45 protein-coding genes (2 of these 45 only partly in view) are annotated in these 57,671 nt (G+C 71.4%); 34 read left to right on the top strand and 11 right to left on the bottom strand.

Annotation, left to right across the window (positions count from 1 at the left end):
- Positions 1 to 405: the 3' portion of a tellurite resistance TerB family protein gene (locus ACIQBL_RS07335; RefSeq protein WP_043686538.1), read on the top strand. Its footprint begins 51 nt before the window's first position; 405 of the gene's 456 nt are visible here — the last part of the coding sequence; its start codon lies off the left edge, out of view; its stop codon occupies positions 403 to 405.
- Between the two features lie 28 nt (positions 406 to 433).
- A complete protein-coding gene (locus ACIQBL_RS07330) occupies positions 434 to 1,456 on the top strand; it encodes an Lrp/AsnC family transcriptional regulator (RefSeq protein ID WP_401937847.1) in 1,023 nt (340 codons plus the stop codon).
- A 161-nt stretch (positions 1,457 to 1,617) separates the two neighbouring features.
- On the opposite strand, the gene ACIQBL_RS07325 is transcribed toward ACIQBL_RS07330, so the two are convergent.
- Positions 1,618 to 3,081 (bottom strand): MFS transporter, encoded by a 1,464-nt coding sequence (locus ACIQBL_RS07325; RefSeq protein WP_401937846.1) that lies wholly within the window; start codon positions 3,079 to 3,081, stop codon positions 1,618 to 1,620.
- 111 nt (positions 3,082 to 3,192) lie between these two features.
- Between ACIQBL_RS07325 and ACIQBL_RS07320 the strand changes: the two genes are divergently transcribed.
- The 6 genes from ACIQBL_RS07320 (at position 3,193) to ACIQBL_RS07295 (ending at position 9,051) form a co-directional block, all read left to right on the top strand.
- Entirely contained in the window at positions 3,193 to 3,996 is an 804-nt protein-coding gene (locus ACIQBL_RS07320) for an SAM-dependent methyltransferase (RefSeq protein ID WP_401937843.1), read from the top strand.
- Positions 3,997 to 4,217: 221 nt separating this feature from the next.
- Positions 4,218 to 5,231: a substrate-binding domain-containing protein gene (locus ACIQBL_RS07315; protein ID WP_401937842.1), complete on the top strand. Its 1,014-nt coding sequence runs from the start codon at positions 4,218 to 4,220 to the stop codon at positions 5,229 to 5,231.
- Positions 5,232 to 5,270: 39 nt separating this feature from the next.
- Positions 5,271 to 7,643 (top strand): nitrate- and nitrite sensing domain-containing protein, encoded by a 2,373-nt coding sequence (locus ACIQBL_RS07310; RefSeq protein WP_401937839.1) that lies wholly within the window; start codon positions 5,271 to 5,273, stop codon positions 7,641 to 7,643.
- A gap of 11 nt (positions 7,644 to 7,654) precedes the next feature.
- The gene (locus tag ACIQBL_RS07305) at positions 7,655 to 8,086 is read left to right on the top strand and encodes a roadblock/LC7 domain-containing protein (protein ID WP_019071426.1); all 432 of its coding nucleotides are present in this window, start codon (positions 7,655 to 7,657) and stop codon (positions 8,084 to 8,086) included.
- A 1-nt stretch (position 8,087) separates the two neighbouring features.
- Positions 8,088 to 8,447, top strand: a complete 360-nt coding sequence (locus ACIQBL_RS07300) for a DUF742 domain-containing protein (protein WP_355914916.1) — start codon at positions 8,088 to 8,090, stop codon at positions 8,445 to 8,447.
- Complete coding sequence (locus tag ACIQBL_RS07295) at positions 8,434 to 9,051, top strand: GTP-binding protein (protein WP_401937836.1); 618 nt, start codon at positions 8,434 to 8,436, stop codon at positions 9,049 to 9,051. The genes ACIQBL_RS07300 and ACIQBL_RS07295 overlap by 14 nt, the downstream gene beginning before the upstream one ends.
- Here ACIQBL_RS07295 and ACIQBL_RS07290 read toward each other — a convergent pair.
- Together ACIQBL_RS07290 and ACIQBL_RS07285 are read right to left on the bottom strand one after the other, a co-directional pair.
- Positions 9,032 to 10,540: a M81 family metallopeptidase gene (locus ACIQBL_RS07290; protein ID WP_401937833.1), complete on the bottom strand. Its 1,509-nt coding sequence runs from the start codon at positions 10,538 to 10,540 to the stop codon at positions 9,032 to 9,034. The two genes, ACIQBL_RS07295 and ACIQBL_RS07290, sit on opposite strands and share 20 nt — an antisense overlap.
- 77 nt (positions 10,541 to 10,617) lie before the next feature.
- On the bottom strand, positions 10,618 to 11,811 hold the full coding sequence (locus ACIQBL_RS07285; protein ID WP_401937831.1) for an ROK family protein: 1,194 nt from the start codon (positions 11,809 to 11,811) through the stop codon (positions 10,618 to 10,620).
- A 180-nt stretch (positions 11,812 to 11,991) separates the two neighbouring features.
- Between ACIQBL_RS07285 and ACIQBL_RS07280 the strand changes: the two genes are divergently transcribed.
- The 6 genes from ACIQBL_RS07280 to ACIQBL_RS07255 all read left to right on the top strand — a co-directional run bounded on the left by ACIQBL_RS07280 (position 11,992) and on the right by ACIQBL_RS07255 (position 19,743).
- Complete coding sequence (locus tag ACIQBL_RS07280) at positions 11,992 to 13,749, top strand: peptide ABC transporter substrate-binding protein (protein WP_401937830.1); 1,758 nt, start codon at positions 11,992 to 11,994, stop codon at positions 13,747 to 13,749.
- Between the two features lie 3 nt (positions 13,750 to 13,752).
- A complete protein-coding gene (locus ACIQBL_RS07275) occupies positions 13,753 to 14,712 on the top strand; it encodes an ABC transporter permease (protein WP_401937828.1) in 960 nt (319 codons plus the stop codon).
- 26 nt (positions 14,713 to 14,738) lie between these two features.
- Positions 14,739 to 15,611, top strand: coding sequence for an ABC transporter permease (locus ACIQBL_RS07270; protein WP_401938921.1), 873 nt, complete (start codon positions 14,739 to 14,741; stop codon positions 15,609 to 15,611).
- Positions 15,608 to 17,260 (top strand): dipeptide ABC transporter ATP-binding protein, encoded by a 1,653-nt coding sequence (locus ACIQBL_RS07265; RefSeq protein WP_401937825.1) that lies wholly within the window; start codon positions 15,608 to 15,610, stop codon positions 17,258 to 17,260. The genes ACIQBL_RS07270 and ACIQBL_RS07265 overlap by 4 nt, the downstream gene beginning before the upstream one ends.
- Positions 17,257 to 18,207, top strand: coding sequence for an ROK family protein (locus ACIQBL_RS07260; protein ID WP_401937823.1), 951 nt, complete (start codon positions 17,257 to 17,259; stop codon positions 18,205 to 18,207). Before ACIQBL_RS07265 ends, ACIQBL_RS07260 begins: the two co-directional genes overlap by 4 nt.
- A 138-nt stretch (positions 18,208 to 18,345) precedes the next feature.
- Positions 18,346 to 19,743 (top strand): glycoside hydrolase family 43 protein, encoded by a 1,398-nt coding sequence (locus ACIQBL_RS07255; RefSeq protein WP_401937820.1) that lies wholly within the window; start codon positions 18,346 to 18,348, stop codon positions 19,741 to 19,743.
- Between the two features lie 69 nt (positions 19,744 to 19,812).
- Here ACIQBL_RS07255 and ACIQBL_RS07250 read toward each other — a convergent pair whose 3' ends face one another.
- Entirely contained in the window at positions 19,813 to 20,775 is a 963-nt protein-coding gene (locus ACIQBL_RS07250) for an ABC transporter substrate-binding protein (RefSeq protein WP_401937818.1), read from the bottom strand.
- 356 nt (positions 20,776 to 21,131) lie between these two features.
- Here ACIQBL_RS07250 and ACIQBL_RS07245 point away from each other — a divergent pair, with 356 nt between their 5' ends.
- The 4 genes from ACIQBL_RS07245 to ACIQBL_RS07230 are packed head-to-tail and all read left to right on the top strand — an operon-like array spanning position 21,132 to position 25,283.
- The gene (locus ACIQBL_RS07245; protein ID WP_401937817.1) at positions 21,132 to 23,732 is read left to right on the top strand and encodes a sensor histidine kinase; all 2,601 of its coding nucleotides are present in this window, start codon (positions 21,132 to 21,134) and stop codon (positions 23,730 to 23,732) included.
- Positions 23,729 to 24,205: a roadblock/LC7 domain-containing protein gene (locus ACIQBL_RS07240; RefSeq protein ID WP_043687703.1), complete on the top strand. Its 477-nt coding sequence runs from the start codon at positions 23,729 to 23,731 to the stop codon at positions 24,203 to 24,205. The genes ACIQBL_RS07245 and ACIQBL_RS07240 overlap by 4 nt, the downstream gene beginning before the upstream one ends.
- A 36-nt stretch (positions 24,206 to 24,241) precedes the next feature.
- Entirely contained in the window at positions 24,242 to 24,697 is a 456-nt protein-coding gene (locus tag ACIQBL_RS07235) for a DUF742 domain-containing protein (protein WP_401937815.1), read from the top strand.
- The gene (locus ACIQBL_RS07230; RefSeq protein ID WP_401937813.1) at positions 24,684 to 25,283 is read left to right on the top strand and encodes a GTP-binding protein; all 600 of its coding nucleotides are present in this window, start codon (positions 24,684 to 24,686) and stop codon (positions 25,281 to 25,283) included. The genes ACIQBL_RS07235 and ACIQBL_RS07230 overlap by 14 nt, the downstream gene beginning before the upstream one ends.
- A 60-nt stretch (positions 25,284 to 25,343) precedes the next feature.
- Here the strand turns inward: ACIQBL_RS07230 and ACIQBL_RS07225 are convergent, their stop codons facing one another.
- From ACIQBL_RS07225 to ACIQBL_RS07215, 3 genes are read right to left on the bottom strand one after another with little or no spacing between them, the layout of a single operon-like run.
- Positions 25,344 to 26,012 carry an ABC transporter permease gene (locus ACIQBL_RS07225; protein ID WP_401937812.1) on the bottom strand — a complete coding sequence of 223 codons (669 nt, stop codon included), beginning with the start codon at positions 26,010 to 26,012 and terminating at the stop codon, positions 25,344 to 25,346.
- The gene (locus tag ACIQBL_RS07220; protein WP_033281458.1) at positions 26,009 to 26,719 is read right to left on the bottom strand and encodes an ABC transporter permease; all 711 of its coding nucleotides are present in this window, start codon (positions 26,717 to 26,719) and stop codon (positions 26,009 to 26,011) included. Before ACIQBL_RS07220 ends, ACIQBL_RS07225 begins: the two co-directional genes overlap by 4 nt.
- The gene (locus tag ACIQBL_RS07215) at positions 26,716 to 27,846 is read right to left on the bottom strand and encodes an ABC transporter ATP-binding protein (protein ID WP_401937809.1); all 1,131 of its coding nucleotides are present in this window, start codon (positions 27,844 to 27,846) and stop codon (positions 26,716 to 26,718) included. Before ACIQBL_RS07215 ends, ACIQBL_RS07220 begins: the two co-directional genes overlap by 4 nt.
- Before the next feature lie 256 nt (positions 27,847 to 28,102).
- Between ACIQBL_RS07215 and ACIQBL_RS07210 the strand changes: the two genes are divergently transcribed.
- From ACIQBL_RS07210 to ACIQBL_RS07150, 13 genes are all read left to right on the top strand, one after another.
- Positions 28,103 to 29,134, top strand: coding sequence for a hypothetical protein (locus ACIQBL_RS07210; protein WP_401937807.1), 1,032 nt, complete (start codon positions 28,103 to 28,105; stop codon positions 29,132 to 29,134).
- 11 nt (positions 29,135 to 29,145) lie between these two features.
- On the top strand, positions 29,146 to 29,379 hold the full coding sequence (locus tag ACIQBL_RS07205) for a YxD-tail cyclophane-containing RiPP peptide (protein ID WP_401937805.1): 234 nt from the start codon (positions 29,146 to 29,148) through the stop codon (positions 29,377 to 29,379).
- A 41-nt stretch (positions 29,380 to 29,420) separates the two neighbouring features.
- Positions 29,421 to 30,680 (top strand): FxsB family cyclophane-forming radical SAM/SPASM peptide maturase, encoded by a 1,260-nt coding sequence (locus tag ACIQBL_RS07200; RefSeq protein WP_401938918.1) that lies wholly within the window; start codon positions 29,421 to 29,423, stop codon positions 30,678 to 30,680.
- Positions 30,681 to 30,759: 79 nt separating this feature from the next.
- Positions 30,760 to 33,744 carry an FxSxx-COOH system tetratricopeptide repeat protein gene (gene fxsT / locus ACIQBL_RS07195; RefSeq protein ID WP_401937803.1) on the top strand — a complete coding sequence of 995 codons (2,985 nt, stop codon included), beginning with the start codon at positions 30,760 to 30,762 and terminating at the stop codon, positions 33,742 to 33,744.
- Between the two features lie 73 nt (positions 33,745 to 33,817).
- Positions 33,818 to 34,027, top strand: coding sequence for a YxD-tail cyclophane-containing RiPP peptide (locus ACIQBL_RS07190; protein WP_401937801.1), 210 nt, complete (start codon positions 33,818 to 33,820; stop codon positions 34,025 to 34,027).
- A gap of 5 nt (positions 34,028 to 34,032) precedes the next feature.
- Positions 34,033 to 35,238, top strand: coding sequence for an FxsB family cyclophane-forming radical SAM/SPASM peptide maturase (locus ACIQBL_RS07185; RefSeq protein ID WP_401938915.1), 1,206 nt, complete (start codon positions 34,033 to 34,035; stop codon positions 35,236 to 35,238).
- A gap of 78 nt (positions 35,239 to 35,316) precedes the next feature.
- Positions 35,317 to 35,688: a CU044_2847 family protein gene (locus ACIQBL_RS07180; RefSeq protein WP_401937799.1), complete on the top strand. Its 372-nt coding sequence runs from the start codon at positions 35,317 to 35,319 to the stop codon at positions 35,686 to 35,688.
- Positions 35,685 to 36,626: an AAA family ATPase gene (locus ACIQBL_RS07175; protein ID WP_401937798.1), complete on the top strand. Its 942-nt coding sequence runs from the start codon at positions 35,685 to 35,687 to the stop codon at positions 36,624 to 36,626. The genes ACIQBL_RS07180 and ACIQBL_RS07175 overlap by 4 nt, the downstream gene beginning before the upstream one ends.
- Positions 36,623 to 38,533 carry a magnesium chelatase gene (locus ACIQBL_RS07170; RefSeq protein WP_401937797.1) on the top strand — a complete coding sequence of 637 codons (1,911 nt, stop codon included), beginning with the start codon at positions 36,623 to 36,625 and terminating at the stop codon, positions 38,531 to 38,533. Before ACIQBL_RS07175 ends, ACIQBL_RS07170 begins: the two co-directional genes overlap by 4 nt.
- A 137-nt stretch (positions 38,534 to 38,670) precedes the next feature.
- The gene (locus ACIQBL_RS07165) at positions 38,671 to 39,969 is read left to right on the top strand and encodes a CHAT domain-containing protein (protein ID WP_401937795.1); all 1,299 of its coding nucleotides are present in this window, start codon (positions 38,671 to 38,673) and stop codon (positions 39,967 to 39,969) included.
- Positions 39,966 to 43,298 (top strand): FxSxx-COOH system tetratricopeptide repeat protein, encoded by a 3,333-nt coding sequence (gene fxsT, locus ACIQBL_RS07160; RefSeq protein ID WP_401937792.1) that lies wholly within the window; start codon positions 39,966 to 39,968, stop codon positions 43,296 to 43,298. Before ACIQBL_RS07165 ends, fxsT (ACIQBL_RS07160) begins: the two co-directional genes overlap by 4 nt.
- Before the next feature lie 146 nt (positions 43,299 to 43,444).
- The gene (locus tag ACIQBL_RS07155) at positions 43,445 to 44,287 is read left to right on the top strand and encodes a dolichyl-phosphate beta-glucosyltransferase (RefSeq protein WP_401937791.1); all 843 of its coding nucleotides are present in this window, start codon (positions 43,445 to 43,447) and stop codon (positions 44,285 to 44,287) included.
- The gene (locus ACIQBL_RS07150) at positions 44,284 to 46,371 is read left to right on the top strand and encodes an ArnT family glycosyltransferase (protein ID WP_401937788.1); all 2,088 of its coding nucleotides are present in this window, start codon (positions 44,284 to 44,286) and stop codon (positions 46,369 to 46,371) included. The genes ACIQBL_RS07155 and ACIQBL_RS07150 overlap by 4 nt, the downstream gene beginning before the upstream one ends.
- Before the next feature lie 85 nt (positions 46,372 to 46,456).
- On the opposite strand, the gene ACIQBL_RS07145 is transcribed toward ACIQBL_RS07150, so the two are convergent.
- Genes ACIQBL_RS07145 through ACIQBL_RS07135 form a run of 3 tightly spaced genes read right to left on the bottom strand, consistent with a single transcriptional unit; the run spans position 46,457 to position 48,987 of the window.
- Positions 46,457 to 47,188: an FAD:protein FMN transferase gene (locus ACIQBL_RS07145; RefSeq protein ID WP_401937786.1), complete on the bottom strand. Its 732-nt coding sequence runs from the start codon at positions 47,186 to 47,188 to the stop codon at positions 46,457 to 46,459.
- A gap of 1 nt (position 47,189) precedes the next feature.
- Positions 47,190 to 47,639, bottom strand: coding sequence for an FMN-binding protein (locus ACIQBL_RS07140; RefSeq protein ID WP_401937784.1), 450 nt, complete (start codon positions 47,637 to 47,639; stop codon positions 47,190 to 47,192).
- 10 nt (positions 47,640 to 47,649) lie between these two features.
- Complete coding sequence (locus tag ACIQBL_RS07135; RefSeq protein ID WP_401938912.1) at positions 47,650 to 48,987, bottom strand: ferric reductase-like transmembrane domain-containing protein; 1,338 nt, start codon at positions 48,985 to 48,987, stop codon at positions 47,650 to 47,652.
- A 150-nt stretch (positions 48,988 to 49,137) separates the two neighbouring features.
- Here ACIQBL_RS07135 and ACIQBL_RS07130 point away from each other — a divergent pair, with 150 nt between their 5' ends.
- Both ACIQBL_RS07130 and ACIQBL_RS07125 read left to right on the top strand, forming a co-directional pair.
- Complete coding sequence (locus ACIQBL_RS07130; RefSeq protein ID WP_401938909.1) at positions 49,138 to 49,827, top strand: response regulator transcription factor; 690 nt, start codon at positions 49,138 to 49,140, stop codon at positions 49,825 to 49,827.
- Complete coding sequence (locus ACIQBL_RS07125) at positions 49,824 to 51,272, top strand: sensor histidine kinase (RefSeq protein ID WP_401937782.1); 1,449 nt, start codon at positions 49,824 to 49,826, stop codon at positions 51,270 to 51,272. The genes ACIQBL_RS07130 and ACIQBL_RS07125 overlap by 4 nt, the downstream gene beginning before the upstream one ends.
- Positions 51,273 to 51,390: 118 nt before the next feature.
- Here ACIQBL_RS07125 and ACIQBL_RS07120 read toward each other — a convergent pair whose 3' ends face one another.
- A complete protein-coding gene (locus ACIQBL_RS07120) occupies positions 51,391 to 51,996 on the bottom strand; it encodes a GPP34 family phosphoprotein (protein WP_401937781.1) in 606 nt (201 codons plus the stop codon).
- Positions 51,997 to 52,364: 368 nt separating this feature from the next.
- On the opposite strand from ACIQBL_RS07120, the gene ACIQBL_RS07115 reads away from it, so the two are divergent.
- A protein-coding gene (locus ACIQBL_RS07115) for an SDR family oxidoreductase (protein WP_401937778.1) crosses the window boundary here: on the top strand, positions 52,365 to 57,671 show its 5' portion. Its footprint extends 1,596 nt past the window's final position; 5,307 of the gene's 6,903 nt are visible here — the first part of the coding sequence; it begins with the start codon at positions 52,365 to 52,367; the stop codon falls past the right edge of the window.

The raw sequence follows: 57,671 nt of genomic DNA, 5'->3' as shown, positions 1-57,671 counted from the left end.
CTCGTGGCGAAGAAGAACGACCTGAAGAGCGGGGCGTTCCGCGACGCGAGCATGGCGATGTGCGCGCTCGTGGCCGCCGCCGACGGCACGGTCGACCCGTCGGAGCGGCAGCGTGTCGCCCAGCTCATCGCGAGCAACGAGGTGCTGCAGAACTTCGACGCGATGGACCTCCAGCGCCGTTTCGACGAGAACCTGAACAAGCTGACGGCCGACTTCGCCTTCGGCAAGGTCAGCGTGTTGCAGGAGATCGCCAAGGCGAAGAAGAAGCCCGCCGAGGCGCGTGCCGTGATCCAGATCGGCATCGTGATCGGCGGCGCGGACGGCGACTTCGACAAGACCGAGCAGGCCGTGGTCCGCGAGGCCTGCTTCACGCTCGACCTGCCGCCGCACGAGTTCGACCTCTGACCGGCCGCCGGGACACATGACCGGGGGCATGCTCGACGACCTGGACCGCGGCCTGATCCACGCCCTGCACATCGACGGCCGGGCGACCTTCACCGGGATCGCCGCGGTCCTCGGTGTCTCGGCCCAGACCGTCGCCAGGCGCTACGCCCGGCTGCGCACCGAGGCGTCCCTGCGCGTCGTGGGCCTCACGGACCCGCACCAGGCGGGCCGTACCCAGTGGCTGGTCCGGCTCACCGCCGCCGCGCGCTCCGCGCAGGACATCGCCCGTGCCCTGGTACGGCGGCCGGACACGTCCTGGGTGAAACTCGCCTCCGGCGGCACCGAGATCGTGGCGGTCGTCCACGCGCCCACCGATGCCTCGGGCGCGGGCTCCCTTCTCCTGCACGACATTCCGCGCACCGGCGGCATCACCGCGGTGTCCGCGCACTGTCTGCTGCACATGTACCTGGGCGGCCCGACGAACTGGCGGCGCAGCGCGGACGCGCTCGACGCGGAACAGGTGCGTGTCCTGCGCGAGCGGGCCGACTCCGGGTATCCGGGCGTGCCGCGTCAACCGGGGCCGGGAGACGCGGAGTTGCTGGCGGCGCTGGAGCGGGACGGGCGCGCCGGGCAGGGTGAGCTGGCGCGGGTGACCAGGTGGTCGCCGGCGACCGTGGCGCGGCGGCTGGCCGATCTGCGGGCGGGCGGCGCGCTGTTCTTCGACGTCGAGGTCGACGCCGGGCTGTTCGGGGTCAACACCCGGGCGCTGCTGTGGATGTCGGTACGGCCGGCGGACCTCGACCGGGTCGCCACGGCCCTGTCCGACCACGACGAACTGGCCTTCGTCGCCGCGACCACCGGCCCCACCAACCTGGTCGCCCAGGCGCTGTGCCGCGACCCCGCCGACCTCCACCGCTACCTCACCCAGCGCCTCGGTTCCCTGACCGCCGTCCACACCCTGGAATCGAGCCCGGTACTGCGCAACCTCAAGGCGGCGAGCCCTTCCCTGACGGGGTTGCCGACGCGGGTGGGTGAGCGGGGACGGCGTGAACCCGGCACAGGCGCGGCGTGAGTCCGGGACGCGGGCGGAGTAAAGCCGGGACGCGGGTGGAGAAAAGGCTGATGGCGGGCGCAAGCGAGCCGCGGGCGCCTGGCAATCACCCCTGCGCTCGCAGCACCCTCACACTCCCCCCTCGCGCCCCGCATCGCCCAGTACGCCCTGTACGCCCTCCATCATGCCTCACGCCCCATCACCCGACTCGCACCTGCACACACCCCCACCAGCCCCACCGCACCCCAGAACGCCACCCGCACCGCGTACAGCGCCCCCGGGGCACCCTCCGTCCCGACGCCGACACCGGTCCCGCCTCCAGCCCCCGCGTTCGCCAGATACACACTGCCGAGAACCGCGACCCCCAAGGTCGCCCCCAGCTGCTGCACGGCGTTCAGCAACCCCGCAGCCGACCCCGACTCCTGCGCCCGGAGCGGCTTGAGCGCCTGGGTGAAGAACGCCGGGGTGAAGAGCCCGGCGCCGAGGCCGACCACGCCGAGTGCGGGGAGCAGCCAGATGGGATAGGCGCCGCGGACCGTGTGGTCGTAGGCGAGGATCGCGCCCAGCATGCCCGTGAGCAGGACGCCGAGGCCGGCGAGCATCGTCCGCCGTCCGTACCGCCGGACGAGATGTGCGCCCGCCGCCCACGACGAGACGGCGAGGCCGACCGACCAGGGGGCCAGGGTCAGGCCCGCCTTCAACACACCGGCGCCCAGGCCTAGTTGGAGTTGGAGCACCACGACCGTCATGAGGCCGTTCGTCACCGCGAAGAAGGACGTGGAGGCGACGAGGGCGGCGGGGAAGCCGGGGCGGGTGAACAGGGTCGGTTCCACCAGGGGGCTGCGCCCGGTGGCGGCCACCCCGCGCTGGTGCAGGGCGAACACGGTCAGGGTCAGCAGGCCTGCCGTCACCTCGGCCCAACTCCGGCCGGACAGACGGGAGATGTCCGCGCCGATCAGCGGGAAGACCAGAAGTCCCGTGCCGGTCATGGCCAGGAGGGTGCCGGTGATGTCGAGGGTGGGGCGCTTCGGGGCGCGGTCCTGCGGCAGTCGGGGGGAGAGGGCGAGGACGACGAGGGCGAGCGGGACGTTGACCAGGAACACCGCGCGCCAGGAGGAGTCGAACAGGTCGGCGTGCGTGAGGACACCGCCGAGCACCGGGCCGCAGACCGCCGCGAGGCCCATGACGGGGCCGATACTGCCAAGGGCCCGGGACATCTCGTCGCCCGCGAACATCGCCTTGATGAGCCCGATGGTCTGCGGGATCACCAGCGCCGCCGACGCCCCCTGCACGGCGCGGAACGCGATCAGGAAGCCCACGCCCGGCGCCAGCGCGCAGGCGAGGGACGCGACGGCGAATCCGACGACGCCCAGCACGAACAGCCGCCTCCGGCCCGCGATGTCGCCGAGGCGTCCCCCGGTGATCAGCAGCACCGCGAACGGCAGGGTGTACGCCGTCGTGAACCACTGGATGTCGGACACCGATCCGCCCAGATCGGCGTGGATCGCGGGCGCGGCCACCTGCACGACCGTCGCGTCGAGCAGGTTCATGGCCTCGCCGAGAAGCAGGGCGACGAGTGCGGACCAGCGCCCGGGGTAGGACCCGTCGGGGGTCAACGGCCTTGGGTACGTGCTCAGTTGTCTCATGGCCGAAGCGTGGAATCGCGGGGGTTGCCCCTTCCAGCCAGGTCTCCGGGATCGAGGATTTCCTCCCTCCGCGGCCCCCATGACGGCGAAATCTCACACAAGGAGCCCACGTTGCCCGAGCCCAGCCGCATCGACACCGACACCGCCCACTCCGCGCGGATCTACGACTACATCCTGGGCGGAGCGGACTACTACCCCGCCGACCAGGAGGCCGGCGACGCGATGATCCGGGAGTGGCCGGCCATGCCGGTGCACATGCGGGCCAACCGCGACTTCATGAACCGTGCCGTGCGCTATCTGGCCGGCGAGGCGGGGATACGGCAGTTCCTCGACGTCGGTACCGGTATCCCGACCTCGCCGAACATCCACGAGATCGCGCAGGCGGCGGCCCCGGAGTCCCGGGTCGTCTACGTCGACAACGACCCGCTCGTACTCGCCCTGTCCCAGGGCCTGTTGGACAGCACGCCCGAGGGCCGGACCGCGTACGTCGAGGCGGACATGCTGGACCCGGCGGCGATCCTGAGCACCCCTCAGGTCCGCGAGACGCTCGATCCCGGTGAGCCGGTCGCCCTGACGGTGATCGCGATCGTGCACTTCGTGCTGGACGAGGACGACGCCGTGGGCATCGTGCGCCGGCTCCTCGAACCCCTGCCCTCCGGCAGCTACTTGGCGATGTCCATCGGTACCGCCGAGTTCGCGCCGGACGAGGTCGGCCGGGTCGCCCGCGAGTACGCGGCGCGCGGGATGCCGATGCGGCTGCGCACGTATCCGGAGGCCGAGGAGTTCTTCGTGGGGCTCGAACTCGTCGGGCCGGGTATCGTCCAGGTCCACAAGTGGCGTCCGGACGGCTCGGACACCGAACCGATCAGGGACCAGGACATCGCGATGTACGGGGCGGTGGCCCGCAAGCCGTAACCGCCCGCCCGTACGCAACCTCCTCAACCCCCTGACGACGTCGAGATGATCACAATGCGGCAGCAACAACTCACTCCATGTCGCTGCTCACTTGACTACCGGCGGTCACACACGATTGGCTCCGGCCCAGCGGGAGTCACCCGGTCGGCGCACCTCATACGGCACCGGGCGCACTCCCCCCGTCCTCCGGCTCGGCCGCACAGCGAGGTGCCGCACCCCCCATGACCACTCCTCCTTCACCTCAAGCCCCCGTCCGCCTCATCCACGGGACGGCGCTGACCTCCGCCGTCGTGGTCTGTCTGCTGCTCGCCGGCTGCTCCGGAACCGGTGGTTCCGGAGCGGACACGGACGCGGCCGGCGCCGGCGGCGGTTCCGGACTCAAGATCGCCCTCGTGACCCACGCGAGCGAGGGCGACGCCTTCTGGGTGCTGGTGAAGAAGGGCGCCGAGGCCGCCGCCGCCAAGGACCACGTCAAGCTGACGTACGCGAGCGACCCCGACGGCACCGGGCAGGCGGAGCTGGTGCGGGACGCGATCCGGGACGGCGTCGACGGCATCGCGCTGACGCTCGCCAAGCCGGACGCGATGAAGGCGCCGATCTCCCAGGCCAAGGCCTCGGACATCCCGGTGGTAGGCCTCAACTCCGGTATCGACTCATGGCAGTCGGAGGGCGTCCTGGAGTTCTTCGGCCAGGACGAGAGTGTCGCGGGCCGCGCCGTCGGCGAGAAACTGGACGCCCTCAAGGCCAAGCACGCCCTGTGCGTGATCCACGAGCGGGGCAATGTCGCCCTGGAGGCGCGCTGCGCGGGCGTGAAGAAGACGTTCACCGGCGACACCGACATGCTCTATGTGGACGGCACCGACATGAACGCCGTGTCCGCGGGCGTCAAGGACCGGCTGAAGCAGGACCCCAGCATCGACGAAGTGGTCATGATGGGCGCCGATTTCGCACTGGCCGCGGTCAAGTCCGTGAAGGCGGCGGGCAGCAACGCCAAGGTGGCGACCTTCGACCTCAACCAGGACCTGGTCAAGGCCGTGCAGAGCGGGGCCGTGCAGTTCGCGGTCGACCAACAGCCGTATCTGCAGGGCTATCTGGCCGTGGACGCGTTGTGGCTGTACAAGACCAACGGCAACATCAGTGGCGGCGGGGCGGCTCCCGTGCTCACCGGCCCGGCGTTCGTGACGAAGACGAACGTCGGCGCGGTCGCGAAGTTCGCGGCCAACGGAACGCGCTGACCGGACACTTCGTACGAGGATGTAGCGAGGACGACCACGATGTCTCCACGGACAGGTGCCCGGCGCCGCGTCGGTTCCATACGTCTTTCCCTGATCATGCTCGCGCTGGTGCCCAGCGTCACCCTGGCGGCCATGTGGGGCGTGACGACGACCCAGATGTTCACGGAGGGGCTGCGGCTGCGCTCGCAGACCGAGCTGAGCCGGTCCACCGGCGCCATGGGCACCGAGGCGGCGCTCGCGCTCCAGCGGGAGCGCAGCCTGTCGGCGGCCTGGATGGCCTCGCCGCACGGTTCCCGGGCCGCGCTCACGGCACAGCGCGCGGTGACGGACAAGGCGGTGGCCGGGCTCCTGGCCCAGTCCGGCGCGATCAAGAAGGCGCCCGCCCGCATCAAGGACCGGATGTACTCGGTCGTCGCGTCGGTGGACAGCCTGGAGTACTACCGCAGCCAGGTGGACAAGCCCACCGACATCACGCCCCAGCAGGTGCTGGACCAGTACACCTCGATCATCGACGACCAGATCCAGGCCTTCCAGGAGCTGTCCCAGGTCGACGACGGCGACCTCACCTCGCAGGCCGAGCCTCTCGTCGCCCTGGAGCACGGGGCGGAGCTGGTCTCCCAGGAGGACGCCCAGCTGACCCTGGCCTGGCCCTCCGGGCACGTCGACAACGGGGCGTGGGAGCAGTTCGCCGAGCTGGTGCACGCCCGGCGCTGGCTGGTCGAGGACCAGATCGCCACCGGGTTCCAGGGCGCCACCAGGACGAAGATCGAGCACATTCTGCAGAGCGTCGAGTGGAGCACCCTGGAGTCCACGGAGGACGCGGTGCTCACGGCCGGTACGGCGGACAAGGCGGTGCCGGACAACGGCACGGCCAACAGGATCCCCCTGCCCGACGAGCAGAAGCAGTGGAACGCCGCCCTGTCCGAAGTCGCCGACCAGTACACGGCGTTGATCCGGCAGCAGACGGACGGACTCCTCGACCGCAGCTCCGACAAGGCGCACAACCTGCTCGTCACCGCCGCCTCGCTGAGCGCGGGCGGACTCGCCGCCCTGCTGCTGTGCGTCGGCATGTCCTGGCGGATCACCCGCTCCCTGTCCCGGCGGCTGCGCGGCCTGAAGATCGCCACGCTGAGCCTCGCCGAGGACCGACTGCCGGACGTGGTCGCCCGGTTGAACCGGGGCGAGAAGATCGACGTCGAGTCGGCGACCCCGCCCCTGGACTACGGCGACGACGAACTCGGCCAGGTGGCCCAGGCGTTCAACACCGCGCAGCGCACCGCCGTGCACACCGCGGTCGAACTCGCCGACACCCGGCGGGGTTTCCAGAAGGTCATCCTCGGCATCGCCCGGCAGAGCCAGAACCTGGTCAACCTCCAGCTCACCAAGCTCGACGCGCTGGAACGCCGGCACGACGACCCCGAGGTGCTGCGCGGCCTGTACGAACTGGACTCCACGGCCAGCCAGTTGCGCCGCTACGAGGAGAACCTCGTCGTCATCAGCGGTGAGCAGCCCCGCCGCAGCTGGACCGAGCCGGTCGCGCTGATCGACATCCTGCGCAGTGCCGTGGGTGAGGTCGCCGAGTACCAGCGGGTGGAGGTGCACACCGAGGAGGAGGTGTGCCTGGCGCCGCCCGCGGTCGCGGACGTGATCCATCTGCTGGCCGAGCTGATCGACAACGCGACCGTGTACTCCCCCGCGCCGAGCCCCGTCGGGGTGCGGGCCGCGATGGTCGCCAAGGGGCTCGTGATCGAGGTCGAGGACCGCGGGCTCGGCATGTCCGAAGAGGACTACGCCTCCCTCAACGGCCAGTTGGCGGTGCCTCCGCAGTTCGACGTGGTCGCCCTCGCCGACGACCTGCGGCTCGGTATGTTCGTGATCGCCCGGCTCGCCACCCGGCACGGCATCGCGGTGACGCTGCGCTCCTCGCCGTACGGCGGCACGACCGCGATCGTGCTGATCCCGCACGAGATCGTCGTACCCGAGGCCCCCGACGAGCCCACGCCGGGTACCTCGAAGCACGCCGGCCTCGCCAGGGCCGTCGTGGCGGAGAAGACCGCCGCCCTCGCGGCAACGTCCTTGGCCGAGCGGGCGGTCGAGCCGACGAGCGCCGTGCCCGCGGTTCCCCCGGCACGGTCCCCCGAGCCCTCGGTCGCCGTCGATCTCGGCGGGCTGGCCCCGCTGCCGCGCCGGGTGCCGCAGACCAGCCTGGCCAGCGAGTTGCGGGAGGAGGCCGGGCCGGTCGAGGAGGACGGAGAGCTCGAAGACTTCACCGCGGAACGCGCGGCCTCCTCACTGGCCGGGTTCCAGCGCGGCACGTTCCAGGCGCGAGACTCCATCGACGACGACACGCCGACGCAGTACGACCGGGAGGAAGCAGCCGCCTCCTCGACCCCGCCCGCCGACCGCTCATGAAGGACTCCGCCATGACACGTCCTGTCCCCGCCACGCACACCCAGCTCGACCAGTTGCTCACCGGACTCGTGGACCGGGTCGCCGAGGTGAACCAGGCCGTCGTGCTGTCCGAGGACGGCCTGGTCGTCAGCAAGTCCACCGGGTTCCTGCGCGACGACGCCGAGCGGCTCGCGGCCACCGCGTCCGGGCTGATGAGCCTCAGCAAGGGGGTCAGCATGGACTTCCGGGGCGGTCCGGTGCGCCAGGCGCTGATCGAGATGGCCAACAGCTATCTGATCCTCACCTCGGCGGGCCCCGGCGCCCATCTGGTCGTCCTGACCGGTCCGGGCGCGGACGTCGGGGTCGTGGCGTACCAGATGAACATGCTGGTGAAGAAGATAGGCGAGCATCTCAGCGCCGCGCCGCGGGCCAACGTCGGCCCCGCGGCCGGCTCCGGCGAGTGAGGTGAGCGGTGGCGACGCGGCGGGGCGGCTCGTACGGCCGTTCACGCTGACCGGTGGCAGAACCCGGCCCAGCCGCGCCGATTTCACCCTCATCACCACGGTGACCGCGGTCGAGCCGGTGCCCGCGCGGGCGCCCCGGCCGCAGCCGGAGCAGTCCCGCATCCTGCGGCTGTGCGCCGAGCCGCTGGCGGTGGCGGAGGTCGCGGCTCTTGTCGACCTCCCGGTGAGCGTGGTAGTGATCATGCTCTGCGATCTGCTGGAGGCGGGGCTGATCACGGCCCGTCCGCCGCACCCGGTATCCCGTACCAGCCCGGACATGGACCTGCTGCAGAAAGTGAGGGAGGGCCTTGACCGGCTCTGACACCATCGCTCCGGCACCCGCGCCGCCCGAGACGGTCAAGATCCTGATCGCGGGAGGCTTCGGCGTCGGCAAGACCACCATGGTCGGTTCGGTGAGCGAGATCGCGCCGCTGCGCACCGAGGAACCGCTCACCGCGGCCGGCCTCGCCGTCGACGACCTCGACGGCATCGAGGAGAAACGGGCCACCACGGTGGCCCTGGACTTCGGCCGCATCACCATCGGCCAGGACCTGGTGCTGTACCTGTTCGGCACCCCGGGCCAGCAGCGCTTCTGGTTCATGTGGAACGACCTGGCGCTCGGCGCCCTCGGCGCGGTGGTCCTGATCGACGTCCGCCGCCCGAAGTCCAGCTTCGCGGCCGTCGACTTCTTCGAGCGCCGGGGCATCCCCTTCGTGGTGGGCGTGAACGGCTTCTACGGCGAGCACCCGTATCCGGCGGAGGCGGTCCGCGACGCGCTGGCGCTCCCGGAGGACGTCCGCGTGCTGCTGTGCGACGCGCGGGAACGCGACTCGTGCCGGAACGTACTCATCGCGCTGCTGGACCAGTTGATCGAAGCGGCCATCGAGGACGGCGGGGGCGGCAAGCTCACTCGTCCGCCCCGGTGAGCGGCTCGTCCGAGGGGGCGACGACCCGGGCCGTGAGGTCCGGCTCTGCCATGTCCCGGTCGAAGGGGAACAGGGGCCGCCGGACGCGGTGATGCCCGAGCCGGGTCAGGTCCTGGTCGACCCCGCCCGGAGTGAGGGCCATCTTCCAGTCCGCGGCCATGGCGAAGAGCTCGGGTTCGAGATAGCCGATCTTGACGAGCACGAGATCGGCGGAGCGCGGCTCCAACGCCAGGTCGGTGAAGTCGTGTTCGTGGTGGTACGGCTTCCGGAGCCGGGTGAGGATCACATACACGCTGCCGACCCTGAGGACCGCTTCGGTCTCGGCGTCCCGGTCGCCGTGGCGGATCGAGTGCACGACCCCGGTGAGGGTGAGCGGTCCCGCGTGGCGGTCGTCGACCTCGGCGCCCGCCGTGACGGTGACGGTGGCGCCGACGCCGGCACGCTCCGCGGTGGCTACGGCGGCCGGTCCGGGGAGCGACGCGTAGATGACCGTAGGGCCGTCCTGGTCCTTGAACTCCGGGCGTTCCAGGACCTGTTGGAGGCCCCAGGTGACATCGCCCGCGCCGCCGGCGGTCGGGTTGTCGCCGGTGTCGCTGATGAAGTACGGGCGGGCGGTGGAGGCGAGGGCCTCGTCGAGGCAGTCGGCCAGGGTGCCGGTGGGCGCGACGAACGCGAAGTCGTGCCTTGCTTTCCAGAAGCCGCGGGCCAACTGTTCGGCGCCGGTGGTTACTTGGGCGGCGGACGGTCCCGTGACGACGACTGCGGCGCGGTTGCGGGGCTCGTCGGCCCAGGCGTAGCCGACCCAGATCGCCGCGTCGGTGACTCCGTCGGTTGCTTCTACTTTTTCTACGGCCGCGTAGACGCTCTTCGCTGGTTCGATACGGGTGGAGGTCTGTTCGCCCGCGAGGAGTACCGGGACCGGGATCCAGGCCTTGACCGGGCGGGGGGCGCCGCTCGCCAGGAGGTCTACGAGGTTGCGGGCGGCGCGTTCCTTGGTGTCCATGGCGTCCTCGTGCGGGGCCATGCGGTAGCAGGTGATCAGGTCGGTGGCGTGGACCAGTTCGCGGGAGACGTTGCCGTGGAGGTCCATCGAGGTCGACACGAGGGTTTCCGGGCCGATGGTTTCCCGGATGCGGGTCAGTAGGTGGGCCTCGGCGTCGTCCATGCCCTCCACTGTCATCGCGCCGTGGATGTCGTACCAGAGGCCGTCCAGGGGGCCCAATTCCCTTAGGCGGTCGATGAGTTCGTCGGACAGGGCAGTGAAGGCGGTGGCCGTTACGGTGCCGCCGGGGAGGGCCTTGCCTACGAGGGCGCCTTGCCAGTCTGCGGCTTCCCCGAGCGGGGTGCCGGGGGCGAGGAAGGGGTACCGGGTCAGTACCTCGGGGCCGCGTTGGGGGTGGAAGGCGGGGGCCTCCGTGCGGGCCGGGGAGAAGGTTGAGGATTCGATGCCGAGGCCTGCGATGGCGATTACGGGACGTTGGGAAGGCACAGGTACTCCAAGTCGTGTGTCGTCTGCGGCTTCGTCGTGGCTGGTCGCGCAGTTCCCCGCGCCCCTAAAAGCACAAGTCACCGCGTCTTGTCTGTGACCGTCTGGAGTGCCTGGGCCAGGGCCCGTTGGAGGGCGAACTGACCTGCGCCGACCAGCCCTGCGTCCGCGCCCAGGCTCGCGCGTTCGATGACCAGGTGCTCCGTGACCAAGGGGTGGCAGCCCTCGTACAACTGGCTGCGGACTGCCGCTACGAAGGGTTCCAGGGTGGAGAGGATGCCGCCCAGATACACGGCGTCGGGGTTGAAGAAGTTGACGTTGGCTGCCAGGACTTGGCCGAGATAGCGGCCGGCCTGGCGGACCGCTCGGGTGGCCTCGGGGTGGGCGTCGGTGGCGAGGCGTACGACGTCCTCGGTGGTCGTCACGTCGAGGCCGTGGCCGCGCAGGATGCGGACCAGGGCGGCGCCGGAGGCCACGGTTTCCAGGCAGCCGGTGTTGCCGCAGGAGCAGGGGGTGTCCTGGGCGGCCTCGACGCGGACGTGGGTGATCTCGCCGGCGGCGCCGGTGCCGCCCCGGTAGAGGCGGCCGTCGGCGATGACGCCCGCGCCGATCCCGGTGCCGACCTTGACCATGATCGACTGGCGTCGTTCGGCGGGCTGGACGGTGTGTTCGCCGACGGCCATGCAGTTGGCGTCGTTCTCGACGGCGGCCGGGACCTCGAAGCGGTCGGCGAGCCAGTCGCGGATGGGGAACCTGTTCCAGCCGGGCATCCGGGCGGGCAGCGTGACCATCCCGGAGGCGATGTCGACCGGGCCGGGCAGGCACAGGCCCACGCCTCGCAGCTGCTCCCGCCCGTGCCGCTCGGCGAGTGCCGTGAGCGTCTCGGCGAGGCCTGGGAGCGCGGCCTCCGGGCCCTCCGCCGTAGGGAACGGCACCGTCGACACATCGGTGAGGCCGCCGCCGGGCAGGACGACCCCCACGTGCGCGTGCTTGCCGCCGAGTTCGGCGGCGACCGCGAAGCCGTCGCTTCCGCCGAGTCGCAGCACCTTGCGGGGCCGGCCGCCGGTGGAGGAGCGCGTGCCGTGCTCGGCGACCAGGCCCAGGGACACCAGCTGGCCCACGGCGAGGGAGATCGTCGAGGGCGCGGCGCCGAGCAGTTCGGCGAGTTCGGTGCGGGTGGCGGCCTGCCCGGAGGCGAGGAGTTCGAGGACGTGCTCGGCCAGTGAGGAGACACCGGAGGCGCTCTTCCGGCGGTGCGCACTTTTTTCAGGCATGGAGGAAGTTACTTCCGGATCGGCGATCGTGGCGACGAGCGTAAGCCACCCGAAGGGGCTCCCGGCTTTTTGCAGAACAGCAGAAACAGGCTTTTTACAGCGGCACGCCTGTTTCTTCGACCACAGGGGTCGTTGACTGTCCTCACCCCCGCCTCCGCCCCTCTTTTTCCGAGGAGAGCCATGTCCCCTGTTCCCACGAGACTCCTCGCCGGTGCCTCGCTGACCACGGCCTCGCTGCTGCTCGCGGGCTGTTCCGGGTCGAGCGGTACGTCGTCGTCCGGGTCGCACGACTCGATCAACTACGCGCTGCCGGCGAACTTCACCCCGAACTGGATCCTGCCGATCGGCACCGCCGCCCACCTCAACACCAACAACATCTCCATCGCGAACGCCCTGTGGGAGCCGCTCGTCGCCTACGACGGCTCGACCGGCAGCATGGGCTGGAACAAGAAGGGCTCGGTGGCGACCGCCGCCGACTTCGCGGCCGACAACAAGAGCGTCACGATCACCCTGGGCGAGCGGCACTGGAGCGACGGGAAGCCGATCACCTCGGCCGACGTGAAGTTCTGGTTCGACCTCATCAAGGCGAACAAGTCCCAGTGGGCGGGCTACAACCCGGGCAAGGCACCGGACAACTGGACGTCCTTCAAGACCGTGGACGCCCGTCACTTCACGATCACCTTCGACAAGGCCTACAACCCGCAGTGGATGCTGGCCAACGAGCTGAGCGCCGTCAACCCGCTCCCCCAGCACGTGTGGGACAAGGCCGGGGACGCCAAGCAGGACTGGACGTACCTCAACAACGCGGCCAAGAACATCAACGGCTACGCCACGAACGCCCTCTGGAAGACGGTCAGCGGCCCGTACACCGTCAAGTCGTTCTCCACGGCCGGCAAGGTCGTCCTGGCCGCCAACACGAAGTACGACGGCGGCGAGAAGCCCGGCATCCCCACCGTGAACCTCCTCCCCTTCACGACGGCGGACGCCGAGAAGAACGCGCTGCGCTCCGGGAGCGTCGACTACGGCTACATCGAGGCGACCGACCTCGACCAGAAGGACAGCTTCACCGCGCAGGGCTACACGGTGAAGCCCTGGTCCGGCTGGGCGATCACGTACATGCCGTACAACTTCAACAACCCTGCCATGGGTGCCGTGTTCAAGCAGCTCTACGCCCGGCAGGCCGTGCAGCGGTCGATCGACCAGAGCAGTCTGGCGAAGGTCATCTTCAACGGGACGGCGGTGCCCGGCTACGGGCCGATCCCGCAGGCGCAGAGTTCGTCGTTCCTGTCGGCCACGCAGAGGAGCGACCCGTACCCGTTCTCGACCTCGGCCGCCAAGTCGCTGCTCAGCGGCCATGGTTGGAGCGAGGAGGGTGGGGTCATGACCTGCACCAGTCCGGGCACCGGCTCCGCGCAGTGCGGTGAAGGAGTCGCCAAGGGCACGAAGTTCGAGATGCAGGTGCTGTCGCAGTCCGGGTCGACGGTGACCGACAACATGATGAGCGCGATCCAGTCCTCGCTGGCGAAGACCGGGATCAAGTTCTCCATCAAGACCGCGCCCGTCAACTCGGTGCTGTCGCAGACCCCGCAGTGCACGGCCTCGCAGTCGATCTGCACGTGGCAGCTGTCCTTCTTCGGCACGGCGGGCAGTTGGTACTTCAGCGCCTTCCCGACCGGTGACTCGCTCTTCCAGACGAAGGGCGGCGCGAACTTCGGCAACTACTCCAACACGGACGTCGACGAGCTCATCTCCGCGTCCACGACGTCGAGTTCGACCCAGGCGATCCAGGACTACAGCGCGGCCCTCGCCAAGGACCTGCCGGTGATCTGGCTGCCGGAGCCGGACTACCAGATCTCCGTGGTCAAGAACGGCCTCGGCGGCTTCTCGCAGGACCCGCTCGCCAACTTCCACCCGGCACAGTGGAAGTGGACCAGCTGAGGCATGGACACCCTCCTGTATCTCACCCGGCGGATCGCCCAGGCGCTGGTCGTCGTCATCATCGTGACGGTCGTGGTGTTCGGTCTGCTGCACGCGCTGCCCGGGGGTCCCGCGCGCGGGATCCTCGGCCCGCAGGCCACGCCCCAGCAGATCACGCTGTTCAACCACGACCAGGGGCTCGACCGGCCGCTGCCCGTGCAGTACCTGTACTACCTGCGGCAGTTGCTGCACGGTGACCTCGGCACGTCGTACACCCTGAACGAGGCGGTGTCCCAGCTCATCGAGCAACGGCTGCCGAAAACACTGGTGCTGACCGTGTTGTCGGCCGTTGTCGGGCTGGTGCTGGCCATTCCGCTGGGCATGTGGCAGGCGGTGCGGCGGAACAAGCCGGCCGACTACGTCATCACGACGTTGAGCTTCGTCGCGTACTCGACTCCCGTGTATTTCCTGGGACTTGTGCTGGTGCTGGTGTTCACCCAGGTGCTGCGGTGGTTTCCGTCGCAGGCGCCGCAGGGGGACACGGTGGGTCAGGTCTTCGCGGATCCCGTCGCGTTGGTGCTGCCTGTGGTGACGGGGGCGGCTTCCATGGTTGCCGTGTTCAGCCGGTACATGCGGGCGGCGACGTTGGAGAACCTGTCCGAGGACTACGTCCGTACGGCTCGGGCGGGGGGTTCGCCGCAGCGGGCGATCCTCTTCAAGCACGTGTTCCGGAACTCGCTCACGCCGGTGATCGCGATGCTGGGGTATTACGTGCCGGTGCTGTTCGGGGGTGCGCTGGTTGTTGAGCAGCTCTTCAACTACCCGGGGATGGGGCTGTTGTTCTGGAGTGCGGCTCAGTCGTCGGACTACCCGGTGCTGTTGGGGTGTGTGCTCGTCATTTCCGTGGCGACTGTGGTGGGGACGCTGCTCGCGGATGTCGTGCAGCGGATTGTTGATCCTCGGGTCAAGGGGGGTCTGGCGTGAGTGTTCAAAGTGCCGGCCGGTGGGGGTTGCTCGCGCCCCGCGGCGGAGCCGCAAATCAACACAGCCCCGCGCCCCTAAGAGCGCGCTTCGCGCGCAACAAACTTGCCGTCGCCGGACTTGTAGTGGTTGCCCTCTTTTTTCTGTTCTGCTTCCTCGGGCCGGTTCTCTACTCCACCGATCAGGTTCATACCGATCTCACGCAGGTCAACCTCCCGCCCAACGGCTCTCATTGGCTCGGGACCGATGCCGTCGGGCATGACGAGCTCGGGCGGCTCATGTACGGCGGGAAGGTCTCGTTGCTCGTCGGACTTGCCGCCGGAGTGCTCGCCACCGTCATCGGGACCTTGTGGGGGGCCGTCGCCGGGTATGCGGGCGGGTGGGTCGACGCCGTGATGATGCGGGTCGTGGACGCCGGGATCGCCATACCCGCGCTCTTCATCCTGCTGGTCGTGTCTGCCATCACCACACCCGGTGTGACCGGGCTGATCGTGATTCTGGGGCTGGTGTCCTGGCTGGTGCCTTCGCGGCTGGTGCGGGCGGAGACGTTGACCTTGAAGGGGCGCGACTATGTGCTGACCCTGCGCGCCATCGGCGGTTCCCACAGTCGGGCCGTCACCCGGCACATCCTGCCCAACTCGGTGTCGACGATCGTCGTCGCGGCCACCTTCCAGGTCGCCGACGCGATTCTGCTCGTCGCCTATGTGTCCTATCTGGGGCTGGGAGTTCAGCCGCCGTCGACCGACTGGGGCGGGATGTTGTCGGCCGGGCTGACGGCCGCCTACTCGGGACGCTGGTGGCTGATCGTGCCGCCGGGACTCGCGATCATCCTCGTCGTGTGCGCGTTCAACGCGATCGGCGACGGGCTGCGCGACGCCTTCGACGTGAGGGGACGGGGATGAACAGCATCCTGGAGATCGAGAATCTGGGCGTCACCTTCTCCACCGAGAGCGGTGATGTGCCCGCCGTGCGGGGGGTGTCCTTGCGGGTCGCGCCCGGCGAGACCCTCGCCCTCGTCGGTGAGTCCGGGTCCGGGAAGTCGACCGTGGCGCTCGCCGCCCTTGGGCTGCTGCCCGGCAACGCCCGTGCGTCCGGGGGTGTTTCGGTCGGCGGAACGGATGTCGTGGGCGCCGGTGAGGCCGAACTCGCGCGGCTGCGGGGGTGTACGGCTTCGATGGTGTTCCAGGAACCGGCCACCGCTCTTGATCCGCTGACCCGAATCGGCAAGCAGATAGCGGAAGTTGTACGGAATCACCGGGACGTCTCCCGGCGGGAGGCCGCTGCGGAGGCGGTTGAACTGCTGCGCCGGGTCGGGATTCCCGAACCTGAGCGGCGGGCTTCCGCCTTTCCGTTCCAGTTGTCGGGTGGGCAGCGGCAGCGGGTCGTCATCGCCATGGCCATCGCCAACTCGCCCGGATTGCTGGTGGCGGACGAGCCGACCACCGCGCTCGATGTCACCGTGCAGGCCGAGATCCTCGATCTGCTGCGGGCGTTGGCCGCCGACTCCGGGACGGGCGTGCTGCTGGTCACGCACAACATGGGCGTCGTCGCCGACTTCGCCGACCGGGTCGCCGTGATGCTGGAGGGGGAGGTCGTGGAGACGGGGGCGGTGGAGGAGGTGCTGTTGCGGCCCACGCACGAGTACACACGGCGGTTGTTGGCCGCTGTGCCCCGGCTCGCCGTGACCGGGGGCGAGGGCGTCGAACGCGAGGAGGCCGAGGGGGCGCCCGTGGTCGAACTCCGGGGTGTGAGTGTGCGGTTCGGGCGAGGGCCTCGCGCCGTGCGGGCTCTGGAGGATGTGTCGCTGACCGTGCGGGCCGGGGAGACCGTGGGGCTCGTCGGTGAGTCCGGGTCCGGGAAGTCGACCGCCGCGCGGGTGGCGCTGGGGTTGGTCGCGCCGGAGTCGGGGGGCGTCTCGCTCTTCGGGACCGATCTGCGCAAGGCGCGGGGGCGGGCCCGGCGGGCCCTGCTGGCCGGAGTCGGTGTGGTGCTGCAGGATCCGGTGGCCTCGTTGGACGCGCGGATGAGTGTCGCGGAGTGTGTGGCCGAGCCGTTGCGGGTGCACCGGCGTGGCATGGGGGCCGCCGAGCGGCGGGAGCGGGTCGCCGAGGTGCTCGAACTGGTGCGGCTGCCACGGGAGTTGGCGCGGCGCGGGCCGCGTGAGCTGTCCGGCGGGCAGCGGCAGCGGGTGAGTCTCGCGCGGGCGCTGGTGCTCGAACCCCGGCTGCTGGTCGCCGACGAGCCGACGAGCGCGCTGGACGTGAGTGTGCAGCGGACCGTGCTGGAAGTCATCGCCGAGTTGCAGGCGGAGCTCGGGTTCGCGTGTCTCTTCGTGTCGCACGACCTCGCCGTGGTGCAGCGGTTCGCGGGGCGCGTCGTCGTGATGCGGGGCGGGCGGGTCGAGGAACAGGGGCCGACCATGCGCACGTTGCTGCGTCCGGAGACCGGGTACACGCGCCGGCTCATCGCCGCCGTACCCGTGCCCGATCCGGTGCTCCAGCGTCAACGGCGAGAGCGCCGGGTGGCGTTGGGGACGGAGGCCGGCGCGTGAGCGACTCCCCCCAGGTGATCGTCGGCGTCGACATCGGCGGGACGACCACCCAGGTCGTGCTGTGCACGCCCGGACTCGACGTCCTGGACCGGGCGGAGCTGCCGACCCCGGCGAGCGAGGGCGGGGCCGCGATGCTCGACGCCGCGCTCTCGGCGCTACGGCTGCTGCGGGAGCGTACGCCCGCCCGGTTGCTCGGGGTCGGGGTCGGCGCGGCCGGGCTCGTGGACGCGCGGGCCGGGCGGATCCTCGTGGCGAGCGACTCCTTTCGCGGCTGGGCCGGGTTCGAGGTGACGGCGGCCGTCGAACAGGCCCTGGGCGTACCGGCGTTCCTCGACAACGACGTCAACGCGTTCCTGCGCGGCGAGGTGGCGCGCGGCGCCGCGGTGGGCGAGGAGAACGTGCTCGGGATGACGCTCGGCACCGGGGTGGGCGGCGCGCTGTGGCTGAAAGGCGCCCTGCACGAGGGCCCGCACGGTGCCGCGGGCGAGATCGGCCATGTCCCGGGGTTCGGCGAGCTGCCGTGCACGTGTGGGGGGCGGGGGCATCTGGAGACGCTGGCGTCGGGGCGTTCCCTCTCGGCGCGGTACGGGGAGCGGACGGGCGTGGACCGCACCGCCCTCGCGATCGCCGGGGCGGCCCACCGGGGCGACCCGGACGCGCTCGCCGTGTACGAGGCCGCGGGGCGCGGTGTCGCCCGTGCGCTGCTGATCACGGCGGGGTTGCTGGATGTCACGACGTGTGTGCTCGGCGGGGGTGTCAGCCGGTCGTGGGATCTGCTCGGACCGGCCGTCCGGGAGACGCTGGCGCTGGAGCCACCGGTCGGCGGTCACCGGATACGGGTGCTTCCGGCACGGCTGGGCGGGGACGCGGTGGCGATCGGCGCGGCGGCGCAGGCGCGGAAGGAACTGCTGATCCACACAGGAGGCCCTCAGCAGACGCTTACGTGAACGGCGAGAACCGGCCAAGCACGACCGTGTGATTGACGCCCACGCGCCCCATCCCTACCTTCTGATCGACTTACCGAACCTCGTTCGTGATGTCGAACGAACGGGATCAATGGGCCGCTCGTCACTTACGGAGAACACATGGCCGTCCCTCCCCTCCCCCACCCCTCCCGCCGTCTCTTCCTCGGCATGGCCGCGACCGTCCCCCTCGCGGCCACCGGCGCCCTCACCCTCGGCGCCGGCAGCGCGCGGGCCGCCACCGACTCGGCCTATGTCATGTGCTACTTCACCGAGTCGCCGACCTTCCTGGGCGCCAACTACGGTCTGCACCTGGCCGTCAGCCCCGACGGTCTGCAGTGGACCCCGCTCAACCAGAACGCGCCCGTCGCCACCCCGACCGCGGGCTCCCTCGGCCTGCGCGACCCGTTCGTCCTGCGCAAGCAGGACGGCACGTTCGTGGTCCTCGCCACCGACCTCAACGGCACCGACTGGTCGTACGTCAGCCAGTACATCCACGTCTGGGACTCCCCCGACCTGCGCACCTTCACCGGCTACCGGCGGATGAAGGTGCACAGCCTGGACACGCACGCCTGGGCGCCGGAGTCGTTCTGGGACGCGGGGCGGGGTCAGTACGGGGTGATCTACTCGGCCGTGAACGACAGCGGCCACAACGTCATCATGGTCAACTACACCAGCGACTTCGTGACCGCCGGTGATCCGCAGGTGTTCTTCGACCCGGGTTACGACGTCATCGACGGCGACCTCGCGGTGGGCGTGAACGGCGTCAACTACCTCTACTTCAAGAAGAATTCGACGCTGGTCGGCGCCAGGTCCACCTCGCTGGACCCGGGCAGCTTCACCGAGTTCAGCACCGCGGTCTCGCACAACGGCACCGAGGCACCGACCTTGGTCAAGTCCCTCACGTCCAGCGGGACTTGGTACCTCTGGGGTGACACCTGGGACCCCAACGGCGTCTTCTACGCCTGGCAGACCAGCAGCCTCGCCGCCGGCACCTGGACGGCCGTCGACCAGAAGCTCTACACGCAGCCCCTCAACTCCAAGCACTGCGGCATCCAGCCCATCACCGCGGCCGAGTACACCAACCTGATCGCCAAGTGGGGCACGCCCGCCTGGAACCGGCTCAAGTCCTACAACTACCCGGCCCGTTACGTCCGGCACTCCAACTTCGTCGGCCGCATCGACGAGTACGCCTTCGACCCGTACCCCGACTCCCAGTGGACGCTGGTGCCGGGCCTCGCGGACTCGACCGGGGTGTCCTTCCAGTCGGTCAACTATCCGACCAGATATCTGCGGCACTACGACTACGCGCTCCAGCTCGACGTGAACGACGGCACGTCGACGTTCGCCGCGGACGCGACGTTCTACCGGACGGCGGGGCTGGCGGACTCCTCCTGGGCGTCCTTCCGGTCCTACAACAACCCGACCCGGTACATCCGGCACTCCAACTACGTGCTGCGCATCGACCCGGTCTCGACGGCCACGGACCAGCAGGACGCGACGTTCCACGTCGGTTACTGAGCCCCCGCGGGCACGTCGGCGCGGGTGCCTCCCGGAGAAACGGAGGCACCCGCGCCGACGCCGGAGAGGTCAGCTCAGGCCGGCCGTCTTCAGCCAGGCCTTCGCCACGTCCAGCGGGTCCTTGTTCTGCGACTGGACCTGCGTGTCGAGGTCCAGCAGGGTCGCCGTGTCGAGCTTCGCGGAGACCGCGTTGAGGGCGGCCACACCGGCCGCGGAGAGGCCGCTCTTGTAGACGAGGGGCTGCACGTTCTCGAAGCCGAAGAGCCTCTTCGGGTCCTGGAGCGTGACGTGCTTCTCCTTGACGATGGTCGGATCCGTGCTGAAGAGGTCGGCCGCCTGCACGGTGTTCTTCTGCAGCGCGGCGGCCGTCAGCGGACCGCCCGCGTCCAGCGCCTTGAAGGACTTGAACTCCAGGCCGTAGACGGACTTCAGGCCCACCAGGCCCTGCTGCCGGGTCTGGAACTCCGGCGAGGCGCCGATGACCAGGTCCTTGGCGACGGCCTTGAGGTCCGCGATGCTGGAGTCGGACGTGAGGTTGTACTTCTTCGCGGTCTCCGCGTTGAGCGTGACCGTGTCCTTGTCCTCCGCGGCGGCCGGGTCCAGCAGCGTCAGCTTGGAGTCCAGCTTGGCGTTGATCGCCGCCGTGGTCGCGGCGAGGGTCGCCGGGGTGGCCTTCGGGTCGAGGTAGGCCAGCAGCGCGCCGTTGTACTCGGGCAGCACGGTGATGGTGCCGTTCTTGAGCAGGCCGTACGTCGTCTCACGGCTGCCGATGTTCGGCTTGTAAGTGACCTTGACGCCCTTGGCCTTGAGCGCCTCGCCGTAGATGTCGGCGATCAGGATGCTCTCGGCGAAGTTGTTCGAGCCGACGACAACCGTGTCACCGCTGGCCTTGTCGCCCGAGAGGGGGTTGTCGGACTTGCTGTCGGAGGACGACCCACATCCCGTGACAAGCGCAGCCGTGGCGGCGAGGGCGACGACCGCCGCGCCGGGGTACCTAGTGCTGGACCAGCTGTTCTTCGCTTTAGAAGTCACAATTCCCGTTCCGGGCTCGGATGTTGGCACAGGCATGGCTGTGGCGAACACGCGTGGGGCGTGAACGCCGCACTCCGCTGATCCAATCCAGCCGGTTCTCGGTCAGTCAAGAGAAGTCCGGTCACCGATTGGCCTCAATCAGTGCCCAGTTGTGAAGGCACCGTAAACAGACCGGTCACGAACGCGGGCGCTTTGTAATTGATTCTTGACGTAGGGCGACGTACTTGATCGATCGAAGAGGCGGTAGTCTCCCCGGAGTTGGCGTCGGTCACAGCGGTGTGCGGGGGCCGCTTCGATCAAAAGCAGTCACGTGTGTCGCTGCGCGTACCGTGACAACACCCCACGAAGGAGGCCTGGTGTCCATACGGGGCTTCGCAGACCGTTGGCCCTTCAGGCGCAAGCTCAATCTGCTCGTCGGCGTGCCGCTCGCGGTGGTCGCGGTGCTGCTGGCGTATCTCATCTCCGATGAGGTCGGGCAGTCGACGGACGCGAGCGACGCGGCTCAACTGGTGCGTGACAGCCGGCAGGTCGCCGAGCTGGTGAACCTCGTCGAGGCGGAGCACCAGCAGGCCATCCTGCTCTCCGTCCGCTTCGAGGCCACCAGCGACGGCGGCACGCCCTCGCAGAGCGCCTACCGCAAGGCCCAGTCGGCCGTCGACAAGCAGGTCGAGAAGGTGCGCGACACCTTCGGCGACCGGCTGCCGCCCAGCGAGGCCCAGGCGTTGAAAGAGGTCAACGGCCTGGAGACGCTGCGCGACACCGTCGAGCAGAGCTATCTGCCCGCCGACAACATCGACCCGGCGTACACCAGCGCCTCCGACGGTCTGATCGACGGGCTCGACCTGGAGCACAACGCGAACCTCGCCACCACCTTCACCGGTAACCTGCTGGATTCCGTGCTGCGGGCCGACGCCGCCCACAGCTCGTTCGAGACCAGCGTGTTCTCGGCGACGACCGGCGACAGCAACGCGCTCATCGAGTTCAACAACGCGGTCGGCTCCTACGACCTCTACACCTACCAGGCCGCCCGGTTCGCCCGGTTCGCCACCGAGATCCAGGCCGACCAGCTCTCCGGGATCGAGCACACCCCGGCGCAGCGGCTGATCGCCGAGGCGTACGCGGAGCTGCAGATCGACCCCAGCGGGCTCCAGGCCGAGTCGCCCGGCGCCGTCCGCAAGGCCTTCTCGGACGCCATGAGCGACTACCCCTCCTACCCGCAGCAGGCCGCGAGCCGACTGAAGATCACCGGCTCGCTCATCGACCAGATCGCCGCCCGCGCCGACAGCGCGTCCTCCTCCGCCTCCTGGCGCGCCGGACTGCTGCTGAGCCTCTCGCTGCTGGGCTTCGCGCTGTGGCTCGTCTTCGTGGTGATCGTGCGCCGCTCGGTGGTCCGCCCGGTGCAGGCCCTGACCGGTGCCGCGAAGCAGGTCGCCGAGGTCGCGGGCCGTGAACTCGCCCGTGTGGCCGACGACGACGCCGAGGACGACGGGCCGCCGATGCTGCGGGACATGCCCGTCACCGCGAACGACGAGATCGGTGACCTCGCCGAGGCCTTCAACCATGTGCAGACCACGGCCGCCGCACTGCTGGCCCGCCAGGTGGTCAGCCGGCGCAACGTCGCCGAGATGTTCGGCAACGTCGGCCGCCGCGTCAGCAACCTGACGACCCGTCAACTCGCCCTGATCGACGCGGTGGAGCGCGGCGAGACGGACCCGGCACTCCTGGAACGCCTCTACTCCATCGACCACATCGCCGTCCGCCTGCGCCGCAACGCGGACAGTCTGATGCTGCTCGCCGGCATCCGCGAGACGGTGATGGACGGCGGACCCACCGAACTCACCAACGTCGTACGGGCCGCGCTGGGCCAGATCGAGGGCTTCCAGCGGGTGAGCCTGCGGGCCGACACCGAGGTCATGGTGGAGCCCGACATCATCGGCGACCTCACGCTGATGGTGGCCGAACTCCTGGAGAACGCGGTCTCGTTCTCGCCCGCGGGCAGCCCCGTCGAGGTGGTCGTACGGACCGACGGCGACGACGCGCTGATCGTGGTCGCCGACCACGGACTCGGGATGAGCGCCGAGCGCATCGCCGAGGAGAACGCCCGGCTGGTCCACCGCGAGCGCCTCGACCTGGTGCCGACGAAGGTGCTGGGCCTGTTCGTGGTCGGTATGCTCGCCCGCCGCTGGGACATCGACGTCACGCTGGCCCGTACGCCGGGCGGCGGTGTGACGGCGGAGGTGACGATCCCCGCGTCGCTGCTGCTGCGCATGAGCGCGCTGGCCTCCGGCGGTTCGGCCGGGGGATCCGCGGACCCGGGGTCGAGCAGGGCACTGGCATCCGCCGCCGCGGGCCCGGGTTCCGCGGGCTCCGCCCCCGACCACCGTCCGGCTCCCTCCTGGGCCACCGCGGACTTCGCGACCGACTACGGCGGGTCGGCCGCACCCGCGGGCCACGACGCCGACCCCGTGCGGCCGGCGCACGCCGTCGAGGCCGCCGCGGTGCGCGACTCCCGCTTCGCCGACTCCGGCCCCCGGCCCTCCGTCGCCGTCGAACCCGTGCAGGAGCACACCCTGGCCGACGAGCCCGCCCCGCTTCCCCGCCGGGTCTCCCGGTACGAGACGGCGCCGGCAGCCGCCGTAGCGGCCCCGCCCGTCACCCACCACGCCTTGGCGGACGAGTCCGCCACCGCCCCTGACGACGCCGCCGGAGGCTCCCGCCCCCTGCGCCGCCGGGTCAAGGGTGCCACCCTACGTACGGGCGCCGATGTCGCCGCCCAGCAAGCCGCCAGGCAGGCCCCCCGGCCCGCCGACGCGGACGCCGTCCGCTCGGCCCTCGAAGAGTTCGAGGCCGCCGTGGAGCAAGCGCACCGGGACAGCGACACTCTCGCCGGCCTGCGCGCCGCCGACGCGGATCACCCGCACGACCAGAACCATCTCCCGAAAGGAGCGGAGCAGTGAGTACGTCGACAGGTGACACTCCCAGGGGAGGCACCACGCCGGCCGAACTGCAGGCAGCCGCGGCCGATTTCAACTGGCTGCTCAACCGTTTCGCGACGGAGACCGCAGGTGTCGTCGACGCCATCGCGGTGTCCTCCGACGGTCTGCTGATCGCCGTGGCCGAACTGCGTGAGCACGCCCACTCCGAACGCCTCGGGGCCATCGTCTCCGGCATCACCAGCCTGGCCGCCGGAGCCTCGGGCAACTACGGTCTCGGCGGCCTGAACAAGGTCATCATCGATCTGGAGGGCGGCCACGTCCTCGTCTCCGCGATCGGCAGCGGTGCCGTCCTCGGCGTCGTCACCGACAAGGAGGCCAAGCTCGGCAACATCGCCTACGAGATGACGCTGTTCGCCAACCGTGCCGGTTCCGCGCTCAACCCCCAGCTGGTGCTCCAGCTGAAGAACAGCGTCGGCGCCGCTTCGGCTCGGTGACCGGTCCCCGACCGGTCGAGAGAGGAACAGCCACTCATGCCCGACGGCCGCACTCCGAGCGGTGCCGGCGCGGACGGGGACACACCCCCGGGTCGCGATCCGGTGCGCCCGCCTTCCGCCGTACGGCCGTTCCTGGTCACCGCCGGCCGGGTGGCGGGCGCCGGAGCGGCCGCCTCCGGACGGCCGATCCCGGTCGAGACCCAGGTGGTGGCCACCGCCGCCGGGCTCAGCGTGCTCGACCGGCTCTCCTTCGAGCAGCACGACATCGTCGCCGCCTGCCGGCAGCCGCAGTCCCTCGCGGAGATCGCGGCCCGGCTGCGGCTGCACCTGAACGTGGTGCGGGTCCTCGCCGAGGATCTGCGCGCCGCCGGGCAGTTGACGGTGCACGTGCCGAACACCGACATCACCCATGACGCAACCGTCCTGCGAAGGGTCATCGATGGCCTCCGCGCCATCCCCAACTCCCGGGGAGTACTCCGTGACACCGACTGAACCGGTCGCCCGCGGTGCGGCTGCGCAGACCGCCGTACGACCGCCGCTTCCGGTGAAGATGGTCGTCGCGGGCGGCTTCGGCGTGGGCAAGACCACCACCGTGGGCGCGATCTCCGAGATCGAGCCGCTCACCACCGAGGCCGCCATCACCGAGGTCGCGGCGGGCGTGGACGACCTGTCCCACACCCCGCGCAAGACCACGACCACGGTCGCGATGGACTTCGGCTGCATCACCATCGACCCCACGCTGAAGCTCTATCTGTTCGGTACGCCCGGACAGGACCGGTTCGGCTTCATGTGGGACGACATCGTGGAGGGCGCGGTCGGCGGTCTCGTCATCGTCGACACCCGCCGGCTCGACGACTGCTACGCGGCCGTCGACTACTTCGAGCACAAGCAGATCCCGTTCGCGGTCGCCCTGAACGCCTTCGACGGCAAGATCGAGCACTCCCTCGACGAGGTCCGCTGGGCGCTCGACGTCAACGAGCGGGTCCCGGTCATCGCCTTCGACGCGCGGGAGCGCGGCTCGGTGCGGGACGCGCTGCTGGTCGTACTGGAGTTGGCGCTGGCGCGCACGGAGAACTGAGAACGAGAAAAGAGGGGGGAGGGCTCGGGCCCTCCCCCCTCTTTTCTCGTTCACCGGGGCTCAGTTGCTCCTGCGGACCCCCGGCGACACCGCCAGCCGCGCGACGCCCCAGAAGACGCCCAGCGTCACGAGGGCCATGCCGGCGACCAGGGTGGCGCCGCCGACGACCTTCTCGTAGTTCTTCTGGTAGAGGCCGTCGATGATGTACCGGCCGAGGCCGCCGAGGCTGACGTAGGCCGCGATGGTGGCCGTGGAGACGATCTGGATGGCCGCCGAACGCAGGCCGCTGAGGATCAGCGGGAGCGCGACCGGGAGTTCCACCTGGAAGAGGACGCTCGCCTCGTTCATGCCCATGCCGCGGGCCGCGTCGACCGGGGACGGGTCGACGGAGCGCATCGCCTCGTACGTGGTGACCAGGATCGGCGGTACGGCGAGGACGACCAGCGGGATCATCACCGGGACCAGGCCGAAGCCGATCAGCACGAACATCAGCACCAGCAGACCGAAGCTGGGCAGGGCGCGGGCGGCGGTGGCGATGAGCGAGAGGGTGTTGCCGCCGCGTCCGGTGTGGCCCGTCAGCAGGCCGACGGGGAGGCCGATGGCGGTGGCGATGGCGAGCGCGATCAGTGAGTACCGGATGTGCTCGACGAGACGGGTGGGGATGCCGTCGTAGCCGTGCCAGTGGGTGCTGTCGCTGAAGAAGGAGTTGATGTAGTGGAGTACGTTCACCGGGCTGCGTCCTCCAGTACGGGTTCGGCCGGTTCCGGCCGGTCCTCGGCGGGGCGGGCCTTGCGGGTGCCGCGCGGCATCCAGGGCGTGAGGAGCAGGCGTACGCCGACCAGGACGGCGTCCACGACGATGGCGAGGACGGCCGTGGTGATCACCGACAGCCAGATCAGGCGGGGTTGGTGGTAGATCTGGCCGTCGTTGAGCAGGTTGCCGAGCGCGCCCTGGTTGCCGATCAGCATGCCGACGCTGACGAGGGAGATGCTGGAGACGGTCGCCACCCGCAGGCCCGCGATGATCGCGGGCACGGCGATCGGCAACTGCACCTGGAGATACCGGCGGACGGGCCCGAGGCCCATCGCGGTGGCCGCGTCCAGGGTCTCCTGGGGGACCGAGCGGACGCCGTCCACGATCGCCGGGACGAACACCACGAGGCTGTAGACGCCGAGCGGGATCATCACGGTGGTCTCGGTCTGGCCGGTGTAGTCGATGAGGACGACGAAGAAGGCCAGCGAGGGAATCGCGTAGAGCACGGTCGTCACCCACAGCACCGGCGGGTACAACCAGCGCAGCCGCACGCAGAGTTGGGCGATGGGCAGCGCGACCACCAGCCCGACGAGGACCGGGATCACGGCCTCGCGCAGATGCAGGCCGATCAGACCGAGGTAGCTGTTCTGGAGGTCGCTGGGGATGCGGAACCAGTCGTTCATCCGAGGACCTTCGTGCCGCCGCGACCCGCCGCGTGCGCCCTGCGGATCGCCTCGCCCACAGCACCCTGCGAGACGACGCCGACCACGCGGCCGGTGCCGTCCACGCCGACCGCCCACCCGGTGGGCGAGAGCACCGCGCCGTCGAGCGCGGCCCGCAGCGAGTCCTTGCCGGCCTCGAACGGGCGGCCGTACGCGAGGAGTCGGGTGCGGTCGACGGCGCCGACGGTGAGGGCGCCGGGTTCGCTCCAGCCCAGCGGCCTGCCGTCCAGGTCGGTGACGAGGAGGTAGGGCACGTCGGGGGTGGTGCGTTCGGCGATCTGCTCGGCGGTGGAGTCGACGGCGACGATGGGGGACGTCTGGAGGTCGAGGCCGGCCGAGGAGAAGAAGGACAGCCGGCGGATGCCGCGGTCGGTACCGAGGAAGTCCTCGACGAAGGCGTCCGCCGGGTCGGACAACAGCTCGGCGGGCGGGGCGAACTGGGCGAGCTTGCCGCCGGTGCGCAGCACCGCGACCATCGTGCCGAGCTTGATGGCCTCGTCGATGTCGTGGGTGACGAAGACGATGGTCTTGCCCAACTCTTCCTGGAGGCGCAGGAGTTCGTCCTGGAGGCCCTTGCGGACGACGGGGTCCACGGCGGAGAACGGCTCGTCCATGAGGAGGACGGGCGGGTCGGCGGCGAGGGCGCGGGCGACGCCGACGCGCTGCTGCTGGCCGCCGGAGAGCTGGTAGGGGTACCGCTTGGCGAGGGCGGAGTCGAGGCCCACCCGCTCCATGAGTTCGGTGGCCCGCGCCCTGGCCTTCTCCTTGCCCCAGCCGAGCATGCGGGGCACGGTCGCGATGTTGTCGACGATCGTGCGGTGCTGGAAGAGTCCGGCGTTCTGGATGACGTAACCCATCGACCGGCGCAGCGTGTTGACCGGCTGCTTGGTGATGTCCGCGCCGTCCAGGGAGATCGTGCCCTCGCTGGGGTCGATCATCCGGTTGATCATGCGCAGGGTGGTCGTCTTGCCGCAGCCCGAGGGGCCGACGAGGACGGTGATCGAGCGGTCCGGTATGTCCAAGGACAGTTGGTCGACCGCCACCGTGCCGTCCGGGTACCGCTTGGTGACTGAATCTATCCGTATCAAAACGCCGAATACCCTTCGGGTTTGGCAGAAACTGCCCGTTCCAGGCCACGGTCGCAGGCCATTGAGGGGTGAGTCTAGACCGATTGTGTTGCGGGAACTTGGCGGGATCCACCGGAACGGGACCGGTCACCGGCGGCCGGAAAGCGCTGTTGACCGGTCGGTACCCGAGTACTGTCATGGACAGTGGCCTGTCCGCTCCCGACCATCCGTGACTGCATACGCACGCATCCGACCGTCCGATGACGAGGAGCGCGACGTGACGAACGGCGGTACGTCCCCCTCCGACGCCGCCGTGCTCGCCCGGGGACGGAAGCTCCTGGCCCTCGCCGGGGACGCGCGGGGCCGCGACTCGGCCGAGGAGGCCCGGACCCTGGCCCTGCGGGCCGCCGCCGACCTGGAGCGGGGCGTACGGCTCACCGGCGGGACGGGGGCACCCTCCGCCGTGCGCTGCCGGGCCCTGCTCGACCTGGCCGAGGCGCGGGCGGTCGCCGCCGCCGACAAGGGGGCGACCGGAGTGCTGGAAGCGCTGCACGAGGCGGTGGAGGCCGTCCGGGACGTGGGCCCCGACTTACGGGTCCTGGCCCTGCGCCGGCTCGCCGAGGCGCACAGCGCCCGCTACCGCTACACGGCCGACCCCGCCCAACTCGACGCCGCCGACCGGGTGTTCGCCCAGGCGCAGGCCCTGGTGCAGCGCGACGACCCGGTCCGGGCGGAGCTGCTGGCGGGCCGGGGCGAGGTGCTGCTGGCCCGGGCCGAGAGCGGCGGCCAACTGCCGGTGGCCGCCGCGGCGGTGCGGGAGCTGCGCGCGGCGCTGGCCCTGACCGCGAGCGGTGATCCGCGCCTGACCGACCGGCAGTTGCTGTTCGGGCGGGCGCTGCGCCAGCATCACACGGCGGGCGGGGCGGCGACCGATCTGCACGAGGCCGAGTGGATCCTGGCCCGCGCGGCACGTGGCGCGCGGGCGGACCGTGCCGCCGCGCTGGCCTGGCTGGAGCGCGGTGAGGTGCTGCTGACGCTGGCCGGGGCGACCGGGGCGCCGGAGTGGCTGGACCTGGCGGCCGAGTCGTACCACCACGGTGTGCGCAGCGCGGTCCGGGCCGGTGAGCCGCTGCTCGCCGCGCAGGCGCACCACCAGCGCGGCGGGGTCCTGGAGCGGACGGCCGGTCCCGCGCGGGCGCTGCGGTCGTACCAGGCGGCCTGGGAGCAGTGGCAGCGTGCCGGGGCGGCGCACGGACCGCAGGCACAGTCCACGTTCGAGCGCATGACCGCGCTCGGCGCTACGTCGTAGAGGAGTGCAGGGTGGCGGACTTGGCCGAGGACCGGCGGGGCGTGGGACACGCACCGGGCGAGCCGGACGCGCGTCCGGCGGACGCGCCGCTGCCCGACTGGACCGGGGTCGATCTGACCGCGCTGCGGGCCCGGGTGGACCATCCCGTGCTGGGCGCGGTGCTGGCCACCCTGCTGGCCCGGTCCTGCCATCCCGACGGGGGCCTCGTCGCGTATCACGAGGACTCCCCCGGGGCAGAACGATAGGGGCGGCAGAGCGCCGGCCACCGGGAGGCGATGCCGTGCACATGGCGCCGGACCACAGCTTACGGACGGCCAGGGACCGGGAACTCGCGCCGTGGCCGCACGCCGTGCTCGACGTGCCGGCCCTGCGGCGCGCGGGCCACCGGCCCTTCCCCTTCCGGCAGTTCGTCCTCAAAGTGCACGGCCGCTGCAATCTGGACTGCACCTACTGCGTCATCTACCAGGGCAAGGACGCCGGTTGGCGCGACCGTCCGGCCCGGGTGAGCCCGCTGGTGATGCGGCGGACGGCGCGCCGGATCGCCGAACACGCCGTCGCGCACCGGCTGTCCGAGGTGCGGATCGATCTGCACGGCGGCGAGCCGCTGCTGTCCGGGGCCGACACCGCGCTCGCCTACACGGCCGCCGTGCGCGCGGCGCTGCCGTCCCGCACCGCGCTGCGGACCACCGTGCAGACCAACGGCACCCTGGTCACCGAGCGGACCCTGGACCGGCTCGCCGACGCGAACATCCGGGTCGGGCTGAGCCTGGACGGCGGCACCGCGGTACTGAACCGGCGCCGGGTGGACCACGCGGGGCGGCCCTCCTGGCCGGCCGCCGCACGGGCCGCGCGTCTGCTCGCGGACCGCCCCGAGCTGTACGCCGGGATCCTGTGCGCCATCGACCTCACCGGCGATCCCGAGGACGTGTACTCCTCGCTCGCCGAACTGCGCCCGCCCCGGCTCGACCTGCTCCTGCCGCACGCCAACTGGTCCAGCCCGCCCCCGGGTCTGGCCGCCCGCCCGCCGCACCACGCGCGCGCCCAGCGGGCCGTCCCCACGCCCTACGGCGACTGGCTGGCCACCGCCTTCGACCTGTGGTGGGACGGCCCGCCGGACGGAACGCGGCCGCGGGTAAGGCTGTTCACCGAGATCGTCGCGCTGCTGCTCGGCGTCCCCAGCGCCACCGAGTCCGTCGGACTGTCGCCGACCTGTGCGGTGGTGGTGCACACCGACGGCGCCGTCGAACAGATCGACTCCCTCAACCTCGCCTACGACCGGGCCACCGCCACCGGGCTCGACGTGTTCGGCGACAGCTTCGACGAGGCGCTCGACCATCCCGGGATCGTCGCCCGTCAACTCGGCGTCGAGGGGCTCGCGGACGAGTGCCGGGCGTGTCCGGTCGGGCGGGTGTGCGGCGGCGGCAACTACGGGCACCGCTACTCCGCCGGGACGGGCTTCCTGCACCCTTCCGTGTACTGCGCGGATCTGGAACAACTGGTGCGGCACGCGGCCCGGCGGTTGAGTGCCGTAATGCCCGAGGACTGACTCCGCATCGACTATCGTGCACGCGAAACATGCCAGACATTGCCAATTCGCCTATTTCGGTGTAGGGGGAGACGGTCGGATGACCGACAAGTCCAAGGGCGCCGAGTCCCACGAGCACTTCACCATCAGCTACGCGGGATTCAACCGGCCGTGGGCTACCTGGATCGCCCACCAGCTGGAGCAGTTGGGGCACGCGACGACCCTGCTGCGCTGGGACCCGCCGAGGCGGATGTCGCTCGCCGAGGCGCTGCGCACTCTGCTGGAGGCGCCGGGCCGGGTGCTGCTGGTCCTCGACGACTGGTACTTCTCGCTGGGCCCGCGCACCGACGCCGAGTGGACACAGGCGCTGCACGAGGTGGTGCCGGCGCACGTCGACCGGTTCTCCGCCGTCAGCGTGGCCACCCGGGCGCTGCCCGCCACCGCCGCCCCGCTGCGCCCGGTGGATCTGCGCGACCTGGACTCGCGCGAGGCCCGCCGCCGTATCCTGCGCCGCCTGGACCTGGACCCGGCCGCCGTCCCCGGGCCGGTGACCGGCAGCGCGCCGCGCTTCCCGAACGACCCGCCGGCCGTGTGGAACGTGCCGCGCCGCAATGTCCGCTTCACCGGCCGCGACGCCATCCTGGAGAAGCTGCACGCCCGCTTCGAGGAGGGCGGACGCGGCGGCGCCCGGGTCGCGCTGCGCGGTATCTCGGGGGTCGGCAAGAGCCAGATCGCCATCGAGTACGCGCACCGGTTCGGCAACGACTACGACATCGTGTGGTGGGTGGGGGCGCGGTTCCGGGCCCCGGCCCGTGAGCAGTTCGCGCAGCTGGCGCCACGGCTGGAGCTGCCGGTCGGGCAGGAGCTGGGCGAGCGGATCCGCGCGGTCCACGAGGCGCTGCGCACCGGGCAGCCGTACCGTCGCTGGCTGCTCGTGCTGGACAGCGCCGACGACATGGAGCAGATCGAGGACCTGCTGCCGGAGGGCAACGGCCATGTCCTGATCACCACCCTCACCCAGGACTGGGCCGCCTCGGGGAGTGTCACCGAGATCGAGGTGGAGCCCTTCCGCCGTCCCGAGAGCGTGGCCTACGCCCGCCGCCGGGCCCAGCGGCTCACCGAGGGCGAGGCCGACGACCTCGCCGACGCCGTGCAGGACCTGCCGCTGCTGCTGGCGCAGACGGCGGCCTGGCTGGACGCCAACGTGATGCCGGCCAAGGACTACGTGGCGATGATCCGGCGCGGCGAGGCCAGCCAGATCGGCATCCGGATCTCCTCCGACTACCCGATGGGGTTCCAGACCAGCTGGTCGATAACTCTCAACACGCTGCAGGAGAACAACCCCGAAGCGGTCGAACTCCTGCACCTGTTCGCGCTGTTCTCGCCGGACACCATCCCGGTCCGGCTGATGCAGGCCGCCCACCCGTCCGATCTGCCCGCGCATCTGGCCGCGCTCGCCGCCGACCCGATCCGCTGGCACACGGCGCTGCGCAGGCTCTCGGAGTCCACCGCGGTCCGGCTGGACTACGTCGAGTCCTCGGAGGCCGAGCCGGCCGTGGACCGCGTGTCCATGCACCGCCTCTACCACAGCTTCCTGCTCAGCACCCTCACCGAGGACCGCCGCGAGACGCTGTCCACGACCGCCTGCACCCTGCTCGCGGGCGCCGACCCGCGCCGGCCCAACGACACGCGGGAGTGGACCCGTTACGCGGAGCTGATCCCGCACCTGGAGACCGCGGGGGCGCTGGACAGCCGGGAGCCCGTGGTCCGCCAGCTCGTCCTGAACTGCATCGACTACATGCGGGTCCGGGGCGAGAACCGGGCCGCGCTGCGCCTGTGCGAACAGACCGTCGCCCGCTGGCGCACCCGGCTGGAGCCCGACGAGCGGGACATGCTGGTGCTGACCCACGACCACGCCAACATGCTGCGGCGCAGCGGTCGTTACCGGGAGGCGGAGGCCGTCGGCCGGGCCGTCCTGGACCAGCTCACGGAGACCCGCGCCGCCGACGACCCCGATCTGCTGCGCGCCAAGAACGGCCTCGCCGGCACGCTGGTGTCGCTGGGCCGCTACGACGAGGCCCACCAGATGTTCGAGGAGTGCGTCCACGCGTACTCCGACACCCTGGGCCCCGAGGCCCCGCGCACCCTCCAGGACCGCGGCAACCTCGCCGTCGTCACCAGCCTGCTGGGCCGCTACGAGGAGTCGCTGCTGCTGCACCGCGACATCCTGCTGATCCGCGAGCGGCTGCTGAACCCGCGCCACCATCTCACCCTGCGCTCCGGCATGTTCTACGCCTGGATGCTCAGGCTGCTGGGCCGGTACGCCGAGGCCACCTCACGGCAGGAGCTCAACGTCCGCGCGCACCGGCAGGCGATGGACCGGTTCACCCCGCAGACCCTGTTCGCCGAGCACAATCTGGCGCTGTGCATGCGGCGCACCGGTGATCTGCTGGGCGCCGAGTCGCTGATGCGCAGCGTGGTCGAGCGGTTCGTGCAGCGGCAGGGGCCGCGCCATCCCGACGCGCTCCTGGTGCAGGCCGACTTCGCGACCTTCAACCGCGAGCACGGCAATCTGGAGCAGGCCCGCGAGATGGCGGCCACCGTCGCCGAGGACTACGCCAGGCTGGTGGGCCCCGAACACCCGTACGCGGTGGGCACGATGGGCAATGTCGGGCTCGCCCTGTGGGAGTACGGGGAGCGCGACGAGGCGCTGCGGATCGCCGAGCAGGCCCTGACCAGGATGCGGGCCGCGGTCGGTCCCGCCCACCCGTGGGCGCTCGGCGCGGGACTCAACGCGAGCGGTGCGCGGAGTCTGGCCGGCGACGAGGAGGGCGCGGCCGAACTCAGCCGCGTCGTCCTGGAGTCGGCGCGCGCCGCCCTCGGCGAGACCCATCCGCTGACCCTGTCCTGCAAGGCGGCGCTGGCCGGTGACCAGCGCGCGCTGCGGCGCGGCCAGGAGGCCACCAAGCTGGAGAACGAGGCGCTCCAGCAACTCTCCGACACCCTCGGGCCCCAGCATCCGCACACCCTGTCCGTCCGCCGCCGGGAGCGGCCGTACTGGGACTTCGAGCCGCTGACAACATGAGCCCCAGGGGACCAGTAGCATGGCCGAATTCGTTATCCCAAGGGGGACTTCGGCCTTCCTGGAGAGGTAGATCGTGCGGCGAAGAGATGGGGACGGTCCCCCCTGGCCGGGAGAGCGGGGGCCGGGTGGCGCGCTGCCCGACTTCGCGGATCTGGATCTGAAGGCCCTGTCCCGTCAGTCATCGCATCCGGTGCTCGCCGCCGTGGCCGGCGGTCTGCTGCCCCGGATGCTGCGCGGTGAGCCCGCGATGGCGTTCTACGAGGACGGCCCGTACCAACTGTGACCGCCCTGTGGCCCCTTGAGAAACTCGACGTCGCGGCGTTACGGCGGTCCGGGGTACGGGCCGTGCCCTTCCACCAGTTCGTGCTGAAGGTGAACGGCCGCTGCAACCTCGCCTGTTCGTACTGCTACGTCTACGAGGGCGCCGACAGCAGCTGGCGGGAGCGGCCCAACCGGGTCTCCCCCGCCGTCGTGGAGCGCACCGCGGCCCGGATCGCCGAGCACGCCGCCACCCACGGCCTCACCTCCCTTCAGCTCAATCTGCACGGCGGCGAACCGCTCCTGGCCGGGGTGCCGAACCTGGTCGCGCAGGTCGACGCGGTGCGCGAGGCGGTCCGCGCCCGCTGTGGCCGAAGTTGCGCTGTTGACGCCTCCGTTCAGACCAACGGCACCCTGCTCACCGAGCGCGCGGTGGACCGACTCGCCGACGCCGGCGTACGGATCGGGGTGAGCCTGGACGGCGGCACCCCCTGGCTGAACCGGCACCGGCGCGACCACGCGGGCCGCTCCTCGTGGGCGGCGACCGTGGCCGGTCTGACGGTGCTGCGGAGCCGGCCGGAGGCGTACGCCGGGATCCTCAGCGTGATCGACCCGGACTCCGATCCCGTCGAGGCCTACACGTCGTTGACGGCGTTCGAGCCGCCCTCCATGGATCTGCTGCTGCCGCACGCCAACTGGGCGTTCCCGCCCACCGCCAAGGGCCCGCATCCCTACGGCGACTGGCTCGTCCGGGTGTTCGACCTGTGGTTCGACGCGGGTGAACGGGCCGTGCCGGTCCGGCTGTTCCACGAGATCATCGCCCTGCTGCTCGGCGTGCCCGGCCGCGCCGAGGCGGTGGGCAACTCGCCCGTGGTCGCCGTCGTCGTCGACACCGACGGCACCATCGAGCAGGTCGACTCGCTCAAGACCGCCTACGCGGGCGCTCCCGCGACGGGCTGCAACGTCTTCGACCACACCTTCGACGACGTCCTGGACCATCCGGGCGTGGTGGCACGGCAGTTGGGCACCGACGCGCTCGCCCCCACCTGCCGCAGCTGTCCGCTCGCCGAGGTGTGCGGGGGCGGCAACTACGCGCACCGCTACCGCCCGGTCGAGGGGTTCCGCAATCCGTCGGTGTACTGCGCCGACCTGGACCTCCTCATCCGGCACATCGCGCACCGGGTGCGCGGCGCCGCCGACGCCGGTGTTCCGGACGAACCGATCAACGCCCGTTGACCACACAGCTGTTGAGGGGGCGCCAGAATTGGGGAGGGTAAGGAAAGGATTCCGGCTCTCCAACGGGGGAAGTGCTGCATGGCGATCGTGACGAGGGTGGCCGCGGACGGCCCGGACCAGGAACGGCCGATCTATGTGGAGGTCGACACCGCGCCGATGCCCGGCGGTCTCGCCGACATGTACGACGGCATCGACACCCGGGAGGGCGCCGCGGACCGTGTGCTGGCGGTGGCCCGGGACGTCTACAGCGACGGCCTGGAACTGGCCCGGCGCTGCGCCCGGCAGGCGGCGGGCCGGCTGCACGACCTCGGCGAGGGGCTGACCCCCGACGAGGTGGAACTCCAGTTGTCCATCAAGCTCGACGCCGAACTCGGCGCGTTCCTCGTGAAGTCGGGGGCCGAGGCGCAACTCCAGGTGACGTTCCGCTGGACACCGGGCAGCACGTCGTGAGCGGTGCGCTCGACGGCTCGGACGTGCACATCCTGCCGTACAGCCATGTGGTGGGGCAGCACGAGCTGAAGCTCGCCCTCGAACTCAACTACATCGCGCCGCGGATCGGCGGTGTCCTCATCAGCGGTCAGCGGGGCACCGCCAAGTCCACGGTGGTGCGGGCCTTCTCGCTGCTGACGCGGGGCGAGCTGCCGGTGACCCTGCCGATCAACGCGACCGACGACCGGGTACTGGGCGGCTGGGAGCTGGACGCCCTCATGCGGGGCGAGGCCCGCACGCAGCCGGGGCTGCTGGAGGAGGCCGGCGACAAGGGGATGCTGTACATCGACGAGGTCAACCTGCTGGACGACCACATCGTCAACATCATCCTGGACGTCGTCTCCACCGGCGTGCTGTCCGTGCAGCGCGAGGCCATCGACACCGTACGGAACATCGGCTTCGGCCTGGTCGGCACGATGAACCCCGAAGAGGGCGGTCTGCGGCCCCAGTTGCTCGACCGGTTCGGTCTCATGGTCGCCGTGTCCGAACTGGACCAGGAGCAGCGCCGGGCCATGGTCCTGGCCGTGCTGCGCTTCGACGACGCGGCCGGTACGGCCTCCCCCTGGCTGGCCGAGGGCCTCGACCGGGACCGGGAGCTGCGCGAGCGGCTGGACCGGGCCCGGGACGGTGTCCAGGACGTGCGGCTGAGCGAGGACATCGCGAAGCTGTGCGCCGATGTCGCCACCCGGCTGCGGGCCGTGGGCCATCGCGGCGAGGTGGTCACCGCCTGGGCCGCCCGCGCGCTGGCCGCGTTCGAGGAGGCGGACGCCGTGACGGCCGGCCATGTGCGCCGGGTGGTCCCGCTGTCCCTGCGGCACCGTCGGCCGGAGGCGGCGCACGGCGGTCCGGTCGAGTGGACGGCGGAGGAGTCGGAGCTGCTCGACGGGCTGCTGGGATGAGCGCGCCCGCCGAAGGCCGCCCGGCCGGACCCCGGCAGCGCCTGTTACAGGTCCTGGCCTGCTCCGCGCTGGGGCCCGGCCTCGACGGGGTGCTGCTGTTCGACCTGGAGCCGGAGATGGTGGCCCCGGTGACGGACGCGTTCGCCGCCATCCTCCAGCTCCGCGAGCGGCGCCCCGTACGGCGGACGACGCTCGGCTCGGTCACCGGTGACGACGAACTGTGGCTGCGGCCGACGCTGCGCCACGACGGGAACGGCGTCAACTTCTCTTTGGCGCCGGGCCCGTTGGTGGACAACGCGCCCGACTCCTCGATGGTCGTCGTGGTGCCCGACCTGGTCCGGCTCAGCCTGCCGGGCATGCGGGCCGCCGTACAGCTGCTGGGCGCGGACGTCGCGGCGGTGGAGCGGTCCGGTTTCCGGGCCCGCTGGCGGCCCCGGGCCCGCTGGCTGGCGGCCTGCCAGGAGGCGGAGATCGGCCGGCTGTCGCCGCACCTCCTGGACCGCTTCCCGATCCGGCTCAACGCCGCGGGTCTACGGCGCTTCAGCAGCGGTCCCGACCGGGTGCTCGACGCGCTCGACGGACGTGAACCCGAGCCGGGCCTCGGCGAGTTGCCGCCGTCCTGGCGCGGCGCGCTCGCGGCCCGGACGCGTCCGGCGTGCACGCTGACCGAGGAGGCGGCGGCGCACGCCGTGGGCCTGTTCCGCGGGGACACCAGCGGGCGCCGGGCGATCGGCCTGGCGCGTCTCGCCCGCGTACTGGCCGTGGTGAACGGCGCCGAGACCTGCGGCCCCGACCGGGTCGACGAGGCCGCCCGGCTGCTGGGCGTGGCCGCACCCCAGCCGTCCCCGACGGGCAACGGCCGCTCCACCAACGGCACTTCCCTCGCCACCGGCGGCGACACCGACGGCCGGCCGTCACCGCCCGAGCAGCCGAGGACGGACCCGGTGCCCGAGGACAACGCGCCGACGGGTCAGGCGGGCGGTGCCATGGCGCTCCCGGCCGGGCCCGCCGAGGCCCTGGACACCTTCACGGCCGAGACGGGAGAGGGGCAGGGCTCGCCGTTCCCGGAGGACGGCGCGCAGTTCCTGCGGGAGTTCGCGCCGTTGCGGATCCCCTGGCAGCGGCGTCCGGAGCCGAGTTCCGCGCGCGGTCCGGTGATAGGGGTGCGGTCCGCCACGACCCTCCGGGACCTGGCCGTCGTAGCCACCGTCGTGGAGGCCGCCAAGCACCAGAACCTGCCCGGGAGGCGTGCGCTGCGCACGGGCGGGGACGGCCGGCTGGTGGTGCTGCCCGGCGACATCCGCAGCTACGCGCGCCTCCCGGTCGCCGAGCGCATGCTGGTGCTGCTGCTAGACCACACCTGCCGGCGCGGCTGGGACTGGCAGCCGGCCCTCGCCCCCTATCTGCAGTGGGCCTACACCGGACGCGCCTCGGTCTGCCTGGTGGAGGTCGGCAGCCGGGACGCGGCAACCGAGCTGCGCGCCGACCACTTCATCGCCCGCAGTGTCCTCGACCCGCGCGTCGGCGGCGCCCTGCACCGCCGCCCCGGACGCAGCAGCCCCCTGGCCCACGGCCTGACGGTGACCGACCAGTTGCTGCGCCGCGCCTTCCAGCAGCGGTCCAACCTGGTCGAGGCATGGCTCGTGGTCGTGTCCGACGGCCGCGGGAACGTCCCCCTGGACGCCAGCGCGGGCGGCCGACTGCTCGGCCCGGTCCGCCGCACCGGCATCGACGACGCGATCTCGGCCGCCGCCCGCATCGGCGCGATGGGCCGCATGCGCCTGCACTCGGTCGTCGTGGACGCGGCCCGCCAGCCCCACCCCGACCTCCCGTTCCTCCTGGCGGACGCGCTGGGCGGAGTGACGGTGGCGGGGAGGACGACGCGGGGGGTACCGCATGCCCACTGAACGCGCGCCCCATCAGCGCCCCAAAGGGGCGCGAGGCTGTATCGATATGCGGCTCCGCCGCGGGGCGCGACCAGCCACAGCGAATCCGCAGCCGAACAACGACCCCACAAGCCCCCACGAAACCCCGGGAGTGACCCATGCCGCCCGCTGAAGGCCCCCGCGCCCTCGGCGGAGCCGTCCCGCTCGGCCCCGGTGCGCCCGCCCGCAGGCCGGAACCCGAGGCGCTGGCCGCACCGCGCACCGCAGGCATACCCGAGCACGTCGTAGAGCCGTACGAACCCGTACCCCTCGCGGCGACGGCCGTAGACCCGAATGCCCAACTCCCCGTCGGATTCGCGAAGTTGGCAGTCAACCGAGCCTACGACGACCGCGGCCAGGAGGTGTTCTGGCTGACCGGGCACAGCGGTGATCTGGAGCTGTCGCTCGACTCGGAGGACACCCGGCTGCGCCCCAGCGGACTCGCGCTCAGCAACCTGCGCCCCGACGGCTTCCCGCCCACCGAGATCTTCCGGGCCGTAGCCGAATGGTCGGGCCACCAGGAGGACGTCGTGCGCTGGATCAACGAGCTGCGGTCCCGGTTCGGCGGCGATCTGCATCTGGTGATCTGGGACGACACCGACTACGACATCCCGTGGGAGATGCTGCGGCTCACCGGCGGCCGGGATCTCGGCGTCGACGACGGCATCCTCGGCGCGCTGGTGACCGTGGTGCGCTGGACCACCATCCGCGAGGCCGGCCGCACCCCGTTCGACGAACCGGCGGTCTGCTCGGGCCATGTGCTGGGCTACTACGCCGAGGAGATGCGCCGCGACGCCACCGTGTTCGAGAAGTTCGAGCACCGGGGCCACTTCGGCACCACCCGCACCTTCCTCACCGAACTCGCCCGCCCGGGCCTCGGCGCCGGCCTCGTCTACATGGGCTGCCACGCCACCCACGGCCCGAACCTCTACAAACTCAAGCTGGGCACGGTCACCTGGAACGAACTCAACGGCCTCGACATGTCCGCGCTGGACGGCCGCCGCACCCTGGTGTGCCTCAACGCCTGCCACTCCGCGCGGTTCGTGAACAACCGCCCGCTCGGCGAGAACGCTCTGCGCGGCTTCGCCGAACTCTTCCTCCGCAAGGGAGCCGGCGGCTGCATCGCCACCTCCGGCAAGGTCGGCGACGACGTGGCACACGTACTGATCCGCGATCTCGTCGGACGGCTGTGCGCCGACCCCGAACTGCCGGTGGCGCGCGCCCTGCGCGACTTCCGGGCCGCCGCCGTGGCCCGGCTGCCCGATCCGCTGCCGTTCGTCTACGGCGACGACGACCACTTCGACGCCGAGGGCCAGAGGCAGATTCTGCCGATCCTCTACAGCTTCATGTTCCTCTACTTCGGACACCCCTTGACCACGCTCCGGCTCAGCGTCCGTGCGCAGGAGGCGAGGACATGAGCGGCGATCCCGCTGCGTTGATGATCGAGCCCCTCGTGGGCTGGCCCCGCAAGGCCCAGGCAGGACAGAGCTATCTCGTCACCGTCGACCTCAACGGCCCGGCGACGCCCGAGGAGTGGCCCTACGACGAGGAGGAGTTCGACTTCGGCGTGGCCCTGGACGGCTCCCGCCGCTTCGTGTGCGAGGCCCTGAACGAACCCAGTGTCGTCCTGCACCGCTTCGGCGGCACCTACGGCCCGGCCCGCTTCGTGGTCACCGCGAGCCGCGCTCCCGGCCCGGGCACGATCTGGCTGACCATCAGCAACCGCTGGGGCGTACCGGTCCGTACCGTCGAGCTGCCCAGCGAGATCGTCGCGGACGCCGTCGTAGGACAGGGGCACGTCGTGGTGCCCGCGCTGAACGGCAGGACCGCCACCCTGCCGGGCGAGGACACCGCCCCCGGGCACCGCGTCGGACGGCGTCCCGCGTCCGGCGTCTGGTCGCCCCACCACATCACGATCAGCTACGCGGGCACCGACCGGGCCTGGGCCGTGTGGACGGCACGCCAGTTGGAGCGCCACGGCTGCCAGACGCTCCTGATGCGCTGGGACCCGCCGCCCGGGGTGCCGCTGGCCCGGCTGCTGGCCGATCTGCTCACCGCGCCCGGCCGGGTACTGCTGCTGCTCGACGAGGAGTACCTGCGGCTCGGCCACCGCACCGAACTGGAATGGGGCGAGGCGCTGGGCACGGTGGTCGCCGCGGACCCCGACCGGTTCGCCGCCGTGGACCTCTCCGCACGCACCCTGCCGGCCTCGACCGCCGTACTGGGCCCGGTCGGTCTGCGCGAACTGGAACCGGCCGAGGCGCTGCGCCGGCTGCTGGCCACCCTCGATCTGGAGCACGCCCGGCCGCGGCCCGAGGACGACGCCGTCGCCCCGCGTTTCCCGGACGCGCCGCCCGCGGTGTGGAACGTCCCGCGCCGCAACTTCCGCTTCACCGGCCGCGACACGGTCCTGGAAGAGCTGCGCGCCCTCTTCGAGAACGGCCCGCCCTCGGGCGCCCGGGTCGCCCTGCGCGGCATCTCGGGCGTCGGCAAGAGCCAGATCGCCATCGAGTACGCCCACCGGTTCGCCAACGAGTACGACGTCGTCTGGTGGATCAGCGCGAGCTTCCGGGCCACCGCCCGCCAGCAGTTCGCCGACCTCGCCGAACCCCTGGGGCTCACAGCCAGCAGCGCGCTGCCCGAGCGGGTCCGCGCGGTCCGCGAGGCCCTGCGCACCGGCCGCCCGCACCGCCGCTGGCTGCTCGTCCTCGACAGCGCCGACGACCTGGAACAGGTCTACGACCTGCTGCCCGAGGCCGGCGGCCATGTCGCGGTGACGACCCTCACGCAGGGCTGGGCCGCGTCCGGCGGGGTCGCCGAGGTCCAGGTGGAACGCTTCACCCGGGCGGAGAGCATCAGTTACGCCCGCCGGCACGTGGAGCGCCTCACCGAGCAGGAGGCCGACCAACTCGCCGACGCCGTCGAGGACTTCCCGCTGCTGCTGGCCCAGACCGCGGCCTGGCTGGACGCCAACCGGATGCCGGCGGCCGAGTACATCGGGCTGCTGCGCCGGGCCGACGCCGACGAGATCGGCATCCAGACCCTGCCGGACTACCCGATCGGCTTCCAGACCAGCTGGGCCCTCACCCTCGACTCCCTCCAGCAGGACAGCCCCGAGGCCACCGAACTGCTGCGCCTGTTCGCCATGTTCTCGCCCGGCTCGATCCCCGTACGCCAGCTCCAGCGGGCCCGCCCCGGCGACCTGCCGACCCTGTTGGCGAACCTTGCCGCCGATCCGGCCCGCTGGCTGGCCGCGCTGCGCCGGCTGTCGGAGTCGACCGCCGTACGGATGGACTATGTTCAGCCCTCGGACAGCGTCGGCTATGTGGACAGCGTGGAGATGCACCGCCTCTACCACCGCTTCCTGCGCCGCACGCTCACCCCCGGCGAGCGGGACGAACTCTCGGCGGTCGCCTGCCGGGTCCTGGTCTCGGCCGACCCCCGGTCGCCGTCCGAGGTCGACAACTGGCCCGTGTACGCGGAGCTGTTGCCGCATCTGCATCCGTCGGGCGCCCTGGAGAGCCCCGAGGACGCGGTCCGCGACCTCGTGCTCAACTGCATCGAGTATCTGCGGCTGCGCGACGAGGAGAGCACCGGCCTCACCCTGTGCGAACAGGTCCTGGCCCGCTGGCGGATCAGGCTCGCCCCCACCCATCCGTCCATGCTCGTGCTGGTGCACCAGCACGCCAACATGCTGCGCCGCTGCGGCCGTTACCGCGAGGCCGAGGCCGTCGGCCGGTCCGTCGTCGAGCAACTCGCCGAGGAGCGGCCCTCCGACGACCTCGACCTGCTGCGGGCCGAGGCGGGCCTGGGCGGCTCCCTGATGGCGCTCGGCCTCTTCAGGGAGGCGCACCAGCTCTTCGAGGAGGTCTGGCGGGCCTACGACGTCCTCGACGGACCGGAGGCCCACCGCACCCAGGCCTGCCTCAACAACCTCGGTGTCGCCCTCGGCCTCCTGGGCCGCTACCAGGAGGCGGCCGACGTGCACGCCCAACTCCTGGGCCTGCGCCAGCAGTCACTCGGACCGCACCACCAGGCCACCCTCCTCAGCGGCCTCACCTACGCCCGCTCGCTGCGCCTCCTGGGCCGCCACCGGGACGCCGCCGCGCTCCAGGAGACCAACTCCGGGCTGCACCGGCAGACCATGGGCGACCACCATCCGCAGACCCTGGCCGCCCTGCACAACCAGGCCCTGTGCCTGCGTCGTTCGGGCGACGTCCCGGCCGCCGCCGACCTACTGCGCGGCCTGGTCGAGCGGTGCCGGAACCTCCAGGGCGTCCGGCATCCGATGACCCTGATGGTCCAGGCCGACCACGCCTCCTTCCTGCGCGCGCACGGCGATCTCACCGAGTCCGCCGAGCTGACGGACACGGTGGCCGACGGCTACCGGCATCTGCTCGGCGACGACCACCCGTACACGGTGGGTGTCCTGGGCAACCGGGGCCTGCTGCTGTGGCTCGGCGGCGACCGGGCCGCCGGTGCGCGGCTGATCGAGCAGGCGCTGCGGGGCATGACGAACGCCGTGGGCGACGACCACCCGTGGACCCTGGGCTGCGCCCTGAACGCGGCGGCGGTCCGCCGGCTGTCGGGGCGGCCGGACGAGGCGGCCGCACTGCGCCGGGACACCCTGTCGCGGGCCCGCCGGGCCGTGGGCGACGGCCATCCGCTCGTACGGGCCTGTGAGGACGCGCTGTCGACGGGAGCGGAGGAGCCACCCGGTTGGGACTTCGAGCCGCAGCCCATCTGAAGCGGCGTGCCTGAACCGCCTTTCCGGGGCGGAGCATTGGGGTGCGGCCTGAGAGCGCTGTGCGCAACCTGTGAGTCCGCTGATTCTCATCGGCCGCTCAGTGAAGGCTCAGCAACGCCACAGACGGGGACCGGAAAGTCACCGTCATGAACGAACAGAACGCGGGAGGCGTCCGGCAGCGGTCGGTCGAGGTCGTGGTGCCGGTGTACAACGAGGCGCACGTCCTCGCCGACAGTGTCGGCCGTCTCCACGCATACCTCGAAACGTCCTTCCCGTTCCCGTTCACGATCACCGTGGCGGACAACGCGAGCACCGACGGCACCTGGCAGGAGGCGCTCGACCTCACCCAGCGGCTGCCGCACGTGCACGCCGTGCACCTCGACGCCAAGGGCCGGGGCCGCGCGCTGAAGCAGGTGTGGAGCGCGTCCGAGGCGGACGTCGTCGCGTACATGGACGTCGACCTGTCCACCGGTCTCGAAGGCTTCCTGCCCCTGGTCGCCCCGCTCCTGTCCGGCCACAGCGACGTGGCCATCGGCAGCCGTCTGCACCGGCAGTCGGCCGTCCGGCGCGGCGCCAAGCGGGAGTTCATCTCCCGCTCCTACAACCTCCTCCTCAAGGCAGGCCTCGCGGCCCGCTTCTCGGACGCGCAGTGCGGCTTCAAGGCCGTGCGCACCGAGGTGTTCCGGGCGCTCGCCCCGCACATCGAGGACACCGCCTGGTTCTTCGACACCGAACTGCTGGTCCTCGCCCAGCGCAACAGACTCCGTATCCACGAGGTCCCGGTCGACTGGATCGACGACCCCGACAGCCGCGTCGACATCGTCCGTACCGCCCTCGACGACCTCAAGGGCATGCGCCGCATGTTCAAGCGGACGATCACCGGCCGCGCCCGCATCGCCGCCGTACCCCACCGCACCCGCACCACCACCCCTGTCCTGCCCGTCGGGGCACCCGCCACTTCCGCGGAACACCTGGAGTACGCGTCATGACGACCCTCGCCCCGCCCCCCGGTCAGGAGAGCGCCCGCCGCTCGCACCGCGCGGGCCCGCCCGCCGACGGCGGCCTCAACTCCCGTGCCAGAAGGCTCTTCACGGGCCCGGAGGACGACCCGCGCTGGGCCCGGCCCGTCCTGTGGGGCATCCTGCTCCTCGCCACGGCGCTCTACGCCTGGAACCTGACCTCGATCACCGGCAACACCTTCTACGACGCCGCCGTCTACAGCGGTACCAAGAGCTGGAAGGCGTTCTTCTTCGGCGCGCTCGACTCCGGCAGCTTCATCACGGTCGACAAACCGCCGTTCGCGCTCTGGGTGATGGGCCTCTCCGCCCGCGTATTCGGTTACGGCACCTGGCAGTTGATGCTCCCGATGGTCGCGGCCGGCACCGGCTCGGTGGCCCTGCTGTACCGGAGCGTCAAGCGGGAATTCGGCGCGGTCGCGGGCACGATCTCGGCGGTGGTCCTCACCCTCACCCCGATCACGGTCGCCATCACCCGTGACACCAACCCGGACCCGATCCTCGTCCTGCTGATGATGCTCGGCGCGGTGGCCCTCCTGAAGGCCGTGCGCAACGGGAAGTTGATGCCGCTGGTGTGGTCGGCGGTCGCGATCGGCTTCGCGTTCAACACCAAGATGATGCAGGCGTACGTCGTCCTGCCCGCGTTCTTCCTCGTCTACCTCTGGGCCGCCAACGCCTCGCTCGGCAAGCGGATCCGCAACCTCGCCGTCGCCACCGTCGCGCTGGTCGTCTCCAGCGCCTGGTGGATGGTGATCGTCGACCTGATCCCCGCGTCCTCCCGCCCCTACATCGGCGGCTCGACCGACAACACGGTGTGGGACCTGGTCATCGGCTACAACGGCTTCGGCCGTATCTTCGGCGCCAGTTCGTCGGTCGGCTCGCAGGGCAACGGGGCTTCGTTCGGCGGCAGTTCGGGCCTGTACCGGATGTTCAACGAGATCATGGGCGGCCAGATCTCCTGGCTGATCCCCTTCGCGGCGATCGCGCTCATCGGCGGCCTGGTCCTGCGGGGCCGCGCTCCCCGCACCGACGCCAAGCGGGCGGCGCTCATGCTCTGGGGCGGCTGGTTCGTCCTCCACTTCCTGACCTTCTCGCTCGCCGAGGGCACCTTCCACCCGTACTACGTCACCGCCATGGCACCCGGTATCGCGGCCCTGGCCGGTGCGGGCGGAGTGCAGCTGTACCGCGCCTTCCGTGAGGGCGCGGCGGCGAAGTGGGCCTGGGTACTGCCGGTCGCCATCGCGGCCAGCTCCGTCTGGGCGGTCGTCCTGCTCCAGCGCGTCTCCGGCTCCGGCACGGTGTACACGGTCGCGGAGATCGTGGTCGCCGTGGCGGGCATCGCCTCCGTACTCGGCCTGCTGGTCGGCCGGTTCACCCGGCGCCACCGCCTGATGGGCTTCGCGGCCCTCGCCGCGGTCGTCGCCCTCCTCGCCGGCCCCGCGGCCTACTCGGTCTCGGCGGCGACCTCCTCCACCAACGGCACCAACCCGACGGCCGGTCCCAGCACGGGTGGCGGTATGGGTGGCGGCGGCGGCATGGGCGGCGCGCCGAGCGGCGCCAAGTCCGGTACGAAGCCCAGCGGTTCGGGTACCGGCAAGATGGGCACGCCGCCGTCCGGTGGCACGGCCCCCTCGGGTACGGGCAGCAGCAGCTCCTCGACCGGCGAGTCCACGTCCGAGTCCGGTACGCGGCAGGCCGGCGGTGGCGGTACGGGCGGCGGTACGCAGGTCTCGTCCGCGATGATCACGTACCTCAAGAAGCACCAGGACGGCGCCACTTGGCTGCTGGCGGTGTCCACCGACCAGACGGCGTCCTCGATCATCCTGGAGTCGGGGCAGCCGGTGATCTCCATGGGCGGCTGGTCCGGCAGCGACAACGCCATGACGCTCGCCAAGCTCAAGAGCCTGGTCAAGTCGGGCAAGCTCCACTACATCATGGTCAGCAGCACCGGCGGCCAGGGCACCAACTCCGAGATCACGACCTGGGTCAAGGCCCACGGCACGGCGGTCTCCGCCTACAGCGGCCTGTACCGTCTGGACGCGTCCGACGTCAGCTGATCCACTCCCTGAGCCACATGTCCCGACAGGAAGGGCCGCCGGTAACCCGGCGGCCCTTCCGCTTGTCGTGGATGCGGGAGAGTCGCTAGGCCGCCACCGTCGCGACCGGGAATCCCGGCGTACGGCGGACCCGTCGGTCGGCGTCGACCGCGAACACCTCGCAGCCGGGGCGGGCGGCGGCCCAGTCGACGCCCTCGGGGCCCATCGCGAAGGCCGCGGTCGCCGTGGCGTCGGCCTCGGTGAGAGAGGCGGCGACGACGGAGACGCTGAGCAGTCCGGTCGCGGGAGTGCCGGTGCGGCCGTCGACGATGTGGTCGCCGCGCTCGTAGCGCGCGGAGGTCGCCACCGCCCCGTCGGTCAACTCCAGTACCGTGCACAGCTGGTCGGCGTGCTCGGGGTGCCGTACGCCGACCCGCCACGGACCGCCGGCCACGACCACGTCGCCGCCGGCGTTGAGGATGAAACGCCGGGCGCCGGCGGCGGTGAGGAGTTCCGCCGCCCGCTGCACCGACCAGCCCTTGACGACCGCGCAGGGGTCGAGGGGCCGGCCGGGCAGGCGGACGTCGAAGGCGCCGCCGGTCGCGATCCGGTACTGCTCACAGAGGTCGAGGACCTCGGTCAAGTCCGCGCTGAGGTCCGGGAGTTGCAGCTCACCGCGGTCGTAGCGGCAGACCTCGCTGTCCGGGCGGAACGGGCTGAAGCGGGCGTCGACCTCGCGCAGCCACGCGAACAGCGCGTCCGCCGCCTCGTCCCCGATGCCCTCGTCGTCGGCCCGCAACGACACCGGGAACCCCATCACGTGCTCGACTCGCCGCATCTCACGCGCCCTTGGCGTCGATCGCGGCCTGGAGCGACTGGACGTAGGCGTCGCTGGTGATCGTGGCGCCGGACACCGTGTCGATCTTCGCGCTCTGCGCCTTGAGGGTCTCCTCGATCAGCACCGGAACGGCCGCCTTGGTCTGCGGGTGGTCCGGCTGCTGGAGCATGCTCACGGCACTGATCTTGTCGCCCTCGAAGGTCACCCGCACCTGCACGGTGCCCTTGTCGGTGTTGATCGCGGTGCCCTGGACGACCTTCTTCGCGGAGGCGGCGGCCGACGAGGAGGGGGACGCCGACGAGGAGGACGACGAGGTGGCCGTAGGGGTCGGAGTGGGTGTCGCGACCGACTCCGTAGTCGTCGTGGTGGTCGTTCCGATGGACGGCTCGTAGCGCCACACGGGGATCAGGCCCGCGACGGACAGCACCAGGACAGGTATGACTCGCTTCACGATATGTCTCTCATCCCGCCAGGCTGAAGCGTTCGAAGTGGATCTGCTGCTTGGGCACGCCCATGTCGCCGAGGGTGCGCAGCACCGCGTTCATCATCGGCGGCGGTCCGCACAGGAAGACGTCCCGGTCGGCGATGTCCGGTACCAGCCGGGCCAGTTCGCCCGGGGCCAGCTTGTCGGGGACGGGCGGGCCGGTGACCAGGTGCAGTTCGGCGCCCTTGGCGCGGGCCAGCTCGACCAGCTCGTCGTAGAGGACGGCGTCGCGTTCAGCGGAGACGCGGTAGAGGACGACCGCGTGGCCCTCCAGGTCCTCCAGCAGGGCGCGGATCGGGGTGACGCCGACGCCGCCGGCGATGAGCAGCGACTCGGTCTTCCTGCGGTGCAGGGTGGTGAAGGCGCCGTAGGGGCCCTCGGCGAAGACGCGGGTGCCGACCTTGAGGTGGCGCAGGGCCGCCGTGCCGTCGCCGGCCGTCTTGGCGGTGAGGCGGAGGCCGGTGCCGTCGGGGGCGGCCGAGAGGGAGAAGGGGTTGGCCTGCCACCAGCGGTCCTTGGTGAGGAAGCGCCAGAGGAAGAACTGGCCCGCCTGGGCGGGGAGTTGGTGGAGGTCGCGGCCCGTGATGTGGATCGAGACGACGTTGTCGGACTCGGGGACGACCGCCGAGACCCGGAACTGGTGGCGGAGGTTGCGCCACAGGGGCAGGACCAGGCGGCCCAGGGCCACCGAGCCGAGGGCGACGCCCCAGACGGCGTACCAGTACGTCTTCGCGGCGGAGGACGCGGTGAAGGTCGTACCGACCGCGACCTGGTGGGTGAAGGCGAGGACGACCGCGACGTAGGTGTAGAGGTGGATGAAGTGCCAGGTCTCGTAGGCGAGGCGGCGCCGGGCGTAGCGGGCGGAGGTCGCGCCGATGACGAGGATCAGGGCGAAGGCGACGAGCGCGCGCAGGATGCCCTCGGTGGTCTCGGCCAGGTCGACGACCTCGCCGACCGGGCCGGTGTCGGTGCCCTGGGCGTAGCCGAAGGCGATGAACACGAGGTGCCCGAGCAGCGTCCAGAGCAGCGCGAAGCCGGTCCAGCGGTGCCATGAGGTCAGCCGGTCCATGCCGATGCGGCGGTCGAGCCAGGGCAGGCGGGCCACCAGCAGCAGCTGGAAGGCCATGACGAGCGCGCCGTAGAGGCCGAGGAGGCGGCCGATGACGATGAGCGCGTTGGAGGCGAATCCGGCCTGGGCGAAGAAGACGGTCACCACGGCGACGTTCGCGGCCAGCACGGCGTACAGGCCGGTGCGGGCCACCACCCTGGGGCGTATCGCCGTGGGGGGCGCAGGGGGTGATTGGACGGTCGTCACGGACGGCAGCTCCTTGATCGGGTCCTGGGATTCGAGCTTCACCTTGCGGGGCTGTCGTTTTCCTGTCGGACAACTTTCAAGTGGCTATCGATGTGGGTGTGGCGGTGCCGCGGGTCTGGCGCCGATCGGCGCGTGAAGCACTATGAGCAGGTGGAAAAAGTACGACTCCTCGTCGTGGACGACGACCCGCCGATCGCCGACCTCGTCGCGACGGTCGCCCGGTACGAGGGCTGGGAGGCCGCGTGCGCGTACTCCGGTGAGGAGGCGCTGACCGTGGCCGCCGAGTTCGCGCCGGACATCGTGGTGCTCGACCTGATGCTGCCCGGCCTCGACGGCTTCGGTGTGCTGGACCGGCTGCGGCGGTCGGGGACGATGGTGCCCGTGGTGTTCCTCACGGCGCGGGACGCGGTCGCGGACCGGGTGGCGGGGCTGACGCGGGGCGGTGACGACTACCTGGTCAAGCCGTTCGCGGTGGAGGAGCTGATGGCCCGGCTGCGGACCGTGCTGCGGCGCAGCGCCGGGCCCGGTTTCCCGCGCTCCGTGCTGCGGGTCGCGGACCTGACGATGGACGAGGACACGCGGGAGGTGCGCCGCGCCGACCGCCTCCTGACGCTCACCCCGACCGAGTACGAGGTGCTGCGCTATCTGATGCGCAAGTCGCCGACCGTGCTCACCAAGGCGCAGATCCTCGACCATGTGTGGGAGTACGGCTTCGGTGGCCGCTCGAATGTGGTGGAACTGGTGGTGAGCCGGCTGCGCCGCAAGCTCGACGAGGGGCACGATCCGCTGATCCACACCGTGCGCGGCTTCGGGTACGTGATCCGGCAGGCGGCCGAGTGATCGCCCGGCTGCGCCGGACGTACCGGCGGCTGCGGCTCGGCACCCGGCTGGCGCTGGGGCTGGGGGCGCTGGCCCTGGTGGCGTTCGCCGTCGTCGGCACCGCCCTGACGACCTACATGCGGGACTATCTGTCGAACCAGCTCGACGACCAGCTCGGGCTCGCCCAGGTCGCCCAGTCCAAGTCGATCGCGGAGAACGGCACCCTCCAGGGCAAGAAGTACTACCGCTGGTACTACGCCGTGTACGACGTCAAGAACGGCACCCCGGTGCTCCGCAAGCCCGAGGAGAGCTCGGACCTGCCGTCGGACATCGGCGACCTCACCGCCGTGGCCGAGGCGCAGATCGCCAAGGGCACCGAGGTCCTGAGCACGAGTGATCTCAGCGGCGAGGGCGAGTACCGGCTGCGCGGCTGCGAGGTCGAGCGCGGGGTGGTGCTGGTCAGCGGCGCCCCGATGGACGCCATCGACGGCACGGTACGGCAGCTGGTGATCATCCAGGTCGTCGCCTTCGGTCTCGCCCTGCTGGCGCTGGTGATACTCGGCCGCAGACTGCTGCGGCGCGGGCTGCAGCCGCTGAGCGACATGGCGCACACCGCGCACGGCATCGCCTCGCACGACCTGACCGACTCGGCGGCCCGGCTCCCGCTGCGCGCGGAGAACCGTGACGGCGGGCCCGAGGTGGAGGAGCTGCGCACCGCGTTCAACACGATGCTGGAGCACATCGACGACTCCCTCGCGGTGCGCGCGGAGGCGGAGCAGCGGCTGCGCCGGTTCGTCGCGGACGCCTCGCACGAGCTGCGGACCCCGCTGATGTCGGTGCGCGGCTACGCGGACCTGTTCCAGTACGCGGCGGCGAACGTGCCCGAGGAGCGGGACAAGCACCTGGCCCGGCTGCGCGCCGAGGCCGCCCGGATGGGTGTGCTCCTCGACGATCTGCTGCTGCTCGCGCGGCTCGACGCGGCCGATGTGGAGACCCCGCTGCGGCCGGAGGACGCGGACCTGGTGGAGCTGGTCCACCAGGCGGCCGACGCCTTCCGCGCCGCGCATCCGGACCGCCCCCTGGCGGTGACGGTTCCGCCGTCGCCGGTACGGCTGCGCGTCGACCCGGTCCGTATCCGGCAGGTCCTGGACAACCTCCTGACCAACGCGGCCGTGCACACCCCGCCCGGCACCCGGGTGACGGTGACGGTCTCGGTCGCCGCCGGCACGGCGTCGGTCCGGGTGGCCGACACGGGCCCCGGCATCCCCGAGGCCGACCGCGACCAGGTCTTCGACCGCTTCTACCGGGTCGACAAGGCCCGCAGCCGCGACCGGGGCGGCAGCGGGCTCGGCCTCGCGGTGGCCCGCTCCCTGGCGAAGGCGCACGGCGGCACCGTGGAGTTGACGACCGAGCCCGGCACGACGGTGTTCACGGTGACGATTCCACTGAGGGCGCCTGCGGCCTAGGCCCGGCGCGGGGCTTGTGGCTACCATGGCTGACGTGGCGTCACCTGAGGCTCAGGACCATCAACTGGCTCTACTTTCTCGGCAGTTGTCGCGCCCCGAAGCCGCGAGGCCGCTACCGTCACATACCGCGCCACACGTTGTCGTAGGCCGCGTCCTCGACGGTCTTGCGCTGCCGTACGGCCTCCAGTTCCGTCACCGCGTCGTGGACGACGGCGAGGACGGTGTCCAGCGACTCGTCGGTGACCTGCGCGGACTCCTCGTCCGACACCTCGCCGATCCCCGCCGCCGCGGCGAGCTGGGCGAGGACGGGCTCGCGCTCGGCCCAGCGCGCCGCCGCCCGGCTGCGGGCCGGCGAGTCGACCAGGGCGGTGCGGCCGGTGCGGACCGGGATCCAGCGCCCGCGCTGCCGGGCGACAAGCCCCTCCTTCTCCAGCGCGGCGAGGTAGTCCGAGGACAGGCCGCGCCCGCGCCGCCACAGCCAGTCCTCGACCGACTCGTACGGCGTCTCCCGTACGAGCGAGGCCGACGCCTCGTTCAACAGACCGTCCTCCAGGGGTACTTGGGAGTTCGGCACGATCAGGTCGCCGTCCAGCGCTACGGCTTCGGCGGCGATGAGGTCGATCACCTCCGCTCCGGCGAGCGCGAGCGAAAGATCACCCGTCTCGACGGGGCGGTCGGGTGCGACATCCATGGCGACGATCATCAGGTCCCGCGGTGTGCTCATGGGTGCCAACCTAGCGCGGCTTATGCGAGGGGGCATCGACACCCAACGTTTACATAATTCCGTCACGCCGTCGGCGATGTTTCGGGACCGTGAGCCCCGGATGAATACCGGGGGCTTTTGGACCGCTTGCGCCACTGCGGTCCGAATGGCGTGCCCTCTGAAGGAAATTGGCAGGGTTTTCGGTTGTTTGGGGGCCGCTTCCGGCTGGCCGGATCACTTCCCTCAACCTGTTGCTTACCTTGGCGTTGTTGACCCGCGAGTAACAGTGGGGCTAGCTTTCAACCTGCCATCTCGCGTCTCTGCGATTACATTCGGCGCCCCCGGCCGAAATCCCCCACCGTGCAGTTTCACCGTTTATTCGGAGAATCATGACGTCTGTCGCGCGCGCCGAAGACATGATCATTGGAATCACCCCGTTCCATGAACCGGATGCCCGACTCACGGCGGCCGTCAGCCGCGCCGGCGGGCTCGGTGTTCTCGACCTGGGAATGGGCGACCGAAGATCGAGGGAGGCCCTGGCGCGTGTCCGACGCTGGGCCCCCGGCCCTTTCGGGGTACGGGTCGCGGCCCGCTGCCGGATCACCCCCGGGGACCTCACGACGGGCGGAGGCGACACCCCCCACACCGTCGTCCTCGCCGTGGACGCCCCGTGGCAGGTCGGCGAGGTGGCCGCCGCGCACCGGGTGCTGGTGGAGGTCACCGACCTGGACCAGGCGCTGACGGCGGTCCGCGCCGGTGCGCACGGGCTGATCGCCAGGGGCGCCGAGAGCGGCGGCCGGGTGGGCGAGCTGAGCACCTTCGTGCTGCTCCAGCGGCTGCTCGCCGCGCCCGGTGTGGACGTCCCGGTCTGGGCCTGCGGCGGCATCGGCCCCCGTACAGCGGCTGCCGTGGTCGCCGGTGGCGCGGCCGGGGTAGTCCTCGACAGCCAGTTGGCACTGCTCGCCGAGTCGGGCCTGCCGGAGGCCGCCGCCGCGGCCCTGCGCTCGATGGACGGCTCCGAGACCACGGTGGTGGCAGGTCACCGGGTGCTCCTCCGGCGCGGCCCGGACGCCCCGCGCGTGCCCGCCGACCGGGTGCCCGAACTGCTCGGCGCCCGCGACCCGCGCACCCAGCTGCTCCCGGTGGGCCAGGACGGTTTCCTCGCCGCGCGGTTCGCCGAACGCTGGGGCGACACGGGCCGGACCGTACGCGAACTGACCGCCGCCATACGGGAGTCCGTACGGGAATCCATACGGGACGAAGGTCCCGCCGAAGCGCTGCGCGCCGGTTCCCCGATGAGCGAGGCGCTCGGTACCCGGTTCCCCATCGCCCAGGGCCCGATGACCCGGGTGAGCGACCAGGCGGAGTTCGCCGCGGCCGTCGCGGCCGGTGGCGCCCTGCCGTTCGTCGCGCTGGCCCTGTCGAGCGGCGAACAGTCGCGCGCGGTGCTCGCCGAGACCCGGGCCACCGTGGGCGAACGGCCCTGGGGCGTAGGGGTGTTGGGCTTCGCCCCCGAGGAACTGCGCAACGCCCAGCTCGAAGCCGTACGGGAACTGCGGCCCACGCACGCGATCATCGCGGGCGGACGGCCCTCCCAGGCCGAGGCGTTGGAGCGGGCCGGCATCTCCACCTTCCTGCATGTGCCTTCCCCCGGGCTGCTGCGGCAGTTCCTGGACGCGGGAGTGCGCAGGTTCGTGTTCGAGGGCTCCGAGTGCGGGGGCCATGTCGGACCACGCGGCAGCTTCCCGCTGTGGGAGGCCCAACTCGCCGTCCTGGACGACTTCTTGGCGAAGGCCGAGCCGGCCACGGCGGAACGTGTCGAGGTGTTCTTCGCGGGCGGCGTCCACGACGAGCGCTCGGCGGCGATGGTGGCCGCGCTCGCCGCGCCGCTCACCGCGCGCGGCGCCGCCGTGGGCGTACTGATGGGCACGGCCTACCTGTTCACCGAGGAAGCGGTGACGTGCGGGGCGGTCCAGCCGCTCTTCCAGGACCAGGTCGTACGCGCCACGCGGACCGCACTCCTGGAGACCGCGCCGGGCCACGCCACCCGCTGTGTACCGAGCCCGTTCAGCGACAACTACCTCGCGTTCGAAGACGAGTTGCGCGAGCAGGGCGTGCCCGACCGGCAGATCTGGGAGCGGCTGGAGCGGCTCAACGTCGGCCGGCTGCGCATCGCCAGCAAGGGCGTCGAGCGGGACGACGCCGGGGCGCTGACCGCGGTGGACGAGCAACGCCAGCTCGCCGAGGGGATGTTCATGGCCGGCGAGGTCGCCGTGCTGCGGACGGCGACCACCACGATCGACGCCCTGCACCGCTCGGTGACCGAGGAGGCCGCCGACTTCCTGGCCGACAGCGCGCGAACCGCCCGCGCCCGCCTGGGAGTCGAGGAGAACGCCGCACCGGACGCGCCCGCTCCCCTGGACATCGCTGTCATCGGCATGGCGTGCATGTTCCCGGAGGCCCCCGACCTCCCCACGTTCTGGGCGAACATCCTCGGCGCACGCGACGCGGTGGGCGAAGTCCCGTCCGACCGCTGGGACCCCGCCGTGCACTACGCGCCCTCCGCCGACAGTGCCGGCGCCACCCCGTCGAAGTGGGGCGGCTTCCTGCCGCGCATCCCCTTCGACCCGCTGCGCTACGGCATCCCGCCGGCCTCCCTGGGCAGCATCGAACCGGTGCAGCTGCTGGCCCTGGAGGCCGCCCGGCGTTCGCTGGAGGACGCCGGATACGGCGACCGGGGGCGGGAGTTCGACCGCTCGCGGACCTCCGTGGTGTTCGGCGCGGAGGCGGGCAGCGACCTCTCCAACGCGACGACCCTGCGCGCCGTACTGCCCTCCTACTACGGCAGGATCCCGCAGGGCGTCGAGGAGCAACTCCCCACGCTCACCGAGGACTCCTTCCCCGGCATGCTCTCCAACGTCATCTCGGGCCGCATCGCCAACCGGCTCGACCTCGGCGGCGCCAACTACACGGTCGACGCGGCCTGCGCGTCCTCGCTGGCCGCCGTGGACGTCGCCTGCAAGGAACTCGTGGGCGGCACCAGCGACGTCGTGCTGTGCGGGGGCGCCGACCTCCACAACGGCATCAACGACTACGTCCTCTTCGCCTCCGTGCACGCCCTGTCCCCCACCGGCCGCTCCCGCGCCTTCGACGACTCGGCGGACGGCATCGCGCTCGGCGAGGGCGTCGCCTGCGTGGTCCTCAAGCGGCTCGCGGACGCGGAGCGGGACGGCGACCGGATCTACGGTGTCATCAAGGGAGTCGGCAGCTCCAGCGACGGCCGCTCACTGGGCCTGACGGCACCCCGGCCGGAGGGCCAACGGGCCGCGCTGGAGCGGGCGTACCGCAACGCGGGCGTCTCCCCCGCCGAGGTCGGTCTGGTCGAGGCGCACGGCACCGGGACGGTCGTCGGCGACCGCACCGAACTCTCCATCCTCAGCGCGGTGTTCACCGAGTCCGGTGCGGCGAACGGCAGTTGTGCGCTCGGTTCGGTCAAGTCGCAGATCGGGCACACGAAATGCGCCGCCGGACTCGCCGGTCTGATCAAGACCGTGCTGTCCCTCTACACCGGGGTAAAGCCGCCCACCCTGCACATGAAGCGGCCCAACTCGGCGTGGAAGGAGGACAGCAGCCCCTTCGTCTTCCACGCGCGGCCCCGCCCCTGGGCGGCTCCCGCCGGGGAACGCGTCGCGGGACTCAGCGCGTTCGGCTTCGGCGGCACCAACTTCCATACGGTGATCCGGGCCTACGGCGACGCCGTACCGCCCGCACACGGCCTGGACGCGTGGCCCGCCGAACTGTTCACCTTCCGGGGAGCGGACCGGGCGGCGGCACGCAGGGGCATCGAGGAGATCCTGAAACTCGCGGAGGCGGGCTGCTGGAAGCTGCGCGATCTCGCCCTCAGCGCGTCCCGGCGCTCGGACGCCCGGCACGAGCCGGTGCAGGTGGCCGTCGTGGCCACGGACGCCGAGGGGCTGGTGGGGCACCTGCGGCGGGCGCTCGACGGCGAGCACGATCCCGCCGGGGGAATCCATGTGGCGGACCCGGACGGGGACATGGGCAAGGTCGCCTTCCTCTTCCCCGGCCAGGGCAGTCAGCGGCCCGGCATGCTCGCCGACGTGTTCATCGCGTTCCCCGAGCTGCAGCACTATCTGCACCTGGGCCGTGACCACGCCGACGCGCTCTATCCGCCCGCCGCCTTCGACGACACCGCCCGCGACCGCCAGCAGGCCGGTCTGACCGACACCCGGGTCGCGCAGCCCGCGCTGGGCATCGCCGGGCTCGCCGCCCATGCCCTGCTCACCGAGGCCGGTGTGCGGCCCGACATGGCGGCCGGGCACAGTTACGGCGAGCTGGTCGCCCTGTGCGCGGCGGGCGCGATCGCGCCGGAGGCGCTGCTGGAGCTGAGCGCCGAACGCGCGGCGGCGATCCTCGAAGCCACCGGCGCGGACGACCCGGGAACCATGGCCGCGGTGGCGGCCGGCGCCGAGGACGTCGAGCAGGCCCTGAAGACGGCGGGCGCACCGGACTCGGTGGTCGTCGCCAACCACAACTCCCCTCGCCAGACCGTGATTTCGGGTCCGACGGAGGCCGTCACCGCGGCCGTACGGCTGCTGCGCGACGCCGGTCTGGGCGCGAAGCGCATCCCCGTCGCCTGTGCCTTCCACAGCCCGCTGGTGGCGGGGGCGGGCGAACGGTTCGCGCAGGCCCTCGCTCAACAGCCGGTGCTCACTCCCGAGTTCCCGGTGTGGTCCAACCGCACGGCGGCCCCGTACGGCGAGGACGCCGACGCGGTCCGGGCCGAACTGGCCGCGCAGATAGGCGCACCGGTGGGCTTCGTCGCCCAGATCGAGGCCATGTACGAGGCGGGGGCGCGGGTGTTCGTCGAGGCCGGTCCCGGCTCCGTGCTCACCCGGCTGGTCGACCAGATCCTCGGCGACCGCCCGCACCGCACGGTCGCGTGCGAGCCCCGGCAGGACAGCGGGCTGCGCGGCTGGCTCGACGCGCTGGCCCAACTGGCCGTCGCGGGGCTGCCGGTGCGTACCGGATGGCTGTTCAACGGGCGCGACGCCGTCGACGCGGCCCGGACTCCCGTGCCCTCGCGACCCGGCTGGACGGTCGACGGACAACTGGTCCGTACCGCCGCCGGAGCGCTCCTGCCCGGTGCCCTCGCACCGGCCCGACGCGTTGTGGAGACGACTGTGACGACAAACCCCGACAGCGATGCGGCCGGTGTCCCCGTCGAGGTGAACAGGGACGCGCTGATCTCCGAATTCCTGCGCACCAGCCGGGAGATGGTGGCCGCGCAACGGGATGTACTGCTGACGTACTTCGGCGCGGTGCAGGGGACGGTGCCCCAGGGGACCTGGGTTCCCGCGCCGGCGCCGGCCGCCGTCGAGGCACTCCCGCAGCTGCCCGCCCTGCCGGCCGCCGTCGAGACCCCGGTCACCCAACAGCCCTTCCTCCAGGCCGAGTCGGCTCCCGAGGCCGTCACCGAGGCCGACGTGCTGCGGGTCGTCCTGGAGATCATCAGCGAACGCACCGGCTATCCCGTCGACATGATCGAGCCCGACCTCGACCTGGAGGCGGACCTCAGCATCGACTCCATCAAGCGGGCCGAGATCGCCGGCGAACTGGCCCAGCGCCTGGGCATCGGCGGCGGCGCGGACATCGCCTCGCTCGACGACGCGGAGTTG

Origin of the sequence: Streptomyces sp. NPDC088350, from assembly GCF_044753545.1 — a bacterium.
GTDB lineage: Bacteria > Actinomycetota > Actinomycetes > Streptomycetales > Streptomycetaceae > Streptomyces.
This window is presented reverse-complemented; position numbering and strand designations above follow the sequence as displayed.

Coding starts and splice junctions, on each gene's coding strand:
- fxsT (WP_401937803.1), top strand. CDS start 30,760: ATGACCGACAAGTCCAAGGGCGCCGAGTCCCACGAGCACTTCACCATC.
- ACIQBL_RS07255 (WP_401937820.1), top strand. CDS start 18,346: ATGGCCGTCCCTCCCCTCCCCCACCCCTCCCGCCGTCTCTTCCTCGGC.
- ACIQBL_RS07315 (WP_401937842.1), top strand. CDS start 4,218: ATGACCACTCCTCCTTCACCTCAAGCCCCCGTCCGCCTCATCCACGGG.
- ACIQBL_RS07120 (WP_401937781.1), bottom strand. CDS start 51,996: ATGAGCACACCGCGGGACCTGATGATCGTCGCCATGGATGTCGCACCC.
- ACIQBL_RS07170 (WP_401937797.1), top strand. CDS start 36,623: ATGAGCGCGCCCGCCGAAGGCCGCCCGGCCGGACCCCGGCAGCGCCTG.
- ACIQBL_RS07235 (WP_401937815.1), top strand. CDS start 24,242: ATGCCCGACGGCCGCACTCCGAGCGGTGCCGGCGCGGACGGGGACACA.
- ACIQBL_RS07220 (WP_033281458.1), bottom strand. CDS start 26,719: ATGAACGACTGGTTCCGCATCCCCAGCGACCTCCAGAACAGCTACCTC.
- ACIQBL_RS07145 (WP_401937786.1), bottom strand. CDS start 47,188: ATGCGGCGAGTCGAGCACGTGATGGGGTTCCCGGTGTCGTTGCGGGCC.
- ACIQBL_RS07310 (WP_401937839.1), top strand. CDS start 5,271: ATGTCTCCACGGACAGGTGCCCGGCGCCGCGTCGGTTCCATACGTCTT.
- ACIQBL_RS07200 (WP_401938918.1), top strand. CDS start 29,421: ATGGCGCCGGACCACAGCTTACGGACGGCCAGGGACCGGGAACTCGCG.
- ACIQBL_RS07180 (WP_401937799.1), top strand. CDS start 35,317: ATGGCGATCGTGACGAGGGTGGCCGCGGACGGCCCGGACCAGGAACGG.
- ACIQBL_RS07330 (WP_401937847.1), top strand. CDS start 434: ATGCTCGACGACCTGGACCGCGGCCTGATCCACGCCCTGCACATCGAC.
- ACIQBL_RS07305 (WP_019071426.1), top strand. CDS start 7,655: ATGACACGTCCTGTCCCCGCCACGCACACCCAGCTCGACCAGTTGCTC.
- ACIQBL_RS07165 (WP_401937795.1), top strand. CDS start 38,671: ATGCCGCCCGCTGAAGGCCCCCGCGCCCTCGGCGGAGCCGTCCCGCTC.
- fxsT (WP_401937792.1), top strand. CDS start 39,966: ATGAGCGGCGATCCCGCTGCGTTGATGATCGAGCCCCTCGTGGGCTGG.
- ACIQBL_RS07325 (WP_401937846.1), bottom strand. CDS start 3,081: ATGAGACAACTGAGCACGTACCCAAGGCCGTTGACCCCCGACGGGTCC.
- ACIQBL_RS07280 (WP_401937830.1), top strand. CDS start 11,992: ATGTCCCCTGTTCCCACGAGACTCCTCGCCGGTGCCTCGCTGACCACG.
- ACIQBL_RS07265 (WP_401937825.1), top strand. CDS start 15,608: ATGAACAGCATCCTGGAGATCGAGAATCTGGGCGTCACCTTCTCCACC.
- ACIQBL_RS07275 (WP_401937828.1), top strand. CDS start 13,753: ATGGACACCCTCCTGTATCTCACCCGGCGGATCGCCCAGGCGCTGGTC.
- ACIQBL_RS07155 (WP_401937791.1), top strand. CDS start 43,445: ATGAACGAACAGAACGCGGGAGGCGTCCGGCAGCGGTCGGTCGAGGTC.
- ACIQBL_RS07285 (WP_401937831.1), bottom strand. CDS start 11,811: ATGCCTGAAAAAAGTGCGCACCGCCGGAAGAGCGCCTCCGGTGTCTCC.
- ACIQBL_RS07150 (WP_401937788.1), top strand. CDS start 44,284: ATGACGACCCTCGCCCCGCCCCCCGGTCAGGAGAGCGCCCGCCGCTCG.